53 protein-coding genes and 1 riboswitch (1 of these 54 cut by a window edge) are annotated in these 57370 nt (G+C 67.6%); of the genes, 30 read left to right on the forward strand and 23 right to left on the reverse strand.

The genetic code is table 11. From position 1 onward, the window contains the following. Complete coding sequence (locus AC1DBE_RS15100) at nt 1-468, reverse strand: DUF4383 domain-containing protein (protein WP_476971044.1); 468 nt, start codon at nt 466-468, stop codon at nt 1-3. Between the two features lie 165 nt (nt 469-633). On the opposite strand from AC1DBE_RS15100, the gene AC1DBE_RS15105 reads away from it, so the two are divergent. Then, on the forward strand, nt 634-1956 hold the full coding sequence (locus AC1DBE_RS15105; RefSeq protein ID WP_476971045.1) for a cell division protein PerM: 1323 nt from the start codon (nt 634-636) through the stop codon (nt 1954-1956). 64 nt (nt 1957-2020) lie between these two features. Here AC1DBE_RS15105 and AC1DBE_RS15110 read toward each other — a convergent pair whose 3' ends face one another. After that, entirely contained in the window at nt 2021-2452 is a 432-nt protein-coding gene (locus tag AC1DBE_RS15110; protein ID WP_476971046.1) for a hypothetical protein, read from the reverse strand. A gap of 39 nt (nt 2453-2491) precedes the next feature. Between AC1DBE_RS15110 and purN the strand changes: the two genes are divergently transcribed. Together purN and AC1DBE_RS15120 are read left to right on the forward strand one after the other, a co-directional pair. Continuing rightward, nucleotides 2492-3067, forward strand: a complete 576-nt coding sequence (purN, locus tag AC1DBE_RS15115) for a phosphoribosylglycinamide formyltransferase (RefSeq protein WP_476971047.1) — start codon at nt 2492-2494, stop codon at nt 3065-3067. A gap of 159 nt (nt 3068-3226) precedes the next feature. Continuing rightward, nucleotides 3227-4216, forward strand: coding sequence for a collagen-like domain-containing protein (locus tag AC1DBE_RS15120; RefSeq protein ID WP_476971048.1), 990 nt, complete (start codon nt 3227-3229; stop codon nt 4214-4216). A 154-nt stretch (nt 4217-4370) separates the two neighbouring features. On the opposite strand, the gene AC1DBE_RS15125 is transcribed toward AC1DBE_RS15120, so the two are convergent. Beyond that, the gene (locus AC1DBE_RS15125; protein WP_476971049.1) at nt 4371-5723 is read right to left on the reverse strand and encodes an MFS transporter; all 1353 of its coding nucleotides are present in this window, start codon (nt 5721-5723) and stop codon (nt 4371-4373) included. 150 nt (nt 5724-5873) lie between these two features. On the opposite strand from AC1DBE_RS15125, the gene purH reads away from it, so the two are divergent. Further along, nucleotides 5874-7562 (forward strand): bifunctional phosphoribosylaminoimidazolecarboxamide formyltransferase/IMP cyclohydrolase, encoded by a 1689-nt coding sequence (purH, locus tag AC1DBE_RS15130; RefSeq protein WP_476971050.1) that lies wholly within the window; start codon nt 5874-5876, stop codon nt 7560-7562. A 762-nt stretch (nt 7563-8324) separates the two neighbouring features. On the opposite strand, the gene AC1DBE_RS15135 is transcribed toward purH, so the two are convergent. Continuing rightward, complete coding sequence (locus AC1DBE_RS15135; protein ID WP_476971051.1) at nt 8325-9323, reverse strand: trypsin-like serine peptidase; 999 nt, start codon at nt 9321-9323, stop codon at nt 8325-8327. A gap of 272 nt (nt 9324-9595) precedes the next feature. Between AC1DBE_RS15135 and AC1DBE_RS15140 the strand changes: the two genes are divergently transcribed. Beyond that, complete coding sequence (locus tag AC1DBE_RS15140) at nt 9596-11815, forward strand: NADP-dependent isocitrate dehydrogenase (protein ID WP_476971052.1); 2220 nt, start codon at nt 9596-9598, stop codon at nt 11813-11815. Between the two features lie 126 nt (nt 11816-11941). Here AC1DBE_RS15140 and AC1DBE_RS15145 read toward each other — a convergent pair whose 3' ends face one another. The 12 genes from AC1DBE_RS15145 to AC1DBE_RS15200 all read right to left on the reverse strand — a co-directional run bounded on the left by AC1DBE_RS15145 (nt 11942) and on the right by AC1DBE_RS15200 (nt 25794). Further along, entirely contained in the window at nt 11942-12544 is a 603-nt protein-coding gene (locus tag AC1DBE_RS15145) for an SRPBCC family protein (protein WP_476971053.1), read from the reverse strand. A 168-nt stretch (nt 12545-12712) separates the two neighbouring features. Further along, on the reverse strand, nt 12713-13222 hold the full coding sequence (locus tag AC1DBE_RS15150) for a mucin-associated surface protein (protein ID WP_476971054.1): 510 nt from the start codon (nt 13220-13222) through the stop codon (nt 12713-12715). Continuing rightward, a complete protein-coding gene (locus AC1DBE_RS15155; RefSeq protein ID WP_476971055.1) occupies nt 13219-14505 on the reverse strand; it encodes a serine/threonine-protein kinase in 1287 nt (428 codons plus the stop codon). The genes AC1DBE_RS15150 and AC1DBE_RS15155 overlap by 4 nt, the downstream gene beginning before the upstream one ends. Before the next feature lie 428 nt (nt 14506-14933). After that, nucleotides 14934-16283 (reverse strand): hypothetical protein, encoded by a 1350-nt coding sequence (locus AC1DBE_RS15160; RefSeq protein WP_476971056.1) that lies wholly within the window; start codon nt 16281-16283, stop codon nt 14934-14936. A 115-nt stretch (nt 16284-16398) separates the two neighbouring features. Next, a complete protein-coding gene (locus AC1DBE_RS15165) occupies nt 16399-17469 on the reverse strand; it encodes a Gfo/Idh/MocA family protein (RefSeq protein WP_476971057.1) in 1071 nt (356 codons plus the stop codon). Nucleotides 17470-17495: 26 nt separating this feature from the next. Next, nucleotides 17496-18203: an ABC transporter ATP-binding protein gene (locus AC1DBE_RS15170; RefSeq protein ID WP_476879546.1), complete on the reverse strand. Its 708-nt coding sequence runs from the start codon at nt 18201-18203 to the stop codon at nt 17496-17498. A 2-nt stretch (nt 18204-18205) separates the two neighbouring features. Beyond that, nucleotides 18206-19648 (reverse strand): ABC transporter permease, encoded by a 1443-nt coding sequence (locus AC1DBE_RS15175; protein ID WP_476971058.1) that lies wholly within the window; start codon nt 19646-19648, stop codon nt 18206-18208. Nucleotides 19649-19825: 177 nt separating this feature from the next. Then, nucleotides 19826-20926, reverse strand: coding sequence for a substrate-binding domain-containing protein (locus tag AC1DBE_RS15180; RefSeq protein WP_476971059.1), 1101 nt, complete (start codon nt 20924-20926; stop codon nt 19826-19828). Nucleotides 20927-20989: 63 nt separating this feature from the next. Then, complete coding sequence (gene mmsB, locus AC1DBE_RS15185; protein ID WP_476879197.1) at nt 20990-22258, reverse strand: multiple monosaccharide ABC transporter permease; 1269 nt, start codon at nt 22256-22258, stop codon at nt 20990-20992. Nucleotides 22259-22303: 45 nt separating this feature from the next. Continuing rightward, complete coding sequence (mmsA, locus tag AC1DBE_RS15190) at nt 22304-23860, reverse strand: multiple monosaccharide ABC transporter ATP-binding protein (RefSeq protein WP_476903648.1); 1557 nt, start codon at nt 23858-23860, stop codon at nt 22304-22306. 130 nt (nt 23861-23990) lie between these two features. Then, entirely contained in the window at nt 23991-25181 is a 1191-nt protein-coding gene (locus AC1DBE_RS15195; protein WP_476971060.1) for an ROK family transcriptional regulator, read from the reverse strand. 94 nt (nt 25182-25275) lie between these two features. Then, nucleotides 25276-25794, reverse strand: coding sequence for a gamma carbonic anhydrase family protein (locus tag AC1DBE_RS15200; protein ID WP_476971061.1), 519 nt, complete (start codon nt 25792-25794; stop codon nt 25276-25278). A gap of 99 nt (nt 25795-25893) precedes the next feature. On the opposite strand from AC1DBE_RS15200, the gene AC1DBE_RS15205 reads away from it, so the two are divergent. Further along, nucleotides 25894-26397, forward strand: a complete 504-nt coding sequence (locus AC1DBE_RS15205; protein WP_476879193.1) for a DUF2231 domain-containing protein — start codon at nt 25894-25896, stop codon at nt 26395-26397. A 90-nt stretch (nt 26398-26487) separates the two neighbouring features. Here the strand turns inward: AC1DBE_RS15205 and AC1DBE_RS15210 are convergent, their stop codons facing one another. Beyond that, nucleotides 26488-26901 carry a class I SAM-dependent methyltransferase gene (locus AC1DBE_RS15210; protein WP_476879192.1) on the reverse strand — a complete coding sequence of 138 codons (414 nt, stop codon included), beginning with the start codon at nt 26899-26901 and terminating at the stop codon, nt 26488-26490. 55 nt (nt 26902-26956) lie between these two features. Continuing rightward, nucleotides 26957-27817, reverse strand: a complete 861-nt coding sequence (purU, locus tag AC1DBE_RS15215; protein ID WP_476879191.1) for a formyltetrahydrofolate deformylase — start codon at nt 27815-27817, stop codon at nt 26957-26959. A gap of 31 nt (nt 27818-27848) precedes the next feature. Continuing rightward, nucleotides 27849-27934, forward strand: a riboswitch (ZMP/ZTP riboswitch). 171 nt (nt 27935-28105) lie between these two features. Between purU and glyA the strand changes: the two genes are divergently transcribed. The 10 genes from glyA to AC1DBE_RS15265 all read left to right on the forward strand — a co-directional run bounded on the left by glyA (nt 28106) and on the right by AC1DBE_RS15265 (nt 37515). Then, complete coding sequence (gene glyA / locus AC1DBE_RS15220) at nt 28106-29407, forward strand: serine hydroxymethyltransferase (RefSeq protein ID WP_476879190.1); 1302 nt, start codon at nt 28106-28108, stop codon at nt 29405-29407. A 4-nt stretch (nt 29408-29411) separates the two neighbouring features. Next, nucleotides 29412-30344, forward strand: a complete 933-nt coding sequence (locus AC1DBE_RS15225) for a bifunctional methylenetetrahydrofolate dehydrogenase/methenyltetrahydrofolate cyclohydrolase (protein WP_476879189.1) — start codon at nt 29412-29414, stop codon at nt 30342-30344. A 176-nt stretch (nt 30345-30520) separates the two neighbouring features. Next, complete coding sequence (locus tag AC1DBE_RS15230; protein WP_476903700.1) at nt 30521-31471, forward strand: ABC transporter ATP-binding protein; 951 nt, start codon at nt 30521-30523, stop codon at nt 31469-31471. After that, nucleotides 31464-32318 carry an ABC transporter permease gene (locus AC1DBE_RS15235; RefSeq protein WP_476880710.1) on the forward strand — a complete coding sequence of 285 codons (855 nt, stop codon included), beginning with the start codon at nt 31464-31466 and terminating at the stop codon, nt 32316-32318. Before AC1DBE_RS15230 ends, AC1DBE_RS15235 begins: the two co-directional genes overlap by 8 nt. Further along, nucleotides 32315-33175, forward strand: a complete 861-nt coding sequence (locus AC1DBE_RS15240; protein WP_476903649.1) for an ABC transporter permease — start codon at nt 32315-32317, stop codon at nt 33173-33175. Before AC1DBE_RS15235 ends, AC1DBE_RS15240 begins: the two co-directional genes overlap by 4 nt. A gap of 75 nt (nt 33176-33250) precedes the next feature. After that, nucleotides 33251-33823 carry a hypothetical protein gene (locus AC1DBE_RS15245; protein ID WP_476903650.1) on the forward strand — a complete coding sequence of 191 codons (573 nt, stop codon included), beginning with the start codon at nt 33251-33253 and terminating at the stop codon, nt 33821-33823. 10 nt (nt 33824-33833) lie between these two features. Beyond that, on the forward strand, nt 33834-34667 hold the full coding sequence (locus tag AC1DBE_RS15250; protein ID WP_476880496.1) for an exodeoxyribonuclease III: 834 nt from the start codon (nt 33834-33836) through the stop codon (nt 34665-34667). A 20-nt stretch (nt 34668-34687) separates the two neighbouring features. Next, nucleotides 34688-35731 carry a tryptophan--tRNA ligase gene (gene trpS / locus AC1DBE_RS15255; RefSeq protein WP_476880495.1) on the forward strand — a complete coding sequence of 348 codons (1044 nt, stop codon included), beginning with the start codon at nt 34688-34690 and terminating at the stop codon, nt 35729-35731. 4 nt (nt 35732-35735) lie between these two features. Next, nucleotides 35736-36413, forward strand: a complete 678-nt coding sequence (locus AC1DBE_RS15260) for a 2'-5' RNA ligase family protein (RefSeq protein ID WP_476903651.1) — start codon at nt 35736-35738, stop codon at nt 36411-36413. Next, entirely contained in the window at nt 36358-37515 is a 1158-nt protein-coding gene (locus AC1DBE_RS15265; RefSeq protein WP_476903652.1) for a YihY/virulence factor BrkB family protein, read from the forward strand. The genes AC1DBE_RS15260 and AC1DBE_RS15265 overlap by 56 nt, the downstream gene beginning before the upstream one ends. On the opposite strand, the gene AC1DBE_RS15270 is transcribed toward AC1DBE_RS15265, so the two are convergent. From AC1DBE_RS15270 to sdhC, 5 genes are all read right to left on the reverse strand, one after another. After that, a complete protein-coding gene (locus AC1DBE_RS15270; RefSeq protein ID WP_476903653.1) occupies nt 37478-38242 on the reverse strand; it encodes an alpha/beta hydrolase family protein in 765 nt (254 codons plus the stop codon). The genes AC1DBE_RS15265 and AC1DBE_RS15270 overlap by 38 nt on opposite strands. A gap of 96 nt (nt 38243-38338) precedes the next feature. Further along, on the reverse strand, nt 38339-39121 hold the full coding sequence (locus AC1DBE_RS15275; protein ID WP_476971062.1) for a succinate dehydrogenase iron-sulfur subunit: 783 nt from the start codon (nt 39119-39121) through the stop codon (nt 38339-38341). Nucleotide 39122: 1 nt separating this feature from the next. Next, a complete protein-coding gene (sdhA, locus tag AC1DBE_RS15280) occupies nt 39123-40922 on the reverse strand; it encodes a succinate dehydrogenase flavoprotein subunit (protein WP_476880136.1) in 1800 nt (599 codons plus the stop codon). Nucleotides 40923-41044: 122 nt separating this feature from the next. Next, nucleotides 41045-41524, reverse strand: a complete 480-nt coding sequence (locus AC1DBE_RS15285; RefSeq protein ID WP_476971063.1) for a succinate dehydrogenase hydrophobic membrane anchor subunit — start codon at nt 41522-41524, stop codon at nt 41045-41047. A gap of 3 nt (nt 41525-41527) precedes the next feature. Then, entirely contained in the window at nt 41528-41908 is a 381-nt protein-coding gene (sdhC, locus tag AC1DBE_RS15290; protein WP_476880138.1) for a succinate dehydrogenase, cytochrome b556 subunit, read from the reverse strand. Nucleotides 41909-42188: 280 nt separating this feature from the next. On the opposite strand from sdhC, the gene AC1DBE_RS15295 reads away from it, so the two are divergent. The 14 genes from AC1DBE_RS15295 to AC1DBE_RS15360 all read left to right on the forward strand — a co-directional run. Next, nucleotides 42189-43346, forward strand: coding sequence for a mannose-1-phosphate guanylyltransferase (locus AC1DBE_RS15295; protein WP_476880135.1), 1158 nt, complete (start codon nt 42189-42191; stop codon nt 43344-43346). A gap of 83 nt (nt 43347-43429) precedes the next feature. Then, entirely contained in the window at nt 43430-44629 is a 1200-nt protein-coding gene (locus tag AC1DBE_RS15300) for an amidohydrolase (RefSeq protein WP_476971064.1), read from the forward strand. Nucleotides 44630-44833: 204 nt separating this feature from the next. Further along, nucleotides 44834-45226, forward strand: coding sequence for a MarR family winged helix-turn-helix transcriptional regulator (locus AC1DBE_RS15305; RefSeq protein WP_476878002.1), 393 nt, complete (start codon nt 44834-44836; stop codon nt 45224-45226). 73 nt (nt 45227-45299) lie between these two features. Next, nucleotides 45300-45731 (forward strand): organic hydroperoxide resistance protein, encoded by a 432-nt coding sequence (locus AC1DBE_RS15310; RefSeq protein ID WP_476877976.1) that lies wholly within the window; start codon nt 45300-45302, stop codon nt 45729-45731. Further along, entirely contained in the window at nt 45728-46753 is a 1026-nt protein-coding gene (locus tag AC1DBE_RS15315; RefSeq protein ID WP_476971065.1) for an NADP-dependent oxidoreductase, read from the forward strand. The genes AC1DBE_RS15310 and AC1DBE_RS15315 overlap by 4 nt, the downstream gene beginning before the upstream one ends. Before the next feature lie 283 nt (nt 46754-47036). Continuing rightward, nucleotides 47037-48146 (forward strand): BMP family lipoprotein, encoded by a 1110-nt coding sequence (locus tag AC1DBE_RS15320; RefSeq protein WP_476877978.1) that lies wholly within the window; start codon nt 47037-47039, stop codon nt 48144-48146. 178 nt (nt 48147-48324) lie between these two features. Beyond that, nucleotides 48325-49938, forward strand: coding sequence for an ABC transporter ATP-binding protein (locus AC1DBE_RS15325; RefSeq protein WP_476877979.1), 1614 nt, complete (start codon nt 48325-48327; stop codon nt 49936-49938). After that, on the forward strand, nt 49931-51340 hold the full coding sequence (locus AC1DBE_RS15330; RefSeq protein WP_476971066.1) for an ABC transporter permease: 1410 nt from the start codon (nt 49931-49933) through the stop codon (nt 51338-51340). The genes AC1DBE_RS15325 and AC1DBE_RS15330 overlap by 8 nt, the downstream gene beginning before the upstream one ends. Further along, the gene (locus AC1DBE_RS15335) at nt 51337-52677 is read left to right on the forward strand and encodes an ABC transporter permease (protein WP_476877981.1); all 1341 of its coding nucleotides are present in this window, start codon (nt 51337-51339) and stop codon (nt 52675-52677) included. Before AC1DBE_RS15330 ends, AC1DBE_RS15335 begins: the two co-directional genes overlap by 4 nt. A gap of 14 nt (nt 52678-52691) precedes the next feature. Next, nucleotides 52692-53096 (forward strand): cytidine deaminase, encoded by a 405-nt coding sequence (locus AC1DBE_RS15340; protein ID WP_476971069.1) that lies wholly within the window; start codon nt 52692-52694, stop codon nt 53094-53096. Next, the gene (locus AC1DBE_RS15345; protein WP_476971067.1) at nt 53093-54430 is read left to right on the forward strand and encodes a thymidine phosphorylase; all 1338 of its coding nucleotides are present in this window, start codon (nt 53093-53095) and stop codon (nt 54428-54430) included. Before AC1DBE_RS15340 ends, AC1DBE_RS15345 begins: the two co-directional genes overlap by 4 nt. Nucleotides 54431-54596: 166 nt before the next feature. Beyond that, a complete protein-coding gene (locus AC1DBE_RS15350; protein ID WP_476877983.1) occupies nt 54597-55259 on the forward strand; it encodes a DedA family protein in 663 nt (220 codons plus the stop codon). A 181-nt stretch (nt 55260-55440) separates the two neighbouring features. Then, the gene (locus tag AC1DBE_RS15355) at nt 55441-56181 is read left to right on the forward strand and encodes a DedA family protein (protein ID WP_476877984.1); all 741 of its coding nucleotides are present in this window, start codon (nt 55441-55443) and stop codon (nt 56179-56181) included. Nucleotides 56182-56213: 32 nt separating this feature from the next. Further along, on the forward strand, nt 56214-57370 hold the 5' portion of the coding sequence (locus AC1DBE_RS15360) for an adenosine deaminase (RefSeq protein WP_476971068.1). It continues 1 nt past the right edge of the window; the window shows 1157 of its 1158 coding nt (coding positions 1-1157); its start codon is at nt 56214-56216; only part of the stop codon is in view: it crosses the right edge, with 2 bases visible at nt 57369-57370.

Consider the following 57370-nt stretch of genomic DNA (forward strand, 5'->3'; position numbering starts at 1 on the left):
TTACCGGGTTTGTGCGTCATCGGCCAGATGCCTCGCGAGCAGCCAGCCGGCGCCAATCATTGCCACGCCCAGCACCATGTGAGTCCAGTTGTCCATGGTGTTGAACGCCAGGAAATTGGCCGCCGACCCCACGCCGACGATCAGCCCGTAAACGCCAAAGATGATGTACAAAAGGCCGAAGCCCATGAGGAAGTTCCGGGCTCCCATGTCGTTGCGGGACATGGTCCAGCCGGCGGCGCCAATGGCGAGCTGAACGATGTTCAGGAGCATGGACACCTGGAACAGGCCGAGGAACATGGCCCTGGAATCGGGTCCGAGGAACCTCAGTTCGCTGTACTGCGCGGTGATGCCCGGGATGAATCCCAGGACGCCCACGGCAAGTAGCACAATACCCACACCCATGCCGACGTTTTGGACATCAGTCCGTCCGAAATGTACGCCGTGTGCATGTGGGGATGCGGTAGTCATTTTCTGCCTCCAACCACTGTTTGCGGACACTTAAAATTTTACGGCGGGGCACCGGAAAAAGCGCCGGTCCGGAACCGGACCGCCCGCACGCGGCGGGCTGATTTCCGGGGCATAGCGCCTGTCGGAGCGGGGCGCGGTGCCCGGCGCGTGGCACCATGGAACACGATGAAACTGCGCGCTGATCAGACCGGAAACCGTGGCCTTCCGATGCCCCTTTGGCTACAGGGTGCCCTGGAGTCCGCGCAGGCCGCTGTGATCTCGGCGCTGATCGTGGTTGTCCCGATCGTTGCGGTCTGGGCCTCGGCCGGATTCCGCGAGAACGGCTTCGAATTCCTCGCCCGGCTGGCAGGCCAGGCCTGGCTGCTGATCCACGGCGTCCCGCTCCTGCTGGAGACCGTGGGCGCCGGCACCGTGGGCCGGCCCGAAACCGGCACACTCTCGCTGATCCCGCTCGGCCTGACCCTTATCCCGTTCCTGCTCGCGTGGCGCGCGGGGCGGCGGCTGGCCCGGGCCTCGTACACGGACCAGCTCTGGCAGGCCCTGCTGGGGTCGTGGCTGATGTACGGCGCGTTCGGGTTCGCCACCGGCTTCGTTTGCCGCACCGCCGAAGTCGGCGTCAGCCTCTGGTACGCCACCCTGGTCCCGCTGATCCCCTTCGCCCTCGGCATGGTGATCGGTGCGCGCCGCGAGGCCGGTTCATGGAGCCGGCTGATCGGCGTCGACGCCGTAGCCTGGCTCTCGCGCACCAGCCAGCACTCGCGCTGGGCCGGGTCCTACCTCGGCTCCGCCGTCAAGGCCGGGTTCGTGGCCGTAATGGCCACCCTCGCGATGGCCTCCGCCCTGCTCTCCGTAGACCTGATCATCCACTGGAACCTCATCATCGCGGTGTATGAAGCGCTCGACGCCGGTCCGGTGGGCGGCGCGGCGCTCACCATCGCGCAGCTCGGCTACCTGCCCAACCTCGCCATCTTCGCGCTCTCCTGGACCTCCGGCTCCGGCTTCGCGCTGGGCATCGGGTCCCAGGCCGGGCCGCTGGCCACCGCCGTCGGACCGCTGCCCTCCATCCCGGTGTTCGCCGCCCTCCCGGCCGGCGCGCTGGAGTACGGCTTCGTGGCCCTTGTGGTTCCGGCCCTGGCCGGGCTCCTGGCGGGCTGGTGGTTCCTGCGCGAGGGTGAAAACCACTTCGACGAATGGCTCTCGATCAAGGTCAAGGCGCGCTGGTTCACGGCCACGGTCTCGACGCTCGTCCTCGGCGCCATGATCGGCGCCGTGGCGGGTATCCTCGCGGCGGCCCTGGCCTGGCTGGCCCGCGGGTCCGCCGGCATCGGCAGGCTCACGGACATCGGTCCGGATCCACTGGCAACGGCCATCTTCGTCGCGGCCGAAACAGGGATCGGCGTCGTGATCGGCTACGCCGCCGGGCCGTGGCTGGAACGGCGCCAGAAGCTGCACGAGACAGAGCTGGAACTCGCCGCCGAGGCCGACTGACCCCGCAAGCCGGCTGATCCCTAAATCGACAGGCCCCGGCAGGGACGACGACGGCGGGCGGCCTTCAGCGCAGCTGCATGGGCAGCGACTTCTCCAGTTGCGTCCGGCACATCGAGGTTGCCTGCTCAGTGAGGGCGTGCCTTGAGCATTGCTGGAAGTCGCGTACCTGGTTGAAGAACACCGCCGAGGTCACAACCATCAGGACCATCACGGCGGTGACCAGCAGGCCGGAAATGGTCCCGAACAGCACCAGCCGGGACTGTTTGAACCGGGTGGCGCGCACCAGCAGCACGACGCCGAGAGCCACCGCCGCCGCTGTGAGGATGGCGGTGAGCCAGAGGTAGTTGACATCCAGCTGGAAAACGAAGAAGGCTCCCAGCACCACCACGATGAAGGTGCGGAACAGGTTGTGGGTCCGCAGCAGCGATGCCTTGCCCGCCTCGGTCCGGGGGTTTGGGCCCCGTTGTGCTGGGTCCGGCTCGTGGGGCGAATTCATATTTTCCAGCGTACGCGAATGGCCCCATAAGCTAAGTCAATGCGCATCGTTGTCCTCGTCTCCGGTACCGGTTCCAACCTGCAGGCTGTTATCGACGCCATTTCGGCCGGCGAACTGGCGGTGGAGATCGCCGCTGTGGGCGCGGACCGGCCCGGGACCTACGGGGTGGAGCGCTCCGCGGCAGCCGGCATCCCGACGTTCGTGGTGGACTTCAAGGCGTACCCGGACCGGGCTGCGTGGAACGCGGCGCTCGCCGACACCGTCGCCGCGTACAGGCCCGACGTCGTCGTATCCTCCGGGTTCATGCGCATTGTCAGCGCCGACTTCATCGCCGCCTTTGACGGCAAGTACCTGAACACCCACCCGGCCCTGTTGCCGGCGTTCCCGGGCGCGCACGGTGTCCGCGACGCCCTGGCCTACGGCGTGAAGGTCACCGGCTGCACGGTCCACTGGGCCGACGCCGGAGTGGACACGGGACCGATCATCGCGCAGGAGGCCGTCACCGTGCTCGACGGCGACACCGAAGAGTCGCTGCACGAGCGGATCAAGACGGTGGAACGGCGGCTGCTGGTGTCCACCCTGAAGACCCTCGCCGCAGGCGTTACTGCGGCCTGATCTGGCGGTCCAAGTAGTCGGGGCGGCAAAAGCGAGTACCCGGCGAAAAAGTCGGGTACTGGATGGCGAAATTCGAGTATTACCGGACCGGTTTACGCGGGGAATAGGGCCATAGTCTGGCGCAGTCTCATTCGTCTCTTGCGTCCCTGGGGGTCTCACGTGCCACACTTCAGCTTTGCCAAAACCAGTCCAAAAGTTCTTTGCCTCACCGCGGCGCTTGTCCTCGGGACCGGCGCCATTTCTGCCGCCTACGCTGCCTCGACCACGTCCGGTACCGGGGAAATCAACGGCTGCTACAACGTCAACAACGGCGGTCAGCTCCGGGTGCTGACGGCCGGACAGTCCTGCGACCTGAAGAAGGAGACGCCGATCACCTGGAACATGCAGGGTGTCCAGGGCGTTGCCGGTGCACAGGGGATTCAGGGTGTTGCCGGTCCCCGCGGAATCCAGGGCCTGACCGGCCTCACCGGTGAAACCGGGGCCATCGGCATCCAGGGTTTCCAAGGCGAGAAGGGCGAGAAGGGCGATAAGGGTGACACCGGATCCCAGGGCGCGACCGGTGAAACCGGCGCCAAGGGCGACACCGGGGAGACCGGTGCGAAGGGCGACACCGGGGCCAAGGGTGACAGCGGCGAGGTAGGCCCCACCGGCGCCACGGGGGCCCAGGGCGTCCAGGGCGTCCAGGGCGAAACCGGGAAGACCGGCGACACCGGGGCCCAGGGCGCGAAGGGTGACACGGGCGACGTCGGGCCTGCCGGGGCCAAGGGCGACACCGGGGCTGTCGGTGCCACGGGCGCTACCGGTGCCAAGGGCGAAACAGGCGAAACAGGCGCCACCGGGCTCCGGGGTGCGACCGGCGCCACGGGTCCCGTGGGGCCGGCCGGCGCGACAGGTGCCACCGGTGCCACGGGTGCTGCTGCATCCACCAGCGTGTCGGTGGCCACGGCCAGCGGCGCCACGCTGACGGTGGTGGCGAGCTGCCCCGCGGGCCAGGTGGCCACCGGCGGCGGGTTCTCCCTCAACTCCGGCAACGGCAACCAGGTACTGGCCAGCCAGCCCGTGGTCGGTGCTGGAGGTCAGCCCATCGGCTGGTCCGTCACCCAGCTCAAGACCAACACCCTCTCGGTGTCGGTGACCTGCATCCAGTAGCCGACAGCCGGCATCCACCCCGGATGCCCTATCACTTATGGTGCTTCTGAGGCCCTCAGAGCAACCAAAAGTGATAGGGCATCCGGCGTTCGGGGCGGGGTGCGGGGCGGGGTGCGGGGCGGGGTGCGGGCCGGGTGCGCGGGCCGGCCGGGACCTACTCCAGGCCGCGCTGCTTGGTCTCCGGGGCGAAGAACGCCATCCAGAGCACCGAGACCAGCACCAGCACGCCGGCCAGGGCGAACGACGTCGCGAGCCCCAGTTCCGGCCACAGGAACTCCGCGAAGATCAGGGGGCCAAAGCCGGCGCCAAGCCGGGAGAACGTCGAGGCCCAGCCGAAGCCGGAGCCGCGCAGCTCGGTCGGGTACAGCTCCGATACGTAGGCGTACAGCACCGGGATCGCCACCTGCACCACAAACCCGAACATGAGCAGCCAGAAGACGGCCGCCGTCGGGATGTCCACCACGACGGCGACGATCACCAGCAGCAGCGCCGAGAGCGGGCCGGTGATGGCCAGGATCCACTTGCGGCCGGTCCGTTCCACCAGCAGTGCGGCCACCACCACGCCCAGGAGGCCGACGGCGGCCATCGACGCCGTGGTGATAAAGGCCTTGTACTCCTCGAAGCCCGCCCCGATCAGGATCCGCGGCATCCACGTGAGCGAGAGGTAGTAGACCAGCAGGATGCTGAAAAACAGGGCCCAGGCCGCCGTCGTAATTTTCCAGTTGAACTGCCAGAGCGCACGGAGCTGCGTCCAGGCGCTCCCGGCCGACAGGCGCGGGGCGTCCTGGGGTTCGGGCAGGCTGTAGACCCGGGCCTCGGCGCCGGTGGCAGCGACCAGGGAATCGATGACGCGGGCGGCTTCCTCGCGGCGGCCCTTCCGGATGAGGAACAGCGGCGATTCGGGGACGCTGCGCCGGATCCAGAACACCAGCAGCGCCGGCAGCACCATAATCAGCATGGTCAGGCGCCAGTCCGCGAAGGCGGCGATAAGCCCGGCCGAGACGAATCCGCAGAGCGCGGCCCCGACGGGCCACCAGCCGTCCATCGCGGTGAGGACCCGGCCGCGCTGCTTCCGCGGAGTGAACTCGCCCACCAGCGCGTAGTCCACCGGGATACAGCCGCCCAGGCCAAAGCCCGCCATGAACCGGAACACCACGAACCAGATGAAGTCGGGGTAGAAGGCGCCCAGGACGGTGAAGATCGAGAAGATCAGCAGCGTCGCGGTGAAGGCCTTCTTGCGGCCGATCGTGTCCGCGATGGTGCCCCAGACGAAGGCGCCAAGAGCCATGCCGATCAGGTTCGAGGTACCGATCCACGCGGCGTCGCCGGCGCTCAGGGACCAATGCTTGGACAGCAACGGGATCAGGATGCCGTTGAGCGTCACGTCCCAGGCGTCGAACATAAAACCCAGGCCGCCGATCAGGAAAATCCGGCCCTGCACCCTCCACCGCCACGGCAGGTCCTGGACCACCTGTTCGCCGCTGGGCACAGTGGTGTACGTATTCATTTTGGCCTCCTGGAAGAACTCTACGTCCCGCGGTGCGGTGGCGGGGAGGCTTCACACTCCGGCGCGCGGGAACCCCGGCAGCCGGGACGCGATAAACTGGCCGCATCCCCACCACCCGCGGCCCAGCCGCGATATAAGACGGAGACTTTTGTGAGCTTTACGCAGCTTGAGCGTGTATCCATCGACCGTGTTCCCATCCGCCGGGCCCTGATCTCGGTCTACGACAAGACCGGTCTGGAGGAACTCGCCAAGGGCCTGCACGAAGCCGGCGTCAAGATCGTCTCAACGGGCTCCACCGCAAAGAAGATCGCCGCCGCCGGGATCCCGGTCCAGGAAGTCGAGGAAGTCACCGGCTCCCCGGAAATGCTGGACGGCCGCGTCAAGACCCTGCACCCGCGCGTGCACGGCGGCATCCTCGCCGACCGCCGCGTGCCCGCCCACATGAAGACCCTCGAGGACATGGACATCGAGCCGTTCGACCTGGTGGTGGTGAACCTCTACCCGTTCGTGGAGACCGTCAAATCCGGTGCCGCGCAGGACGACGTCGTCGAGCAGATCGACATCGGGGGTCCGGCGATGGTGCGGTCGGCCGCCAAGAACCACGCCGCCGTCGCAATTGTGGTGGACCCGGCGTCCTACGGTTCGGTCGTGGCCGCTGCGTCGTCGGGCGGGTTCGACCTGAAGACCCGACGCCGGCTGGCCGCCAAGGCCTTCGCGCACACCGCGTCCTACGACACCGCCGTGGCCACCTGGACGGCCAGCCAGTTCCTCGATGAGGACGGCGACGGCGTCATCGACTGGCCCGCCTACGCCGGCCTGGCCCTGGAACGCTCCGAGGTGCTCCGCTACGGCGAGAACCCGCACCAGCAGGCCGCCCTGTACGTCGACAAGGCCGCCCCGGCCGGCATCGCCCAGGCCGACCAGGTCCACGGCAAGGCCATGAGCTACAACAACTTTGTCGACGCCGACGCCGCCCTGCGTGCCGCCTACGACTTCGCCGAGCCCGCCGTCGCCATCATCAAGCACGCCAACCCGTGCGGCGTGGCCGTCGGGTCCGCGTCCGCGGCGGACCCCATCGCCGACGCCCACGCGAAAGCCCACGCGTGCGATCCGGTGTCCGCGTTCGGCGGCGTCATCGCTGCCAACCGCACCGTCACCGCAGGCATGGCCCGGACCGTGGCAGGGATCTTCACGGAAGTGGTCATCGCGCCCGGCTTCGACGACGAGGCCGTGGAGATCCTTTCCAAGAAGAAGAACATCCGCCTCCTCACCCTGCCCGAGGGCTACGGCCGCTACCCGACCGAGTTCCGCCAGGTCTCCGGCGGCATGCTGGTCCAGGCCACGGACAAGGTGGACGCCGACGGTGACGATCCGGCCAACTGGACGCTCGCCGCGGGCGAGGCCGCCGACGCCGGCACCCTCGCGGACCTGGCCTTCGCTTGGACCGCCTGCCGCGCCGCCAAGTCCAACGCGATCCTGCTGGCCGCCGAGGGTGCGGCCGTCGGCATCGGCATGGGCCAGGTCAACCGGCTTGATTCCTGCCGCCTGGCCGTCGAGCGGGCCAACACGCTGGGCGTCACGGTGGAGTCCGACGTCGACGGTGCCGGTGGCGCGTCCAACGCTTCGGATGTGGCCGGGGCGCCGGAGCGGGCCCGCGGTGCTGTCGCGGCGTCGGACGCGTTCTTCCCGTTCGCCGACGGCCTGCAGATCCTGATCGACGCCGGCGTCCGCGCGGTTGTGCAGCCCGGCGGATCGGTCCGCGACGAGGAAGTGGTCGCCGCAGCCAACGCCGCCGGGATCACGATGTACTTCACCGGGGCGCGGCACTTCTTCCACTAGGGGCTGAGACGGCCTCGCGGTCGCAAAGAATGGACATGCTCTTCCTTTCCGGAAGGGCATGTCCATTCTTCGTCGATGCGACTCGGGTTCTTCGTGGTGGAGGCTGCGCTGGTTCCTCCGGCTACGGTTGGATGCCGCGGTCCGGGGGCGTCGGACGGACATGCCCATTCTTCGAGGTCCAGGCCGGGCATGCGCATCCTTCGACGTCAGGACTGGGCATGCGCTGCGGTGTCTGCGGGCATGCTCATTCTTCGCGCATCTGCCTCGTCCCGGATATGGGGCTGCGACGGACATGCCCATTCTTCGAGGTCAGGACCGGGCATGCCCATCCTTCGGCGTCAGGACTGGGCATGCGCTGCGGGATCGACGGACATGCTCATTCTTCATGCCGAGGAGTGGACATATACGGGATATGTCCACTCGTGCTCCTGTGCGATGGGCATGTCCATCAGGGGAGGGTCACGCGGACCTTGCATGTACAGCGCCCAGCCGCCGGAGGGCAGCCGGGCCAACCCCCGCCCCGGGCCAACCCCCGCCCCGGGCCAACCTCAACCTCGCGCTAATGACCACCCACCCCGCACCCCGCAACCACACCACAACCCCCGCAGCCCACCCCACCCACGGCAAAACGCGGGGTCACGTGCCATCCTGTCGAGGGGGATGGGTGGCACGTGGCCCCGCGTTGCTTTTTCCTTTCCTAGTGGGATTTCGCTGGGATGAAGAGTCCTGCTGGGACGAAAAGTCCGTGTGGGATGAAGAGTCCTAGGAAGCCGCTGCGGCGCTGTAGGCCTGCTGGATGACCGAGCCCCAGTACGGGCCGTACATCGTGGTCGAGTTGCTGCCGTAGCCGTAGCTGTTGATCGAGTTCTGGTAGCCCGAGGAGCTGGTGCCGATGAACCACGGCCCGCCCGAGGATCCGCCGGTCATGTTGCAGGGGATGCCCTGGGTGTTGAACTGCGGGTTGTACGGGTCGTTGGTGGCGGTGCCGCTGCAGCTCTTCAGGGATTCTCCGTTGAACGGCGGGGCGGCCGGGTAGCCGAAGGACTTGTACGTCAGGCCGCGGGCGGCGTTGAACTGCACACCGGAGGCCCCGACGACGTCGGCGAGGGACTTGCCGTTGAGCGGGTTCATCACGGCGAAGCCGGTGTCGTAGGTCATGTCGCCGCCGGAGCTCCACTGGGTGGGGGCGTACAGGGTCTTGGCCGTCCACTTGCCGTAGGGTGCGGACCCGTTGAGGTAGGCCGGGACGAAGGTGAAGTTTGTGGCGAAGGCGCCGGGGCCCTCGTTAACGCAGTGGCCGGCGGTGGAGACGGTGCTCTTGTTGGTTGACGTCACAGAGTTGCCGGAGCAGACATAGTTGGAGCCGCCCAGGGTGAAGAACACCTTGCCGATGTGCTTGACCGGGGTCTCGCTGGCGTTGGCCTTGGTCTGGATCTGCTTGGCCTGCAGGGTGGGTGCGGTGCCTTCCACCTTGGTCGGGGCGCCTGTTTCGACGTTCCGGTGTGCGGTCGAGTTGGCCCCGCGGGCCACGGCTTTGGCTGCCAGCACGTCGCCCGGAATCGCGGTGCGCATGCGTTCCGCCGTCCAATAGTCGGCCGTGGCGCCGTCGCTCACGGCGTGGCTGCTGACGTTCGACGTCCCTGACGGTGCCTTGGCCGGGGCGGCAGTGGCTGCGCCGGCGGCACTGACCGCACTGACCGCCAGGAGTGCGGCTGCGGAGAGGCTCAGGAGGCTGGTGGCCAGAGTCTTGGATGTTCTCATGGGTGTCCTAACCGGGCTAAGTGCGGGGCGGCCTGCCGGGAGGCGGGCCGCTGTGATGGGTATGAAACTACGTCAACTTGACGAACATGTAAAGCAGTCTGTCAATTTCTGTCACAGCGGCATCGCGGGGAGTCATGACGGGCCCCCGAGTCACAGGTCCCGGGCGGCCCGTCCCCGATAGGCGCCGAGGCGGCCACCTCGGGTAAGTTAGAGCCGTTGAGATAACACAAGATTTCCGGATATCCGCAGACTTTCAGGGAGACGCCCGAGCAATGGCCAAGATTATCTATACCCACACCGACGAAGCGCCGATGCTGGCCACCTATTCGTTCTTGCCGATTGTCGAGGCGTTCGCGTCGACGGCCGGTGTGGAAGTGGAGACCCGCGACATTTCGCTAGCCGGCCGCATCATCGCCGTGTTCGGCGACTACCTCACCGAAGAGCAGCGTGTCAGCGACGCCCTGGCCGAACTTGGCGAGCTCGCCAAGAAGCCCGAAGCAAACATCATCAAGCTGCCCAACATCAGCGCCTCCGTGCCGCAGCTGAAGGCCGCCATCGCCGAACTCCAGGGCCAGGGCTACGCGCTCCCGGACTACCCGGACAACCCCGCGTCGGACGAAGAGACGGACATCCGCTCCCGCTACGACAAGATCAAGGGCTCCGCCGTGAACCCGGTGCTCCGCGAGGGCAACTCCGACCGCCGCGCACCCCTCTCGGTCAAGAACTACGCCCGCAAGAACCCGCACAGCATGGGCGCCTGGACCCCGGAATCCAAGACCAACGTCGCGCACATGGTCGCCGATGACTTCCGCTCGAACGAGAAGTCCGTGGTGATCGAGGCCGACACGAACCTCAAGATCCAGCTGGTCAAGGAAGACGGCACGGTCAAGGTCCTCAAGCGGGCCTTCCCCGTTCTCGCCGGCGAGGTCATCGACGGCACCGTCATGCGTGCCGCCGCCCTGGACGAATTCCTCAAGGCCCAGGTGGTCCGCGCCAAGGAGGAGGGTGTGCTGTTCTCCGCACACCTGAAGGCGACCATGATGAAGGTCTCCGACCCCATCATCTTCGGCCACGTCGTCAAGGCCTACTTCTCGGACCTCTTCGCCACTTACGGCGAGCAGATCGCCGCGGCCGGACTGAGCCCCAACAACGGCCTCGCCTCAATCCTCAACGGCCTCGAGGACCTCCCCGAAGAGATCCGCTCCGACGTCGAAGCCGCCATCCAGAAGGGCCTCAACGACGGCCCCGAGCTGGCTATGGTGGACTCCGACAAGGGCATCACCAACCTGCACGTGCCCTCCGACGTGATCGTCGACGCCTCCATGCCGGCCATGATCCGCAGCTCCGGCCACATGTGGGGCCGCGACGGGCAGGAAGCCGATACCCTCGCCGTCCTGCCGGACAGCAGCTACGCCGGAATCTACCAGGTTGTCATCGACGACTGCCGCGCCAACGGCGCCTTCGACCCGACCACCATGGGCACCGTCCCGAACGTCGGCCTTATGGCCCAGGCCGCCGAGGAATACGGCAGCCACGACAAGACCTTCGAGATCCAGTCCGCCGGAACCGTCCAGGTCATCGACGACGCCGGCACCGTGCTGATCGAGCACCAGGTCGCCCCGGGTGACATCTGGCGCGCCTGCCAGACCAAGGACGTGCCGATCCGCGACTGGGTCAAGCTGGCCGTCACCCGTGCCCGCGCCTCCGCCACCCCGGCCGTGTTCTGGCTGGACAAGGCCCGCGCGCACGACGCCCGGATGATCGCCAAGGTGGAGGAATACCTCAAGGACCACGACACCGAGGGCCTGCAGCTGGAGATCATGGCCCCGAACGAGGCCACGGCCTTCACCCTGGACCGCCTCCGCAAGGGCGAGGACACCATCTCGGTGACCGGCAACGTCCTCCGCGACTACCTCACGGACCTGTTCCCGATCCTCGAACTCGGCACCAGTGCCAAGATGCTCTCGATCGTTCCGCTGATCAACGGCGGCGGCCTGTTCGAGACCGGCGCCGGCGGTTCCGCCCCGAAGCACGTCCAGCAGCTGCTCAAGGAAAACCACCTGCGGTGGGACAGCCTGGGTGAATTCCTGGCCCTGGCCGTCAGCTTCGAACACCTGGCCACCACCACGGGCAACGCCCGCGCCCAGGTCCTGGCCGACACCCTGGACCGCGCCACCGGCACCTTCCTGCTCGAGGACAAGTCCCCGAAGCGCAAGGCCGGCGAGCTGGACAACCGCGGCAGCCACTTCTACCTGGCCAAGTTCTGGGCCGATGAACTGGCGCGCCAGACCGACGACGCCGAGCTGGCCGCTGCCTTCACTGCCGTCTCGGACGCCCTGAGCTCCAACGAGGAAACCATCGTCGGCGAGCTGCTCGCTGTCCAGGGTTCCCCGGCGGACATCGGCGGCTACTACCGCCCGGACGAAGCCAAGGCTTCCGCGATCATGCGCCCCTCGGCCAAGTTCGGCGAAGTGCTCGCGCTGCTGGGCTAGTTCGCCACACGCAAAGGGCGCACCGGGAGATCCCGGTGCGCCCTTTGGCGTTTCCAGTGCCGGACGACGACGGCGGCCCAACCCGCCGTCGTCGCCGGCCGAGTGCCGGGCTCCGCGGCGGGACGCCTAGCGCTCGGAGTCCCGGCGGTCCGCTGTCGCGTCGAAGGCCGGCTCGGTGGCCATGTCCGGATCCGTGTCCATTGAGGCGTCGCTGCCTACGACGTCGTAGCCGGTGTCGGTCTGCAGGGGAGCGCCCTGCGGCTGGCCGTCCAGCCCGCCGTTGTTGACGCGTTCCCGCCAGGCACCGGTCTCGAAGTCGCGGCCCTCGATGAATTTCTTGAACCGTTCCAGGTCCGCCCCGACCTGGCGGGCGTCGAGCCCGACGGCCGCGCCGATCTTCTCGGTGGCGGAGCCGGGCTCCCAGCTGAGTTCGACGTCCACCCGGGTCTCCGCCGGCCCGAGTTCTTCGAAACGCACGGTGCCCGCGTTGCGCGGGGCGTCAAGGCTCTCCCAGGAAACCTGCCGGTCCGGCTCCTGGCTGGTGATCCGGGCGTCGTAGTCGCGCTTGACCCCGCCGATGCTGGTCTGGAAGTGGACGGTGGTGTCGTCGAGTTGGCGGACGGCGTCTACGCCGCTCATAAACTGCGGGAAGTCCTCGAACTGGGTCCACTGGTTGTAGGCCCGGCTGAGGGGGACGTTGACGGCGATGGATTCCTGGACTGTTGCCATGCTTGCTTTCACTCCTTCGCTGGCGGGCCTGCGGCCCGCCCGTTGTGGAAAGGGACGGATACAAGGGTGGTGCGAGTGCTCGGATGCGGGTCGGGAAATCGGGCGGCCGTTTCCGGCCTGACTGACCAAGCTAGCCGGATCCGGGCGATAGCGAAAGCCCGGGGCGCGTCAGTGGTCGCCTTTGCCCTTGTTTTTTCCCTTGGCTTTGCCGACGGGAGCGTTCTGGGCTGCGGCAGCGGCTGCTGCGGCAGCCGCCGCGTCCGCTGCAGCCTGGTCGGCGGCGGCCTTGTCGGCTGCGGCTTTCTCAGCCGCGGCTTTTTTGGCGGCGGCGTCCCGGATGGCTTTCGCCGCGGCCGCCTGTTTTGCCGTGAGGTCGGCACGGACGGCGTCGAGGGCCGTTCTGATGCTCTGGTGGCGCTTGAAGGACACCTTCCCGTCGGCAGCCGCGGCGTCCAGCTTGGCCGCCAGCTCGTCGAGCGCTTTCAACGCGCCGGCCGGGTTGTTGGCGGCCACGTCCTTCGTCACGGTCAGAACCTGGGCCTGGAGCTGGTCGGCGGCGGTCCTGTCGAGGTTGGCGGCCGGGCCCGCGCATCCGGTCAGCGAGCCCGCGATCAGGGCAACCGCGATCAACGGGCCGGCGACCACACCAGACCAGGGCCGGTGGCTGGCGACGCTCATGGTTCCACACTCTTCTGCAGTTGTTTCAGGTGCTCGCCGAGGTCGCCGGTGACGGCGGGATAGGGCAGGACGGCGGGCGGCTGGGGGAGGGAGAGGACGACGGCGGCAGCGATGACGGCGAGCAGCGCCACAACGGCGACGACGACGGCGGCTTTGGTGCGGCGGCTGGCGTGCCGGAAGCGGGCCAGCGGCCGTGCGGTCCGCCGGGGAGCGCCGGTGCCCGCCAAGTTCGAGGGGGCGGCGGGGTTCGAGGGGGTCGCGCGGGCCGCGTCCGGGTCCAGTACGGGCAGGCGGCGGGTTCCCGGTTTCTTGCCGGTGCTGCTGTCGCCGGCGCCTCTGCCGTCGGCCGGAGTGTCCTGCGCAGAGCGGGGCGGGCGGGCCGGCGGGGCGGGAAGGACCCGGGTGCGTTCCTCGGCCAGGAGGCCCGGGAGCGACTCGGGCGAAATCAGGGCCTGGCGCAGGGCTACTTCGAGGTCGGCCGCGGCGGGCCGGTCCAGGGGATCCAGGGCGGTCATGGCCCGGATCAGCTGCGCCCATTCGGCGGGAACACTGTCCGGGATGGCGGGTGCGCGGTGCAGCCGGGCGACGGCGGATTCGACGGCGCTTCCCGGGTATTCCACGGAGCCCTTGATGCATTCGAGCAGCACCAGGCCGAGCGAGTAGATGTCGCTGGCGGGGCCCATATCGGCACCGCGGGCCTGCTCCGGGCTCAGGTATGCCGCGGTTCCCACCATGGTCCCGGTGGCGGTGAGCCGGGTGCCGTCCACGATCCGGGCAATGCCGAAGTCGGTCAGCTTGGGCCGAAGCGGTTCGCCGGGCCGCACCTGCACGAGCAGGACGTTGGCGGGCTTGATGTCGCGGTGGATGATCCCGAGGGAATGGACGTACGCCAGGGCATCGGCGAGTCCGGCCCCGATCACCGCCAGCTCATCGAACGGGACCTCGCTGTGCCGGATCCGGCTCCGCAGGTCCTGGCCCTCCACCAGCTCCATCGTCAGGAACGGGCGGGGCTCGTCCGGGATCCGGGTGTCGGTGCCGGCGTCGTAGAGCGTGACCAGGCTCGGGTGGTTCAGGGTGGCCAGGAGTTCAATCTCGGCCTGCTGGCGCTTGAGCTCGTCGGCATCCGCGGATTGGGGCGCGAATAGCTTCAGGGCCACGTCCCGGCCCAGGTTCTGGTCCCGGGCGGAGTACACGGAGGCCATGCCGCCCCGGCCGATCACTTCGCCTAAACGGTAGCGGCCGCCCAAGATCTCGGCCGTGACTTTACTGGGCGAAGCCTCCACCGTGTTTCCCGTCTGTTGTCCCGGGCGCCGCGGCGGCGCCCCCTAATGAATACTACGGGCAGCGTATCGGGCCGCGGGACGCCAGCCGGATGCAGGTGATGTCTGTGGTGGTGGATCCACCTTTCGCGCGCAGGGATGGGGCGGCGCCGGAGCCGGCGAGGCCGTTGAATCCCCCAGCGGACCCAACGACTTCGCTCCGGCGGCAGTGGACCTGGACGGAGCGGCCGCGCGTTACGGCGGCCGTTCCGTGGGCGGGGCAACCACGACGCGAGGCGTGGAAGGCCTAGGCGGGAGAGGGAAACGGAAGCCGGCTGTCCGGCCGCGGACGGTGGTGTCCATGGGGAAAACTCCTGAATGACTGACGGCGGGCGCACATGGCAACCCGAAGGACCGTGCTCTGCGCAGGAAAATGGCAGAGGACGGCCCTACTAGTCAGGAGAGGAGCCGGGATCAGCGGCGACAGCAGGATGGACGTGCTGCAGCGGTCCGCTGATGGGGTCTGAGCCCATGGGCGGAATGAAGAAGAAAGCGCTCGGCGTCACCGCCGCAGCCCCGGACGGGCCGCTGGCGGCACCGTTGCCGGACCCCGACCCCGGTACCGGGGGGAGCGCGCTCGGTGCCGGCAACCCGGTACCTCCGCCGTTCGGGAGCGGGTGCTCACCGCCGCCGGCGGGCGCGGCAGGGGTGCCGCTGCCCGAACCCTGGCCCGAGGGGGCCCTGATTCCCGCAGCGGGCGCACCGGCCGCCGTGCCGGGTCCTTGGAGGTCAGGGAGGGTCCGGAAGACAACGTAGTAGCCGGGGTTCGTCGACAGGAAGCCCGACGGGTCCTCGGCCGGTTCCTGCTGGTAACCCGGCACCGTCAGGTGCTGGGCGGCCCCCCGATCCGTCCGGGCCGGAGTTACGGCCGCGATCCTCGGGGCCGGCACCAGGGGCCCGGAGACGGTCCCGGCCTGGCCCGGCATCGTTACCGGAACGGTCACGGGTACCGGTGCGGCCGGCGGCACTGCGGGCGCGACCGGCGGAACGGCAGGGGGCACGGCGCCGGGAGTTGAGCCGACAGCCGGCGGAACCGGATCGGACGCGGGCGGGGCGGCCGGGACGTCACCGGCCCCCGGAACGGGATCGGCGGCCGGAACGGCTGGCTCCGGTGCGGGAGCAGGTTCGGCCGGGGGGGTGGGGGCTGGGTCGGTCGCGGGAGCAGGGGGTGGCGCGGGCGCGGGGGCCGGGTCCACGACGGGGGCGGGGGCCTGGGTGCTGGCGGGCGCGGGGACGGGGTCGCTGGCGGGTGCGGGCGCCGGAGCGGGCGCCGGAGCGGTCTCGACCGCAGGGAGGCTGGCGGCCGGTGCGCTGACGGGAGCGGCCGCCAGCACCGGTTCAATGTTCAGCGGAGTGGGCGGCGGCGCGGCCGGAGCCGGCAGCGGAACAGCAACCACGGGAGCCGCCACGGCCACCGGCGGGGCGGGCGCCACAGGTGCGGGGGGCACCGCCGTCGTGACGGCAGGTACCGGCACCGGGGCAGCCGGTGCGGCGGCAACCGGCGTGGCAGTGACGGCCGGCGTCGGAGATGTGCCGGGTGCTACCGGGTCGTCAGCCCTGGGCAGTTGGATCATGGTGCCGACGGCCGAGACCGGAACAGAAGAGACCGCACTGTAGGCCGGAGGTGCTGCGGCATTGGCCGAGGCCGCGGATAGGGCCAGCCACGCCAACCCTGCACCTAACCCCAGGAGCCCGCGCTGCAGGAGGCGGCGCGCACGGGGGCAGGTTGTTGCAGGTTCCATGCGCAACTCACCTCCCCGAAACCCTTCGACGATTGGACTACAGGGTAAGTCCGGGGGCCGCGGCGAGTCCATAGCCCGCGGCAATATCCGCCCCGCAGAGCCCGGAAATCCGGGGTCAGCGCGCGTCGTTCGGGTAACTGATTCCCAGCTGGGCGCGCACGCCGTCGAACAGCCGCATGGTGTTCAGGGAGTCCTCCAGAGGCATCACCGGGCTCTCGTTTAGACCCTGCTGGATGCAGCGGGTGACCTCGCGGAGTTCGTACGTGTAACCGCGGCCCACCACATCAAACAGCTCGGTCCGCGGCTCCTCGAAGCCGACGCGCACCACCAGTTCCTTGGGGTTGTTGATGGAGCCGACGCTCTGCAGGAACCCCAGGCTGCCGGCCACGGTGGCCGTCCGGGGACCGTGGGCCAGCAGCGAGGAGGTCAGCTGCGCCTGGGCGCCGTGGTGGTAGCCCAGCGTCAACGCGTTCTGGGCGTCCACGCCGTCGTCGTTGATCCAGCCGGTGGCGCTCACGGTCTGCGGGAAGCCCAGGGTGCCCAGCGCCCACAGCAGGGGATAGATGGTGATATCGAGCAGGGCGCCGCCCCCGTCCGCCGGGGCCCAGAGCCGGGACGTCGGGGAGTAGGGGGCCGGGAAGCCGAGGTCGGCCGCCACCCATTTGACCTCGCCGATTTCCCCGGACGCGGCGATCTCGAAGGCGCGCTGCGTGCCGGGCAGGAACCGGCTCCACATGGCCTCCATCAGGAACAGTCCCCGCTCCCGGGCCAGGCCGATGAGGTCCGCGGCCTCCCGGGCGTTGACGGTCAGGGCTTTCTCGCACAGCACGTGCTTGCCGGCGAGCAGGGCCGCCCGGGCGACGGTGTGGTGCTGGGCGTGCGGGGTGGCGACGTAGACGACGTCGACGGCGTCGTCCGCCAGGAGACGCTCGTAGCCGGCCGCGCCGTCGTGGTCCCCGTACGCCCGGGCGAAGCCGTAGTCGGCCGCGAAGGCATCCGCCGCGGCCTGGCTCCGTGAGCTGACGGCGTACAGCTCGGCGTCGGCCAGCAGCGCCAGGTCCCGGGTGACGGCGGCGGCGATCCCGCCGGTGGCCACCACGCCCCACCGCAGCCGCGCGCCCGTCGCGGTCCGGGGATCCTGGTCGGGTTGGCTGGACAGCCACGGGGTGGCGATGGAGGCTCTCATGATGCCATCCTCTCACCCGCCTGCCGCTACACAGGGGTGCCCGCCGTCGCGTGGTTCCGGGCAGTTTCTTCGGTGAGCCGGCCCTGCTGGAGCCGGAACCGCCGGTCCGTCTTATTGGCCAGGGCACGGTCGTGGGTGACCACCAGGATGGTGGTGTTGTGGTCCCGGCTCAGGGCGCTGAGGAGCTCGATGATGTGCTCACCGGTCTGCTCGTCGAGGTTGCCGGTGGGCTCGTCGGCCAGGATCAGCTTCGGTTCGTTGGCCAGGGCGCGGGCGATGGCCACGCGCTGCTGCTCGCCGCCCGAGAGCCGGTTGATCCGACGGGTGTGCTTTTCCGGGTCCAGCTGCACCTGCTCCAGGAGCTCCCGGGCGCGCTCGGCCCGGGCGGCCTTGCGGAGGCCGGCGAACTCCATCGGCAGCATCACGTTATCCACGGCCGAGAGGTTCGGGATGAGGTTGAACTGCTGGAAGACGAAGCCGATGTCACGGCGCCGGTAGCGGGTCAGCTGCCCGTCGGGCATCCCGGCCAGGCTCACGCCGTCCACCAGCACGTCGCCGCTGGTGGGCTTGTCCAGCGCCCCCAGCAGGGAGAGCAGGGTGCTCTTGCCGCTGCCGCTCTTGCCCACGATCGAGGCGAGGGTGCCCTGTTCGAGTTCAAAGCTCACATCGTTGACCGGCTTGATGGTGCGGTCGCCGGACTTGAAGGTGCGGACCAGGTTCTTGACTTCGATCATGGCTATTCTCCTCGGAGGACTTCGATGGGACGGATGCGGGCGGTCAGCAGCGCAGGGACCAGCGCGCCAATGATGGCGACGCCGAACACCGCGGCGATGCCCGCCGCGATGACGCCGGGCGAGGCGCTCGCGGTGACGGAGTTCAACAGCTGGTTCGCTCCGCCGAAGGGGTTCCCGCCCGGGAAGCCGCCGCCAGCGAAGCCGCCGCCGCGCCGGCCGGCGGCCGCGGCGGAGCTGTTGGAGCTGATCAGGGCCGAGGCGATGCCGCCGCTGGCAAAGGAGGCGACGGCGGCGCCTACCGCACTGCCCAGGGCCACCAGTACCAGGGCCTCCAAGACAAACTGCAGCCCGATGGTGCGGTTGGGCGCGCCGATGGCCTTCAGCACACCGATCTCCCGGCGGCGCTCGCGGACCAGCATCACCATGATCAGCAGGATGATGAGCCCTGCCGTGGCAAGCGCGGCGGCGAAGGCGATGAAGGAGATGTTCTTGACGCTGTCCAGGGAGCTCACGGCCGTCTGCAGGCCACGCTGGCCCTGGCTGACGTCGGCCTTGCTGGTGCCGAGCGCGGACTGCAGGGCCGTCTTGGCGGCGTCGACGTTCTCCATACTGTTGACCGTGACGATCATGGTGGACAGTTCGCCCGGCAGGGCGGCGAGGGTCTGGGCCGTCGGCAGCGTCAGGTACAGGGCGTTGTTGCCGAACGCCGTGCCGGCGTCGAACAGTCCCCGGACCGTAAAGGTCTTTTCCGCGATGGTGAACGTCGAGCCGACCTTGAGGTTGTTCTTCTCGGCCAGCGTGGTGCCAAGCAGGGCCCCGGTGGAGGCTGCGGCGTAGTTGCCCAGGCCGGTGCCCTGCGTCAGCTGCAGGGCCTTGCCGCTGGAGTCCACCTCGGCCCCGATGCCGGTGGCGGTCACCGGCAGGGAGAACGACGGCGCGGCCTGGCCGGTGCCGCCGGTGCTGCCGGAGGACTGGTTGCGGTTGCCGAGCGTCCCGGCGTCGACCGCGGCGGTCAGGCTCGTGGTGACGGTCGTGGCGGACTGGCCGCCGGGGCCGCCCTGGCCTGCCTGGCCGCCGGATCGTGCCTGGCCGGCCTGCGCTGCGGCGGCCTGAGCGGCGGCCTGAGCTGCGACCTGGGCGGCGTTGCGGAGCCGCAGCGCCTTGGTGCCGACCACCGAGCTGACGTTGGGCACGGCGGCCGCGGTGGCTGCCTCCGCGGCGGTGAGCGGCTCCCCGCCGCCCTCGAAGCCCTGCCCGCCGGCCGGGTTGACGGTCAGGACGGTGCCCACCGAGGCGTTCAGTTCGGCGACCTTGCCGGTGACGGCCTGGTTGGCCACCAGCATGGACAGGGCGAGGCCGATGGCCACGGCCAGGACGGCCACAACGGCGGCGGTCCTGACCTTGTTTCGAAAGGCGTTGCCTACACTCCGGGCAAGGACGCTCACGGTACTCCTAGGGATCTGGCGCCGGAGTCTCCGGCGGCTGTTCCCACACTGGTACGGCTGGCTGTGCGGAGGTCGGGGGGTTCCTTTGGATCTGCTGTGAAGCACACAAAAGGGCCCCGGCCCTCCCGCATGAACTGGTCATTGCGGGGAGCCGGGGCCCTGGTGTGGAGCGTTAGGCTACTTGGTCAGCGGTCCGAGTACCGGATCGTCAACGTAAGCGGACTTAACGTTTTCCTTGGTCACGATGACCGGCGGCAGCAGGAATGCCGGCACCGTCTTGACCTTGTTGTTGTAGGACTTGTCGTCGTTGACCTCAGGCTTCTTGCCGGCCTGGATGTCCTTGACCATGGTGATCGCGTGCTCAACGAGCTTGCGGGTGTCCTTGTTGATGGTGGAGTACTGCTCGCCTGCCATGATCGACTTGACGGACTCAACTTCGGAGTCCTGGCCGGTGACAACGGGGAGCGGCTTGCCGGCAGCCTTGACCGAGGTCAGGATTGCGCGGGCCAGCGTATCGTTCGGCGACAGGACGCCGTCGAGGGAGGCGCTGCCGTAGCTGCCGGTCAGCAGGGTGTCGGCGCGACGCTGGGCGTTCTCAGCCTTCCAGCCCTGGGTGACGGCCTGTTCGAACGTCTTCTGGCCGGAGAGGACCTTGAGGGTGCCGTCGTCGATCTTCGGCTGGAGCACCTTCATGGCGCCGTCGAAGAAGACCTTCGCGTTGGCGTCATCGGGGGAACCGGCGAACAGTTCGATGTTGTACGGGCCGGACGGCTTCTTGGCCTTGAGTCCGTCCAGCAGCGCCTGGCCCTGGAGTTCACCGACCTTGAAGTTGTCGTAGGCCACGTAGTAGTCCACGTTCGGGGTGTTCAGGAGCAGGCGGTCATACGCGATGATGGTGGCGCCAGCATCCTTGGCCTGCTTGAGCTGGGTACCGAGCTGGGCGCCGTCGATGGCACCCACGATGATGACCTTGTCACCCTTGGTGACCATCGCGCTGATCTGGTTCTGCTGCTCCGAAACGCCGCCGTTGGCGAACTGCACATCTGCCTTGAARCCGGCRCCSTTGAGGCCGTCGTTGAACAGCTTCTCCGCCAGCACCCAGTTCTCACTGGTCTTCTGGGGGAGCGCGACGCCGATCGGGGAGTTCTTGGGGAACGCCTCGCCGCCGCCGCTTGCGCCACCGGAAGTTCCGCTGTCGGAACGGCCGCAGGCTGTCAGCGCCAGTGCCGCAATAGCAGCGATCGCTGCTGCCTTTCCTGCTTTACCAATCATTTGCATTGCTTGGTTCACTTTCTTTTAGATGGTGTTCGGAGAATCGGGGTTGAGGGGCCGGGGAACCGGTCAGGATTCCTTGGCGATGACTTCCTTGGTGGACGTCGTCTCGTCAGGCCGGGCTTCGTTCCCGCGGCTGAAGTTCTTCATCATCATGCCGATGATCGACCTCTTGCCCTGGGTCTTGTTGTAGACGTCGAAGGCGACCGCGATGAGGAGCACCAGGCCCTTGATGATCTGGGTGAGGTCGGCGCCGACGCCGAGGAGCTGCAGGCCGTTGTTCAGCACGGCCATCACGAGGCCACCGACGATCGAGCCGATCACGGTACCGACGCCGCCGGTGACCGCGGCGCCGCCAATGAAGACGGCGGCGATCGCGTCAAGTTCCCAGCCGACGCCGTCGAACGGGCCGGAGGCGGTGGAACGGCCGACGAAGATCATGCCGGCGAGGCCGGCCAGGACCGACATGTTCATCATGACCAGGAAGTTGACCTTCTTGGACTGGACGCCGGAGAGCTCGGCCGCGTGGCGGTTGCCGCCGACGGCGTAGACGTGGCGGCCGATGATGGTCTTGGAGGAGATGAAGCCGTAGACCAGGACCAGGATCGCCAGGATCAGGCCCGGAATCGGGAACGAGGTGCCGGGGCGGCCGGTCGCGAAGAGGTACGTCGCGTAGAGGATGGCGCCGCAGATCAGGACGAGCTTGGTGATAGTGACCCAAGCCTCGGGGACCTCGGCGCCGAGGGCCTTGGCCTTGCGGCGGGAGCGGATCTCGCTATAGATGACGAACGCGGCGCCCGCCAGGCCCAGCAGCAGGGTGAGGTTGTTATAGCCGGTGTTGGGGCCGAACTCGGGCAGGTAGCCGGAACCGATGTACTGGAAGTCGTTCGGCACCGGGATGGTGTTCGACTTGCCGACGAACTGGTTGAAGCCGCGGAAGAGCAGCATGCCGGCCAGCGTCACGATAAAGGCCGGAATACCGACGTAGGCGGTCCAGAAGCCCTGCCAGGCGCCGATCAGGGCGCCCAGGATCAGGCCGAAGAGGATTCCGAGGTACCACGGAATGCCCCAGTCCTGGATCATCAGGGCGACGCTGACGCCTACGAAGGCGGCGACGGAGCCGACGGAAAGGTCGATGTGGCCGGCGATGATCACCAGCACCATCCCGATCGCGAGGATCAGGATGTAGGAGTTGCCGTTGAAGAGGTTGATGACGTTGCCCGGGGTGAGCGTGCGGCCCTCTGTGAAAATCTGGAAGAAGACGATCAGTGCAACCAGGGCGAAGATCATGCCGAATTGGCGGGTGTTGCCGCCAAAGAGCTTCTTGAGCGCGTTCATTGTGTCAGTCCTTGTTGTCCGGAATGTTCTGGGTGGTCCAGAGGGTCAAGCGGTCTTGCGGGCGGAAGTCATGAGTTTCATGAGGCTTTCCTGGCTGGCTTCGTCTTTGTCGAGCACACCGGTGATGGCGCCCTCGAAGATGGTGTAGATGCGGTCGGAGAGGCCGAGGAGTTCGGGCAGCTCCGAAGAGATCACGATGACGCCCTTCCCCTGGTTGGCCAGTTGCTGGATGATGCCGTAGATCTCGTACTTGGCGCCGACGTCGATCCCGCGGGTGGGTTCGTCCAGGATCAGCAGTTCCGGGTCGGTGAACATCCACTTCGCCAGCACCACCTTCTGCTGGTTGCCGCCGGAGAGTTTGGCCACGCCTTCCTCGACGGACGGTGTTTTGGTGCGCAGTGACTTGCGGTACTGCTCGGCGACCGTGAATTCCTTGTCGGCGTCGACGACGTTGTGGCTGCTGATCTTCTTCAGCGCCGCGGACACCGTGGTGGCCTTGATGTCATCGAGCAGGTTCAGGCCCAGGGACTTGCGGTCCTCGGTGACGTAGCCGAGGCCGGCGTCGATGGCCTGCTTCACGGTCTTCAGGTGCAGTTCCCGGCCGTCCTTGTAGACCTGGCCGGAGATGAAGCGGCCGTAGGAGCGGCCGAAGATGGAACGGGCCAGTTCGGTGCGCCCGGCGCCCATCAGGCCAGCGAAGCCAACGATCTCGCCGCGGCGGACGAAGAAGTTGGAGTTCTTGCAGACCAGGCGGTCCTGGATCTGTGGGTGGCCGACGTTCCAGTTCTTGACCTCGAAGAACGTCTCGCCGATTTTCGGCTCGTGGTCCGGGAACCGGGACTCCAGGGTCCGGCCCACCATGCCCTTGATGATGCGGTCCTCGTCGACGCCGTCGGCCTTCACGTCCAGGGTCTCGATGGACTTGCCGTCGCGGATGATCGTGATCGAGTCGGCGATCTGTTCGATCTCGTTGAGCTTGTGCGAGATGATGATCGAGGTGATGCCGCGGCCCTTCAGGCCCAGGATCAGGTCCAGCAGGTGCTGGGAATCGGATTCGTTGAGGGCCGCCGTGGGCTCGTCCAGGATGAGGAGCTTGACCTTCTTGTTCAGCGCCTTGGCGATCTCCACCAGCTGCTGCTTGCCGACGCCGATTTCCTTGACCGGGGTGTCCGGGTCCTCGCGCAGGCCCACCCGGGCCAGCAGCTCGGTGGACCGCGTCCGGGCCTCGGCCCAGTCGATGACTCCGCGCTTGGTGGGTTCGTTGCCCAGGAAGATGTTCTCCGTGATGGAGAGTTCCGGGATGAGGGCGAGTTCCTGGTGGATGATCACGATGCCGGCGTGCTCGCTGGCCCGGATGTCCTTGAACTGCTGGACCTCGTTCTGGTAGACGATGTCGCCGGTGTAGCTGCCGTAGGGGTAAACGCCCGAGAGCACCTTCATGAGGGTGGATTTTCCTGCGCCGTTCTCACCGCAGATGGCGTGGATCTCGCCGGCCTTCACCCGCAGGGTCACCTCGGCCAATGCTTTAACGCCGGGGAATTCTTTGGTGATGGAGCGCATCTCGAGAATTACGGGATCGCTGTGCGTGTTGAGGGACGTCATCTGCCCTTACGCCTCCAATGCATGACTTCGTTGTCCGCCCCTGCAAACCGCAGGGCCGTCTGATGCAAAAGTAAACTGGATCACGCCGTTGTCGTCAAGTCTTTAACGCAACGGCTCGATAACAGCTTCTTTAGTTTCGCCGGATTCCGGCATGTTGGAACACCAAAGCTGTGGCCCCGAGCGCCTCGGCGCGGTCGCCGAGGGAGGACATGGTCAGGACCGTTGTCTCCCCGATAACCGGCACGGCGTGGCGCACCAGGCCCCGCCGGATCGGGTCCAGGAGCAGCTCGCCGAGCCCGGCCAGCGGTCCGCCGACGACGATCACCTCCGGGTTGATCAGGTTCGCGACGTTGCCCAGTGCGCGGCCGGCGGCGAGGCCGGCGTCGTCCACGACACGCAGGGTGGCCGAGTCCCGGGCGAGGGCCTTGCGGACGATGTCCTCCGACGTCAGCGGCTTGTCCTCACCCCGGCTCAGCAGTTCGATCATGGTGGTGGTGGACGCAATGGTTTCCAGGCAGCCGCGGTTGCCGCAGCGGCAGACGAGGCCGTGCTCGTGGATGGTGGCGTGGCCGATTTCGCCGGTGATGCCGACGTTGCCGTAGTACGGCATGCCGTTCAGGATCAGGCCGGCGCCGATGCCCGAGCCGATCTTGAGGAACAGCAGGTTGCTGATGCCGGTGTGCGGTCCCCAGGTGACCTCGGACAGGGCGCCGAGGTTGGCGTCGTTGTCGACGAAAACGGGGAGATCCAGCGCTTCCTCGAGGCGTTTGAGGATGTTGATGCCCACCCACTCGGGCAGGATTGCGCCCTGCGCGACGGTGCCGGTGCGGCGGTCGATGGGCCCCGGGATGCCGACGCCGGCACCCACCAGGGCGCTGCGCTCGACGCCGCTTCCGGCCAGCAGCCGGTCCAGCACCCCGACGGCGGCCTCGATGCCTTCCTCCGCGTGGTGGCCCAGCGGCAGCAGGACCGATTCTTCCGCGACCACGTGGTAGCTCAGGGAGGCCAGGACCACCCGCAGGTGCCGGCGGCCGAAGTCGATGCCGACGGCCACAGCGCCGTTGCTGTTGAGCCGGACGTTCAGAGCGCGGCGGCCGGAGCTGGTGATCGGTTCGGTGGACGCCAGCCCGGCGTCCTGCATGATCTTGACGATGTTGGAGACCGTGGCCGTGGAGAGGCCGGTCTGGCGGGCCAGTTCCGCCTGGGTGGAGGGCCCGGCCAGCAGGCATTCGATGATCCGTTGCTGGTTCAGATGCCGGAGGGCGGATTGCGACCCGGGGTTTTTGGTGCGGCTCCTCGTTGAGCGCGTTAGTGAGGGCATGCAATGAAGCGTGCCCCATCAACGCTTTGTAGTCAAGAAGTTAACGCAAGGGCCGGAGGGCGTGTCTTACTCCGGCCCGTTGCCGAGCCGGACCTCAGCCGTGGATTTCTCGGTGGGCCCGTGCAAGGTCCCGGTAATGGGCGGCGTTCTGTTTGACGCCCTCGAACTCCTCGTCGCTCAGTTCCCGGCGGACCTTGGCGGGAACACCGGCGACCAGCGAGCGGGGCGGGATAACGGTGCCTTCCAGGACCACGGCGCCGGCGGCGATCAACGAGCCGGCCCCGATCACCGCGCCGTTGAGGATGGTGGCGCTCATGCCGATCAGGCAGTCGTCCTCGACCGTGCAGCCGTGCACCACTGCGCTGTGGCCGACGCTGACCCGGGCTCCGACGGCGCAGGGGAACCCCGGATCCGCGTGCAGCACCACGTTGTCCTGCAGGTTGGTGCCGGCGCCGACGGTGATCGCGGCCGTGTCGGCCCGGACCGAGACGCCGTAGAAGGCGCTGGAGTCTTCGGCCAGGGTGGCTTTGCCGATCACCGAGGCACTGGGGGCGACGAAGGCGGATGCGTGGACGGCCGGGGTGTTTCCGGCGAAGGCGTAGACAGGGCTCATGCCACCAGCCTAGGACACCTGCCTCTTGCGGGTCCGGCGGCCCTGAGTAGGATCGGGGCCATCCCGCCATGCACCCGGACGCGTCCCCAGGAGGCCGGTATGTTCCTGACACTGATGAAACAGCTGGCCGACGCCGAGTCGCTCGACCCCGCCGTCCGCACCGCGGAGCCGATCGCCGCCCGGCTGGTCGCCAACCCCCGACTCCGGCGCTTCTTCCACGGCGATGCCAACGGCATCCCGCCGCACGTGATCCTCAGCGACCTGCCCTTCGGCGCGTGGTTCATGGCGGTCTTCCTGGACCTGTTTCCGGACCGGGGGAGCCGGCGGGCGGCGCAGCGGCTGGTTGGCTTGGGTGTCCTTGCCGCCCCGCCGACGGCGATCAGCGGCTGGGCCGAATGGGCCCGGGCTGATCACGCGACGCGGCGGATCGGCGTCGTCCATGCCGCCGCGAACCTGACCGCGACGCTGATCTTCCTGGCCTCCTGGCGTGCCCGCCGCAAGGGCCGGCACCGGCTGGGGGTGGGCCTGGCCCGGGCCGGCGCCGTCCTGCTGGTGGCCGGCGGCTTCCTGGGCGGCTACATGCGGAGCAACCCAAGGCCCTGACCGGCCCTTTCCCCCGTTGCCCTATCACCTTTGGTTGTTCTGGGGCCCCGATGGCAACCAAAAGTGATAGCGCAACCGGGGGATGGGGGCTTAGGCGGGGGAGCGGAGGACCGTGAAACCCTCGCCGAGGTCCGGGCGGCCGAGTCCGGGGACGACGACGGCGATCGGCGCACCCGGTTCCGCGACCCGGCGCACTTCCCGCACGACGCCGTCCCATGCCGCCGGGGGCAGTTCGGCCAGGGCGTCGACCGCCCAGACCGCGGGGAACGCGGCGTCGGCGAAGGGCAGTACCTGTCCGCCCGCGACCGAGGCGGAGAGCCCGTGGGCGCGGGCCGCATGGATGTTCTCCTCCGAGGGATCGACGCCGGTGAAGTGGATCCCGGCGCGGACAAAGCGGAGCCCGTCCGCGCCCGTTCCGCAATCGAGGCCCAGCACGCCGCGCCGGCCCTCGGCCTTGAGCAGCTCGAGGAAGGCCTCGAGTTCATCCTGCGGTGACGCTTCCATGGCTCCAGTTAAGGACGGCGCGGGCCCGAAAACAAGCGCTCCCTGCGGGCGGGCCTCAGCTGAAGACGACGGTCCGGTTGCCGTCCAGTAGCACCCGGTGCTCGGCGTGCCACTGCACGGCCTGGGCGAGGGTGCGGCCCTCGACGTCGCGGCCCATCTGGACGAACTGCTCGGCGGTGCGGCGGTGGTCCACGCGGATGACTTCCTGCTCGATGATCGGGCCCTCATCCAGCGCGGCGGTGACGTAGTGGGCCGTGGCGCCGATGAGCTTCACGCCGCGGGCATGCGCCTGGTGGTACGGCTTGGCGCCCTTGAACGAGGGCAGGAAGGAATGGTGGATGTTGATCGCCTTGCCGGTGAGCTCGGTGCAGAGCTCGTCGGAGAGGATCTGCATGTACCGGGCCAGGACCGTGAGCTCGATGTCGTGTTCGGCCATGAGTTTCCGGAGGGCGTCCTCGGCGTCGGCCTTGGTGTCCTTGGTGACCGGGATGTGGTGGAACGGGATGCCGTAGAACTCGGCCAGGCCAGCCAGGTCACGGTGGTTGGAGACGATGGCGGGGATCTCGATGGGCAGGGTGCCGGAGCGCTGCAGGAACAGCAGGTCGTTGAGGCAGTGGGCGGACGTGCTCGCCATCAGCAGGGTGCGGACCCGGCGGCCGGCCGGGTTGAGGCTCCACTGCATACCGAACGCGTGGGCGACCGGCTCCAGCGCGGCGTGCAACTCGGCCGTCGGTGCCGCCGTGGTGGCTTCCACCCGCATAAAGAACGTCCCGGTGCCCTGGCTGCCGTACTGCTGGGAGTCCGTAATGTTGCAGCCGGCCACCAGCAGGGCGCCGGCCACAGCGTGCACAATCCCTGGCCGGTCCGGGCAGGAGAGGGTCAGAACGTAGGAAGCAGTCAGCTGGTCTTCAGTCACGAAAGACAAGCCTACCCGCGCTGGGATAGGCTGGATGAGTCGCAACTGGCGTTGGGTGGGTAACCACCAGGGAGCGGCACGCACGCAGACCACGGATCGTACGCCTGGGGCGAGGGTCATGTTTTTCCGGACGGCAGCCCCGCTGCCGGACCGCCACCGGTACCCCGATCATGGGTGTTCCGGCCGCGTTCCGGGTCCTTCACGGGCCCCGTAATTTTGCGGCGCCGTGGCGGCCCAGCCGGTAACCTGACCTTAAAGCAGTGACCGTTGCCAAGCCAGGAGTTCGTCGTGACTACTTCCCCTAGCCTTTCCTCAGCAGCCGTGAGCAACCAGCCGCTCGCTGACCTTGACCCCGAAATCGCCGCCGTCCTGGCCCAGGAGCTCGGCCGCCAGCGCGGCACCCTGGAGATGATCGCCTCCGAGAACTTCGCGCCGCGGGCCGTGATGGAGGCCCAGGGTTCGGTCCTGACCAACAAATACGCCGAGGGCTACCCGGGCCGCCGCTACTACGGCGGCTGCGAGTACGTCGACGTCGCCGAGCAGCTGGCCATCGACCGGGTCAAGGACCTCTTCGGTGCCGAGTTCGCCAACGTCCAGCCCCACTCCGGCGCGCAGGCCAACGCCGCCGCGCTGTCCGCCATGATCACCCCCGGGGACAAGATCCTGGGACTGTCCCTGGCCCACGGCGGGCACCTGACCCACGGGATGAAGCTGAACTTCTCCGGCAAGCTGTACGAGGTGGCCGCGTACCAGGTCGAGGAGGACAACTTCCGGATCGACATGGACAAGCTCCGCGAGCAGGCGCTCGCCGAGAAGCCGCAGGTCATCATCGCCGGCTGGTCCGCCTACCCGCGGCACCTGGACTTCGCGGCCTTCCGCTCCATCGCCGACGAGGTCGGCGCGCTGCTGTGGACCGATATGGCGCACTTCGCCGGCCTGGTGGCCGCCGGACTGCACCCGAGCCCGGTCCCGCACTCCGACGTCGTCACCTCCACCGTGCACAAGACCCTTGCCGGTCCCCGCTCGGGCGTCATCCTGGCCAAGCAGGAATGGGCCAAGAAGATCAACTCCAACGTCTTCCCCGGCCAGCAGGGCGGCCCGCTGATGCACGTCATCGCCGCCAAGGCCGTGGCCTTCAAGATCGCCGGCACGGAGGAGTTCAAGGAGCGCCAGGAGCGCGTCCTTGAGGGTGCCCGGATCATCGCCGACCGCCTGAACCAGTCCGACGTCGCCGAGGCCGGCGTCTCGGTCCTGACCGGCGGCACCGACGTGCACCTGGTCCTGGTGGACCTGCGGAACTCCCAGCTGGACGGGCAGCAGGCGGAGGACCTCCTGCACTCAGTCGGCATCACCGTCAACCGCAACGCCGTGCCCTTCGACCCGCGCCCGCCGATGGTCACCTCCGGCCTGCGGATCGGCACTCCGGCCCTCGCCACCCGCGGCTTCGGCGCCACGGAGTTCACCGAAGTCGCCGAGATCATCGCCACCGCGTTGAAGGCCGGTAGCGGGGCAGACGTCGAGGCGCTGCAGTCCCGCGTGGACAAACTCGCCGAAGACTTCCCGCTGTACCCGCAGCACGAGCAGTGGTGATTCGATGACCGCCACGAACTCCGCCCCCGCACAGCCGCAGACCGCCGGCGTCCTCGACGGCAAGGCCACCGCCGCAGCCATCAAAGCCGAGCTGACCCAACGGGTCGCCGCCCTCAAGGCCCGGGGCGTCGTCCCCGGCCTGGGCACCATCCTGGTCGGGTCCGACCCCGGAAGCACCTGGTACGTCGGCGGCAAGCACAAGGACTGCGCCGAGGTCGGCATCACCTCCATCCGGCGCGACCTGCCCGAAGAGACCACCCAGGACGAACTGCTGGCCGTGGTCCGGGAGCTCAACGAGAACCCCGAATGCACCGGCTACATCGTCCAGCTGCCGCTGCCCAAGCACATTGACCAGGACGTCATCCTCGAAGCCATGGAGCCGGAGAAAGACGCCGACGGACTGCACCCGATGAACCTGGGCCGGCTGGTGGCGAACGTCAGCGGACCCATGAAGTCCCCGCTGCCCTGCACTCCCAAGGGCTGCGTCGAACTGCTGACCCGGCACGGCATCGACCTCAACGGCAAGCGCGTCCTGGTGGTGGGGCGCGGCGTCACCATCGGCCGTCCCGTCGGGCTGCTGCTGACCCGCAAGGACGTCAACGCCACCGTCATCCTCGCGCACACCGGCACCGTAGACCTGCCCGCCGAACTCCGGCAGGCCGACGTCGTGATCGCCGCGGCCGGCCAGCCGCACATGATCAAAGCCGGCGACCTCAAGCCGGGCGCCATCGTGCTCGACGTCGGCGTCAGCCGCGTCGACGACGGCTCCGGCAGAGCCGTGGTCACCGGCGACGTGGACCCGGCCGCGGCCGACGTCGCCGCCTGGCTGTCGCCGAACCCCGGTGGCGTGGGGCCGATGACCCGCGCCATGCTGCTGGCCAACGTGGTGGAAACCGCCGAACGCCAGCTGCAGGACGGACTCTCCGCCGCCTCCTGACCGGACCCGCGGGCCCGCAGCTGCTGCCGTATCAACCCTTCGAAACGGCAGCGGGTGTGGGCCCGCGGCCCAGGAAAATAAAATGTCTGGATTTTTTTACGAAAAGACTCTTTCATAGTTTGCCGGGATGGACTACCGTGTTCCGGGTGTCTGAACTTGTGTCGAAAGAGTCCCCGTTGACCAGTGCCGCCGAAACCGGCGAACCCCAGTACGTCATCACCGCCGAAAACCTCACCAAAACGTATGGCGACGTGACCGCCGTCGACGGGATCACCTTCCGCGTGCCCGCCGGCGAGGCGTTCGGCCTCCTTGGTCCCAACGGTGCCGGCAAGTCCACCACCATGAAGATGATCGGCGGGGTCTCGCAGCGGACCTCCGGCAGCCTGAGCATCATGGGCCTGGACCCGGAGCAGCACGGCCCCGAGGTCCGCGCCCACCTTGGTGTGGTGCCGCAGCAGGACAACCTCGATGAGGAACTGAAGGTCCGCGACAACCTCCTGGTCTACGGCCGCTACTTCGGCCTGCCCATGAGCTACCTCAAGCCCAAAGCCGACGAACTGCTGGAATTCGCCCAGCTGACGGACAAGGCCAAGTCGAAGGTGGACGCCCTGTCCGGCGGCATGAAGCGCCGGCTCACGATCGCCCGGTCCCTGATCAACGAACCGCGCATCCTGCTCCTGGACGAACCCACGACCGGACTCGATCCGCAGGCCCGGCACATCCTCTGGGACCGGCTGTTCCGGCTCAAGGAACAAGGCGTCACCCTGATCCTCACCACCCATTACATGGACGAGGCGGAACAGCTCTGTGACCGCCTGATTGTGGTGGACAAGGGAAAGATCATGGCCGAAGGTTCCCCGGCGAGCCTGATCCGCGAATACTCCACCCGCGAGGTCCTGGAGTTGCGCTTCGGCTCCGAACGGAACGCCACCGTGGGCACCGAACTCGAAGGCATCGGCGAACGGATTGAAACCCTGCCGGACCGCGTCCTCATTTATGCCCACGACGGCGAGGCCGCGCTCGAGCAGGTCTCCTCCCGGGGCCTGCACCCGGTCACGTCCCTGGTGCGCCGCTCCTCGCTGGAAGACGTCTTCCTGCGCCTGACCGGTAGGAGCCTCGTTGACTGAGTCAGTACAAACGACGCCGGCGCCAGCTTTGCGTGCCCACGCGCCGGCCGTCTCGGCCGCCCGCGCCCGCCGCTGGGGCGCCTTCTACTACGCCGAGCAGGTTCTCCGCGTGATGAAGGGCTACGGCTGGACCATCGTGATGTACGGCGTCGGCCAGCCCGTTGCCTATCTTTTCGCCATGGGCGTGGGCCTGGCAACCCTGGTGGACACGAACTCCACCGCGGCGTTCGGCGGCGTCAGCTATCTGGCGTTCATCGCGCCGGCGCTGCTGATTTCCGCGGCGGTGATGACGGCGGCCAATGAATTCACCTTCCCGGTGATGGACGGCTTCAAATGGCGCCGGGTCTACTACGGCCCGCACGCTTCACCGCTGACCCCGGAACAGATCGCGGCAGGCCAGATCATCGCCGTCACGGTCCGCTTTGTGCTGCAGTCCGCCATCTACTTCGGCGTGGTGGCCCTCTTCGGCGCCTCCCCGGGCGCCTGGGGCTGGGTCTCCATCCTGGTGGCCACCCTCGCCGGGCTCTCGTTCGGCCTGCCCCTGATGGCCTACGCCGCCACGATCAAAAACGACAAGGGCCAGTTCGCGATGGTGATGCGCTTCATCGTTATGCCGCTGTTCCTGTTCTCCGGAACCTTTTTCCCGCTGGACACCCTGCCCCTGGCGGTCCGCTGGATCGGCTGGATCTCGCCGATCTGGCACGGTACCGAGCTGGGGCGGGTGTTCACCTACGGCTATGAGGAAGCACCCCTGCTGACCGTGGTCCACCTGGTGTTCCTGCTCGGCCTCACTGTCATCGGCTGGGTCCTGACCCGGCGCCAGTTCGCGAAAAGGATGGCATCATGAGCGTGCTTGCCGGCCACCCCGGTTCGGGAAGCCAAGCCGCCGGACGGAGCGTCACCGACGCTGCACGCGAGCGTAACTTCGGGCCGCTCTACTCCCGCAACGTCCGCGCTGTCGTCGCGCGCGGGCTGATGGCCACCAAGAGCAGCAACTGGATGGTCATGGTCTCCGGCTTCTTCGAACCCGTGCTGTACCTGATCTCGATGGGTGTGGGCCTCGGCGCGATCGTCGGGGCCGTGCAGGGCCCGGGCGGGCAGCAGATCTCCTACGCCGCCTACATCGCCCCGGCATTGCTGGCGGTCTCGGCGATGAACGGCGCGGTGTACGACTCCACCTGGAACGTCTTCTTCAAGATGAATTTCGCCAAGCTCTACCAGGGCATGCTGTACACGTCCCTGGGGCCGATCGACGTCGCCATGGGTGAAATCTTCCTGGCCCTGCTCCGCGGGTTTATGTACGCTACCGGCTTCACCGCCGTGATGGGCGTGATGGGGCTGATCACCACACCCTGGGCCATCCTGATGGTCCCGGCCTCGGTGCTGATCGCGTTTGGCTTCGCCAGCTTCGGCATGGGCATCACCAGCTATATGAAGACGTTCCAGCAGATGGACTGGATCAACTTCGTGATGCTGCCGATGTTCCTCTTCAGTGCCACGTTCTACCCGCTGGCCGTCTACCCGCAGTGGATCCAGTGGCTGATCCAGGCGATGCCGCTCTGGCACGGCGTGGAACTGCTGCGCCAGATCAGTGTTGGGGTGTTCACCCCGGCCACCGCCATCCACATTGGCTACTACCTGGTCATGATCCTGCTCGGCGTTACCCTCACCACGGGCCGGCTCCGCAAGCTGTTCCTGAAGTAACCCGCCAGCAGCACGCGGCGTTCGCCCGGGGTGGAAGCGCCGCCCCGGGCCTCTCCGGTTTGCGATAATAAGCTCATGCGATCCCTGGACAATCCTTCTGCCAAGCCGTCCGCCTTCAACGCGGCCACCGGGAAATTCTCGATGTTCCGCCTCAGCGGCCTGGGAATGTCCGTCTTTATCATCGCCTTCCTGGTGGCCGTCATTTTCGCGGCCAACCAGAACGACGTCGTCGGCTGGGTTGTTGCCGTGATCGCAGCCTTCTGGCTGGCGCTGGCAGCGTTCGTGGTGTTCAGCATCCAGCGGGCCGCCAAGAAGGCCGGCGCCAAGTTCAACGAGGCGCAGAATGCGTTCAACTCGGCCGTCGGCCGGGCCCCCTCATCCGGCAGCGCCGACCATGGAGGCACCCGCCTGGTGAACGAGGCCCGCGGTGCGGACGACATCCGCGACATGAAGCTGGACCACTCCTTCAAGATCGTGCAGGTGCAGGTCCGGGTGGTGGAGCAGGAACGCGCCAAGGGTGAGGCCGCGGACCAGGACACCATCCGCCGCGCCCTGGAAACCATCGAGATTACTGCCACAAACGCGCGGGACATGATCAAGCCCTCCGGTGCCCCCGACGAGCCGGTCAGCGGAACTGTCATCGACTAGAGTGGAGCGGGTGAGCTCGGCATTGAAGAAGGACCACCTTCGCATCGCATCGGTAAACGTCAACGGCCTCCGCGCCGCCTACAAGAAGGGCATGGCGGAGTGGCTGGCGCCCAGGGACGTCGACATCCTCTGCCTGCAGGAGGTCCGTGCCCCAGACGCGGTGGTCCACGAGTTGCTCGGTGAAGGCTGGTACATCCTGCACGCCGAAGCCGAGGCCAAGGGACGGGCCGGCGTCGCCATCGCCTCCCGCACCGAACCTATCGCCACCCGGAGCGGCATCGGCGATGACTACTTCGCCACCACGGGCCGCTGGGTCGAGGCCGACTACATCGTCCGCAATGCCGCAGGCGAGGCCTCCCAGCTGAGCGTGGTGAGCGCCTACGTGCACTCCGGCGAGGCAGGCACCCCGAAGCAGGACGACAAATTCCGGTTCCTCGACGTTATGGTCAACCGGCTGCCGGAGCTGGCTAAGCACAGCGACCACGCCCTGGTGGTGGGTGACCTCAACGTCGGCCACACCGAGCTGGACATCAAGAACTGGAAGGGCAACGTCAAACGTGCCGGCTTCCTGCCCGAGGAGCGTGCGTACTTTGACCGCTTCTTCGGCGAGGAAATCGGCTGGAAGGATGTTCACAGGGGCCTGGCGGGTACCGTCGACGGCCCCTACACTTGGTGGTCGCAGAGAGGACAGGCCTTCGACAACGACACTGGCTGGCGCATCGACTACCAGATGGCCACGCCCGCCCTCGCCGCCGCGGCGGTGTCAGCTGTTGTTGACCGGGCGCCGTCCTGGGACACCCGCTTCTCCGACCATGCCCCGCTGGTAGTGGACTACCGGCTCTGAGTTCAAAGGCTTCTAACACCATGACCAGCACAACCGCCACTGCGCCCAAGAAGCGCATCCTCTCCGGCGCCAAGCCCACCGCCGATTCCCTCCACCTGGGCAACTACATCGGGGCCGTGCGCAACTGGGTGGACATGCAGTCCGAATACGACGCAGTGTTCTTCATCCCGGACCTGCACGCCATCACCGTCGACTTCGAGCCCGCGGAGCTTGCCAAGCGGACCCGCATCGTCGCCGCGCAGTACATCGCGGCCGGGATTGACCCCGACAAGTCCATCTTCTTCGTGCAGTCCCACGTTCCGGAACACGCGCAGCTCGCGTGGGCCCTGAACTGCATCACCGGGTTCGGTGAAGCCTCCCGCATGACCCAGTTCAAGGACAAGACCCAGAAGTTCGGTGCCGAAGCCGCGACCCTGGGACTCTTCGCCTACCCGACGCTGATGGCCGCCGATATCCTGCTGTACCAGACGGACCTGGTTCCGGTGGGCGAGGACCAGCGCCAGCACCTGGAGCTGACCCGCAACCTGGCCCAGCGATTCAACACCCGCTTCGGCGAGACCTTCACCGTGCCCGAGGCGACCATCCTCAAGGCCAGCGCGAAGATCTATGATCTGCAGAACCCGGCGGCGAAGATGTCCAAGACCGGCGAATCACCCAACGGCTCCATCCAGCTGCTGGAGGACCCCAAGATTGCCGCCAAGCGCATCAAGTCCGCCGTGACCGACGCCGGGACGGAGATCCGTTTCGACGCCGAGGAGAAGCCGGGCGTCTCGAACCTGCTGACCATCTACTCGACGCTGACCGGCAAAACGGTGGCCGAACTCGAAACCGAGTACCAGGGCAAGATGTACGGCCACCTGAAAACGGACCTGGCCGACGTCATGGTCGACTTCATTACGCCGCTGCGGAACCGGACCAACGAGCTGATGGCCGACCCCGCTGAGCTGGACAGGCTGCTGGCCCAGGGCGCCGAACGCGCCCGCGAAATCGCCTCCGTGACGCTGGCCCGGGTGTACGAGCGGATGGGGTTCCTGCCAACCCTCAGCTTGGCGGGAGTCCACTAGCGCAATGTCCTCCGCCAGCAAAGTCACCTCCAGCGACACCGCGCGCACCGCCCACCACGGCGGGCGCAAGGGATCGGCCGCCGCACCCCACCGGGGTCCGGCGGCCGGCAACGGGGAGACCCCGGAGGAGGGCATCAGCATCGGCGTGATCCTGGGCTTCCCGCCGGAGATCGCCGAGGAACTGCAGCGCTGGCGCGCCTCCTTTGGGGACCCCATGGCCGCCACGGTGCCGGCGCACATCACGCTGGTGACCACCACCATGACGCAGGACTGGGAAGCTACGCGCAGCCACGTCCGGGAGGTGGCCCGGCAGCAGGAACCCTTCACGGTGACGATCGCCGGCACGGGCTCGTTCCGGCCGGTCTCCCCGGTGGTGTTCCTGAACGTCGAGGCGGGCTTCGGCGAGTGCGTGAACCTGCACCGGCAGCTCCAGGCCGGCCCGCTGGAGCGTGACCTGCCCTTCGCCTATCACCCGCACGTCACCGTGGCCCACGATGTCGCGCCCGAAAGCCTCGATGAGGCCGAAACGGTGCTGAAGGACTATAGGGCCAGCTTCCCGGTGGCTAGCATGGGACTTTACGAGCACGATGACAACGGCATCTGGCAGCTACGGGAAGAACTTGACTTTGGCACCGAACTTGACGACCACCGAGGCCCGGCCGACGAAGCAAGCGGCCGCTGACCCGCCCCTCCCCACCGAACTCGCCCGGCTGAAGCTTGAGGTGATCCGGAAGCGGGTCGACTGGGGCAAGGCCCGGCGGTCCGGCGGCGGCCTGGCCGGGCTGCTGGCCATGGTCCAGTGGCTGCTTGCCCGGCTCAACGCGTTCCGTCCGATGCGCGCGTTCCAGCACTACAACCTGCAGCACGGACCGCTGATGAGCGCCGGAATCGGCTTCAACATGTTCTTCTCCATCACCGGTTTGCTGGCGACCGGCTTCTCGATCGCCGGGCTGCTGCTGCGCGGCCAGCCGGCCCTGCTGGACAAGGTGGTGGGCAGCGTGGCCACCAGCGCCCCGGGCCTGCTCAAGGTCGACGGACGCGAGGGCCTGGTGGACCCGCAGGAGCTGCTGAACCCCAGCGGCCTCGGGTGGACGGCCGTGATCGCCGCCATCGTCACCGTGGTGACCTCGCTGGGCTGGATCGCCGGCCTCCGCGACGGACTGCGCGGTGTGCTGCGGATCGGGCCGCTGAAAATCAACCCGCTCCTGCTGAAACTGCACGACGTCGGCACCCTGCTGTTGCTCGGCGTCGCCCTGGTCATCAGCGCCGGCGCCTCCCTGGTGTTCGGTACGGCGGCCGGCTGGGTGGCCGAGCAGCTCAAGCTGGACCCGGTTGTGGCCGGCCCGCTCACCACGTCTATCAAAATCGGCGTGCCCCTGGTGCTCGGCTGGGTCACTGCCCTGATCATGTTCCGCCTCGCCGGCGGCCTGAAACTGCAGCGCCGGGCCCTCCTGGAAGGCACCATCCTGGCCGCCGTGGGCACCAGCGTGCTGCAGATCTTCAGCGCCGAGCTCCTCGCCAGCGCCGGCCGGAACCCGCTGCTGGCCCCGTTCGCCATCATCATCGGCCTGCTCATCTGGTTCAACCTGGTCAGCCAGGTCTACCTGGTCTCCGCCGCCTGGTCCGCGGTGCGGGAAGAGGACCTCAAGACCTCAACGCCGGCCAGAACGGCGGGCTGGGGAGCCCGTCAGGTCCAGCCGGGCAAGACCCCGTCAGAGCACGAGCACCGGCGCCCGGCCGAGACTTTCAGGCGTCGAGGTACTGATCGGCCCATGCCGAAATAATCCTGGCCGCGCGGGCTGCCTGGCCCTTGCCCGTGAGCAGGTGGTCCGAGCCCTCCAGCGAGACGAAATTGCGCGGATGCCGTGCTGTCTGGAAGATGCTGCTGGCGTTCTCGATGCCCACCGTGTTGTCGGTGGGGGAGTGCAGCACCATCAGGGGCTTGTGCAGCCGCCGGATGCAGTCCGTCAGGTCCGCGTTCTCCAGGTCCTCGACAAAGTGGCGGCGGATTTCCACGCGTTTGCCGCCCAGGTCCACTTCCGCGCTGCCCTCGCTGAGGATGCGGTCCAGGGCCGCGTCGAAGACGTGGGCCACGTGCTTGGGGGAGAACGGCGCGCCCACCGTGGCCACGGCGTCGAGGCCGGGAATACTGCCGGCGGCCGCCAGCACGGCCGCGCCGCCGAAGGAATGGCCCACCAGCAGCGACACGGGCCGCCCCGCGCCGTTCATGAACTCAGCGGCCCGCACGGTGTCCGCCACCTTGTGGCTGAAGGAGCCCTCGGACCAGAGGCCCGCGGATTCACCCAAGCCCAGGTTGTCGAACCGGAGCATGCCCACCCCGTTGTCCGCCAGGGCCTTGCACATCCGGGAGGCGGCCGGGCTGTCCTTGCCGAGGGTGAAGCCGTGGGAGAACACGCCCCAGCCCTTCGCCGGGCCTTCGGGGAGGTCGACGACGCCGGAGAGCAGCTCGCCGGTGGAGCCTTCGAAGGTGACTTTTTCGGACCGGGACACAGGCGTCCCCTTTCGGCTGGGCGGGAAACGACGACGGCGCCCCCACCGGAAGGTGGGAGGCGCCGTCGTCGTTTGGAACTGGTGGTGCGGGTGCTGCTAGATTTTGCGGGCCAGGATGGCCTGCTTGACCTCGGCAATGGCCTGCGTGACCTGGATGCCGCGGGGGCAGGCCTCGGTGCAGTTGAAGGTGGTGCGGCAGCGCCACACGCCTTCCTTGTCGTTGAGGATCTCCAGGCGCATGTCGCCGGCGTCATCCCGGGAATCGAAGATGAAGCGGTGCGCGTTCACGATCGCGGCCGGGCCGAAGTACTGGCCATCGGTCCAGAACACCGGGCAGGACGACGTGCACGCGGCGCAGAGGATGCACTTGGTGGTGTCGTCGAACCGCTCGCGGTCCTCGGCGGACTGCAGGCGTTCCTTAGTGGGCTCGTGGCCGCGGTTGATCAGGAACGGCATAACTTCGCGGAAGGACTGGAAGAACGGCTCCATGTCCACGATCAGGTCCTTCTCGACCGGCAGGCCCTTGATCGGTTCGACCGTGATGGGCTTGGTGGTGTCCAGGTCCTTCAGCAGGGTCTTGCAGGCGAGGCGGTTACGGCCGTTAATGCGCATGGCATCGGAGCCGCAGACGCCGTGGGCGCAGGACCGGCGGAAGGAGACGCTGCCGTCCATTTCCCACTTGATCTTGTGCAGGGCGTCCAGGACACGGTCCGTGCCGTACATGGTGACCTGGAAGTCGTCCCAGGTGGATTCCTCGGAGACCTCGGGGTTGTAGCGGCGCACGCGCAGCGTGACGTCGAAGGAGGGGATTTCCCCGCCGCCGCCGACGCCGGCGGGCAGTTCGATCCTGGAGGCTGGCTCAGCGAGTTCAGCGGTCATCTTAGTACTTCCTCACCATCGGCTCGTAGCGCGTAAAGACCACCGGTTTGGTGGCAAGCCGGATGCCGGCAACCGACTCGGCGGAACCGTCCGCCGGGGCGTGGTCATCCTTGTACGCCATGGAGTGCTTCATGAATTTTTCGTCGTCACGGTCCGGGAAGTCCTCACGGAAGTGGCCGCCGCGGGATTCCTCGCGGTGCAGGGCAGCCACGGTCATGACCTTGGCCAGTTCCAGCAGGAAGCCCAGTTCCACGGCCTCGAGCAGGTCCAGGTTGAAGCGCTTGCCCTTGTCCTGGACGCTGATGCGCTGGTACCGCTCCTCGAAGGAGGCGATGTCCGCGAGGACCTGGTTCAGCGTGTCGGCGGTGCGGAACACCTGCATGTTGGCGTCCATGGTGTCCTGCAGTTCCTTGCGGATCTGGGCCACCTTTTCGGTGCCGTCCGCGGTGCGGACGTGCTCGAGCAGGTTCAGCGTGTACGCCTCGGGATCCGCGGGGAGTTCCACGAAGTCAGCGGTCTTGGCGTACTCCGCGGCGGCGACGCCGGCACGCTTGCCGAAGACGTTGATGTCCAGCAGCGAGTTGGTGCCGAGGCGGTTGGAGCCGTGGACCGAGACGCAGGCCACCTCGCCGGCGGCGTAGAGGCCGGGGACGATCGTGTCGTTGTCCTGGAGGACTTCGGCGCTGATGTTGGTGGGGATGCCGCCCATGGCGTAGTGCGCCGTCGGGAACACCGGAACGGGCTCCGTGTACGGCTCCACACCCAGGTAGGTGCGGGCGAACTCGGTGATGTCCGGCAGCTTGGCGTCGATGTGCGCCGGCTCCAGGTGGGTCAGGTCCAGGAGGACGTAGTCCTTGTTCGGGCCGCAGCCGCGTCCCTCGCGGACTTCGTTGGCCATGGAGCGGGCCACGATGTCGCGCGGGGCGAGGTCCTTGATGGTGGGGGCGTAGCGCTCCATAAAGCGCTCACCCTCGGAGTTGCGCAGGATGGCACCTTCGCCGCGGGCTGCTTCGGAGAGCAGGATGCCCAGGCCGGCAAGGCCGGTCGGGTGGAACTGGAAGAATTCCATGTCCTCCAGCGGGATGCCGCGGCGGAAGGCGATGCCCATGCCGTCACCGGTGAGGGTGTGGGCGTTGGAGGTGGTCTTGAACACCTTGCCGGCGCCGCCGGAGGCGAACACCACGGACTTGGCCTGGAAGACGTGCAGTTCGCCGGAAGCGAGGTCGTAGGAGACGACGCCGGCAACGCGCTTCTGCTTGTACGGGGTGCCGTCCTCGCGGACCGCGTCCTCCTCGACGGTCAGCAGGTCCAGCACGTAGTACTCGTTGTAGAACTCAACGTTGTGCTTGACGCAGTTTTGGTACAGGGTCTGCAGGATCATGTGGCCGGTGCGGTCTGCGGCGTAGCAGGCACGGCGGACCGGGGCCTTGCCGTGGTCGCGGGTGTGGCCGCCGAAGCGGCGCTGGTCGATCCGGCCCTCAGGCGTGCGGTTGAACGGCAGGCCCATCTTCTCAAGGTCCAGGACGGCGTCGATCGCTTCCTTCGCCATAACCTCGGCAGCGTCCTGGTCCACCAGGTAGTCGCCACCCTTGATGGTGTCGAAGGTGTGCCATTCCCAGTTGTCCTCTTCGACGTTGGCGAGGGCTGCACACATGCCGCCCTGCGCCGCGCCGGTGTGGGAGCGCGTGGGGTAAAGCTTGGTCAGTACTGCTGTTCGGGCGCGCTGACCGGATTCGATCGCGGCGCGCATGCCAGCGCCACCGGCACCAACAATGACGACGTCGTACTTATGGACCTGCATACCAGATGCTCTTTCTCTCAAAATTCGCTGTTTTACACTGCCGGCGAAACCTGCGCAGTGAAGTCTCTGGTCCGCGCCCGCTCGGGCAGACGGGGATCAGCGCCCGGAACTCCGGGCCGCTACTAGGCCGGGCAGAACCCGCCGGGGAGCTGCACGCCGTTGACCACCGGGCACGGGTTGAAGGTGAAGATCACCAGCGTGCCCAGGATGACAATGGCGGCGGCAGCCGCGTAGAGCACGATCTTCAGCCAGAGGCGGGTCGCGTCCTTCTCGGCGTAGTCGTTGATGATGGTGCGCACGCCGTTGGTGCCGTGGAGCATAGCCAGCCACAGCATGGCGAGGTCCCAGATTTGCCAGAACGGGTCCGCCCACTTGCCGGCGACGAAACCGAAGTCAATGGCGTGGATGCCTTCGCCGACCATCAGGTTGACGAACAGGTGGCCGAAGATCAGCACCACCAGGACCACGCCGGAAAGCCGCATGAAGAGCCACGCGATCATTTCGAAGTTGCCCTTCGAGGAACCGTTGCGGCGGTACTGCGGCGCGATCCGGCCGCTGCCCACCTGCGGGCTGCGCGGGCTCTTAATCTCAGTTGCAGTCATGGCTCAGTGACCTCCGAGGGCGAGGGACAGGTGGCGGATGGAGAAGCCGATCATGACAACGACCCAGAGACCCAGGACCGTCCACAGCATCTGGCGCTGGTACTTGGCGCCCTTCTTCCAGAAGTCGACGGCGATGATCCGCAGGCCGTTGAAGGCGTGGAACACGATCGCTGCGACGAGGCCCGTTTCACCCAGGGCCATAAGGGGGTTCTTGTAAGCACCAATCACGGCGGTGTAGGCCTCGGGGGACACACGCACCAGAGAGGTGTCCAGCACGTGGACCAACAAGAAGAAAAAGATCACTACACCGGTAACGCGGTGTCCAACCCAAGACCACATGCCTTCACGGCCGCGGTACAAGGTGCCAGCTGGTTTTGTCGGCACTGAATAAACCTCCCTGCAACACAGCGGCGCTGGCATGGGATCCACGCGGGGGGAACGCCTGCTGCGAGAGCACTCGTAAGCTCAAGCCTAAATCTAGGCTTCGCTCTTAGCTTATTCAATTCAGCGGATCGATGGTGACGGCGCCCTGCGGGGTTTTTGGCCGGTTTTGAGACGAACGCCACATCCGGCGTCGGCAGCGGCCGTGTTCCCGGGCGCCCGACGTGGCGCGTACGCGTGGCCACACAGGGGATGACGGGCCGGTTCGGCTAAAGTAGCCGTGATGACTACAGACAAAGTGACCAGCCACGATTCACCCGAGGCCGCGGCGGCAGACTCTCCGCTGGACCGTTTTATCGCGGTGATTCCGGCAGGCGGCGTGGGGACCCGGCTCTGGCCGCTGTCCCGGGCAGCCGCCCCCAAGTTCCTGCATGACCTCACCGGTTCTGGCAGTACTTTGTTGCGCGCCACGTACGACCGGCTGGAACCCCTGGCCGGCAGCCGGGTCCTGGTGGTCACCGGCACCGCCCACCGCGACGCCGTGTGCAGCCAGCTGCCCGAGGTGCGCGAGGCTGACCTCGTCCTGGAGAGCGAGCCCAAGGATTCCGGCGCCGCGATCGGGCTGGCCGCTGCCATCCTGTACGAACGCGACCCCCACACCATCATGGGGTCCTTCGCGGCGGACCAGGTCATCAGCCCCGACGAGCTGTTCCAGGACGCCGTGCGCGAGGCCATCCACACCGCGGCCGCCGGCAAGATCGTCACCATCGGCATCAAGCCGACCCACCCCTCCACCGGGTTCGGCTACATCCGCGCCGGCGACAAGCTGAGCGTGCCCGGTGCGCCGAGTGCCCACACGGTGGTCGAGTTCGTCGAGAAGCCCAGTGAGGACGTCGCCCAGCAGTACCTGGACAGCGGCGAGTACGCCTGGAACGCCGGGATGTTCGTGGCGCCGGTCTCCCTGATGCTCAAGCACCTGGAAGCCAACCAGCCCGAACTCTTCGCCGGCCTGCAGGAAATCGCCAAGGCCTGGGACACCCCGCTGCGCGACGAGGTCACGGCCCGGGTCTGGCCGACGCTGCCCAAGATCGCCATCGACTACGCAGTCGCCGAGCCGGCCGCGGCTGCCGGGGACGTCGCCGTCGTACCCGGAACCTTCCGCTGGGACGACGTCGGGGACTTCGCGTCCGTGGGCCGCCTGAACAGCGCCAAAGAGGTCGACGACGTGACCGTGATCGGGGAGGGCGCCCGCGTCTTCACCGAAAACGCCAGCGGCGTGGTGGTCACCGACACCAAGCGTGTGATCGCCCTGATCGGCATTGAAGACGTTGTCATCGTGGACACCCCGGACGCGCTGCTGGTGACCACCAAGGCCCACTCCCAGCGGGTCAAGGCCGCCGTCGACGCGCTCAAGGCCAGCGGCGACACGGACGTCCTCTAGCCCGACCCCGCTGCGGCGCGTGTTCTGCCGTAACCCGCGGACCGCGATGCCGCTATTTATGCGACTCTCGCTACAGTGAATGTGTGCGTAATTACACTACTGAAGCTGAGTCCACCACCTTGGTGGGGCCGTGGCTGGAGCCGCTGCTCCCGGAGCTGATCGAGTTCCGCCGTGACCTCCATGCGCACCCGGAGCTGTCCTTCAAGGAGTTCCGCACCACGGAGAAGCTGGCCCAGCGGCTGGAGGCCGCCGGGCTGAAGCCGCGCCGCCTCGAGGGCACCGGGCTGACCGTCGATATCGGGGAGGGGCCCATCGCCACCGCCCTCCGCGGTGACATCGACGCCCTGCCCATCATCGAAGAGACCGGCCTGCCGTTCGCGTCCAAGAACCACGGCGTCACGCACGCCTGCGGCCACGACGTGCACACCACCACCATGCTGGGCATCGCTTTGGTCCTGCAGAACCTGCACGAATCCGCCCCGCTGGGCGGTACGGTCCGGATCATCTTCCAGCCGGCGGAGGAGACCATGCCCGGCGGCGCACACGCGTGCATCGAACAGGGTGTCCTCGACGGCGTGCCCCGGATCCTCGCGCTGCACTGCGACCCCCGGATCGAGGTCGGCAAGATCGGCACCCGGATCGGCGCCATCACCTCGGCATCGGACACCATCAAGATTGAGCTGACCGGCCGCGGCGGCCACACCTCGCGCCCGCACCTGACCGAAGAACTCGTCTTCGCCCTGGCACAGATCGCCGTGAACGTCCCCGCCGTGCTGTCCCGCCGCGTCGACGTGCGCAGCGGAGTCTCCGTGGTCTGGGGGCACATATCGGCCGGCTCGGCCCCGAACGCCATCCCCGCGAGCGGCTACATGGCCGGCACCATGCGGTGCCTGGACCGGGATGCCTGGCACAGTGCCGGGGAGATCCTCGACGAAGTGGTGCAGCAGATCGCGGCACCCTACGGCGTCGACGTCCACCTCGAGCACACCCGCGGCGTACCTCCAGTAGTGAACTCCGAGCACGAGACCGCCCTGATCGAGGCCGCGGCCCGCGCCGAACTCGGCGAAAGCTCCGTGGTGCTCACCCCCCAGTCGATGGGCGGCGAGGACTTCGCCTGGTTCCTGGCGGACCTGCCCGGCGCGATGATGCGGCTCGGCACCAAGACGCCCGGCGGCGAGGAGTACGACCTGCACCGCGGCGACTACATCCTGGACGAACGCTCCCTGGGGCTCGGCATCCGGGTCCTCACCGCCGCCGCACTCCGCACCCTCCGCGACCTGTAACCGGCGGGCCCTTGGGGCACCGCGAACGTGGGGGAAACCCGGCGTTACGGCACTGAGGCCAGTGGCATTGTGCTCAATTGAGTTGTGTGCAACTGAATTGCGCGATACTCTTTTTATGTGAACGAAACAGAGACCCCGGAGTCCGCCGGATCCAGCGCCCCCGGCCTGGACGCACCCCGGCTGGACCGGCAGGTGTGCTTTGCGATGTATTCGGCGTCGCGCGCAGCCACTGCCGCCTACCGCCCCATGCTGGAAGAGCTCGGACTGACCTACCCGCAGTACCTCGTGATGATGGTGCTCTGGGAGGACCAGCCCCGCAGCGTCCGCGGTCTCGGCGAGGAGCTCGGACTGGACTCCGGGACACTGTCCCCGCTGCTCAAGCGGCTTGAGGCCCTGGAGCTCGTGGAACGACGGCGGTCCGCAGCCGACGAGCGCCGCGTGGAGGTTTTCCTCACCGAGTCCGGCGCCGCTCTCAGTGCCCGGGCCACCGGCATCCCGCAGAGGCTCGCGGACGCCGCCGGACTCTCCGCCGCCGAGCTCGACCAGCTCCGCGAAACCCTCGGCAGGCTCACCGCCGCCCTGCACTCCGGCCACTGACCGGCCCCGGACCCGGCTCCCCGCCGGCGGTCCGGACCCAGAAACTTCCCTGCCCCCAACAGATTGGAACCCCATGAAGACCCTCTACACGGCCGAGGCCCTGGCCTCCGGCGAAGGACGCGACGGCAACGCCCAGACCAACGACGGCAAGCTCAACGTCACCCTGGCCAGCCCGGTGGAACTGGGAGGCAACGGCGAAGGGACCAACCCGGAGCAGCTGTTCGCCGCCGGGTACGCCGCCTGCTTCCACTCGGCACTTCGCCTCGTGGGCCGCAAGGAACGCGCCGACCTGACCGACTCCGCGGTTGCCGCCAAGATCCACTTCGGCGCCCTGGACGAAGGGGCAGGCTACGGTCTGGCCGCCGAACTTGAGATCGCCCTTCCCGGCGTCGACCGGCAGACCGCCGAGTCCCTGGTGGCCAAAGCCCACCAGATTTGCCCTTACTCGAACGCCACCCGCGGAAACATCACCGTAGACATCACCATCATGGAGGTCGCAGCATGAGCACCGAAAACACCACTCTCCCCGCCGTCACCCGCGAAATCCAGCTCGCCTCCCGGCCGCACGGCCGTCCCGTTCCGGAGAACTTCCGCCTCGCCGAGTCCGCGCTGCCGGAACTCCAGGACGGCCAGATCCTGGTCCGCAACCTCTTCATCTCCGTCGACCCCTACATGCGCGGCCGCATGAACGACGTCAAGTCCTACTCCGCGCCGTTCGCCCTCGACGCCGCGCTCGACGGCGGCGCCGTCGGCGAGGTCATCGCCTCCAAGGCCGAAGGCCGTGCCGTCGGCGACACTGTCGTCCACGGCCTCGGCTGGCGCGAGTACGCCGTCCTCGATGCCACGGCCACCACCCCGGCACGCACCGACCTCGCCCCGGCGTCGGCGTTCCTCGGTGCGCTGGGAATGACCGGTCTGACCGCCTACGCCGGCCTGCTCAAGGTTGCCGAGTTCAAACCCGGCGACGTCGTCTTCGTTTCCGGCGCTGCCGGCGCCGTCGGCTCCCTCGTGGGCCAGATTGCCAAGGCCATGGGCGCGTCCCGGGTTATCGGCAGCGCGGGCTCGGCCGACAAAGTGGCCCGCCTGCTGGAGCTCGGCTTCGACGCCGCCTTCAACTACCACGACGGCCCGGTCGCCGAGCAGCTCGCCAAAGCCGCGGGGGAGCGCGGGATCGACGTTTACTTCGACAACGTCGGCGGAGAGCACCTCGAAGCCGCACTGTCCTCCCTGACCGTCGGCGGCCGGGTGGCCATGTGCGGGGCCATCGCCCAGTACAACTCCACCGAGCCGACCCCGGCGCCGCGCAACCTCATGCTGGCGATCGGCAAGCAACTGACGCTCAAGGGCTTCCTCGTGGGCGGATACTGGCAGCACATGGCCGAGTTCGTTGAAGCCATGTCGGGCTGGCTGGCCAGCGGCGCCGTCAGCTACGACGAGACCGTCGTTGACGGGCTCGAGAACGCGCCGCAGGCCTTTATGGACCTGCTGGACGGGGCCAACACCGGAAAGATGCTGGTCCGCGTCTAATCCCGACCCCAAACAACGAGGCCCCGGAATCCTGGATTCCGGGGCCTCAGGCGTGTGCCCGCGCGGAACGGCATACCACTTGGTAACAAGTTCTCAACAATCTGGGAAATGACTGTGAACTGTGTTACCCGACGTGTTTCATGCCACTAAAGTATCTTGCATCAGTGCGCCTCGGCGCAGTGCTGCGAATCCGTCAGTGACAACAGTGTTTCGGGGGAAAACCGGAAGCAGACACTCATTGGACTACCGTCGTAGCGCCTATCACTTTCTTCCTGGAGGAACTTTGAAGAACTCACTGCGCGCAACATTCAAGCGCGGGTCAATGGCCGGTGTCGCCACCGCAGGTGCGGCCGCCTTGATGCTCACCGGTTGCGGGGCCGCCCCCACCGCCAGCAGCACCGCCAGCGCGGGCGCCAGCGACTACACGGGCTGCATCGTTTCCGACTCCGGTGGATTCGACGACCAGTCGTTCAACCAGTCCTCCTACGAGGGACTGAAGAAGACCGAGAAGGACCTCGGCATCAAGGTCAACCAGGTCGAGTCCAAGACCAACAACGACTTCGAGCCGAACCTGCGCGCCATGGTCACCGCCGGCTGCAACCTGACCATCACGGTCGGCTTCCTCCTCGGCGACGCCACCAAGGCCCAGGCCACGGCGAACCCGGACAAGCATTTCGCGATCATTGACTTCGGCTACGACAAGCCGATCACCAACGTCAAGCCGATCATCTACGACACGGCCCAGGCAGCCTTCCTCGCCGGGTACCTCGCAGCCGGCACCACCAAGACCGGCACCGTTGCCACCTTCGGCGGCATCAAGATCCCGACCGTCACCATCTTCATGGACGGCTACGCCGATGGCGTGAAGTACTACAACGAAAAGAAGGGCAAGAACGTCAAGGTTCTTGGCTGGGACAAGGCCAAGCAGGACGGCTCCTTCACCGGTGACTTCGAGAAGCAGGACAAGGGCAAGCAGTTCACCCAGAACTTCCTGGACCAGGGCGCGGACATCGTTATGCCCGTCGCAGGTCCGGTCGGCAAGGGTGCGGGCGCAGCCCTGAAGGAAGCCAAGGCCGCAGGCAAGGACGTCAAGCTCATCTGGGTTGACTCCGACGGCTTCCTCACCGCCCCGGACTACAAGGACATCATGCTCTCCTCCGTCATGAAGCAGATGGGCGAGGCCGTGGAGACCGTTGTGAAGGAAGACAAGGACGGCAAGTTCACCAACACGCCGTACGTTGGCACCCTCGCGAACGACGGCGTGCAGCTGGCTCCGTTCCACGACATGGAGTCCCAGGTTCCGGCCGAGCTCAAGACCGAGCTCGACCAGATCAAGAAGGACATCGCCGACGGCAAGCTGAAGGTCGAATCCGCAGCGAGCCCCAAGGCGTAATTTCCGCCGCCAAGCGCCACGGCCCGGACGGTCCCAGACCGGACGGGCTGTGGCGCTTTTCGTTGCCGGGGGCACAACCCCTGGTTTCACCCACGGCAGCAGGCACTAGGCTGGTCCTGCAGCCCCATCACCCCCGTCCGGGCCGTGCCCCGGACACAAATCGAGATTGGTCAGAGTTTTGAAACTTGAACTCAAGGGGATCACTAAACGCTTCGGCTCCCTGGTAGCCAACGACCACATTGATGTGGTGGTTGAACCCGGGCAGATCCACTGCTTGCTCGGCGAGAACGGCGCTGGCAAGTCCACGCTGATGAACGTCCTCTACGGGCTCTACGAGCCCACCGAGGGCGAGATCCTCATCGACGACAAACCCGTCAGCTTCCGCGGCCCCGGGGACGCCATGGCAGCCGGCATCGGCATGGTGCACCAGCACTTTATGCTGGTCCCCGTCTTCACTGTCGCGGAAAACGTGGCTTTGGGCGCGGAAACCACCAAGGCCGGCGGGTTCCTCAATCTCGATGACACCCGCCGGAAGATCCAGGAGATCTCCGACCGGTACGGGTTCGACGTCGACCCCGACGCCCTGATCGAAGACTTGCCGGTGGGCGTCCAGCAGCGGGTGGAAATCATCAAGGCCCTGGTCCGGGACGCCAAGGTGCTCATCCTGGACGAGCCCACGGCCGTGCTGACCCCGCAGGACACCGACGAACTGCTGGACATCATGCGCCAGCTCAAGAGCCACGGCACGTCGATTGTCTTCATCTCGCACAAACTGCGCGAGGTCAAAGCCGTCTCGGACACCATCACCGTGATCCGTCGCGGCAAGGTGGTTGGTTCCGCCAGCCCCACCGCCTCGACCACCGAGCTCGCCTCGATGATGGTGGGCCGGGCCGTGAACCTGACCCTGGACAAGGCCCCGGCCAAGCCGCAGGAAACCACGTTCCAGGTCAAGGACCTCACCGTGATCGCCCCCAGCGGCCAGCACGTGGTGGACGGCATCAGCTTTGACATCGCCCGCGGTGAGATCCTCGCCGTCGCCGGTGTGCAGGGCAACGGGCAGACCGAGCTCACCGAGGCCATCCTCGGCCTGCAGGACCGCGTCCACGGCTCCATCCTCCTCGACGGCGAGGAACTGGTCGGCCGCAGCGTCAAGGACGTGCTCAAAGCCGGCGTCGGGTTCGTGCCCGAAGACCGCTCGGTGGACGGCCTGATCGGGACCTTCTCGATCGCCGAAAACCTCATCCTGGACCGCTACGACCAGGAACCCTTCGCGAAGGGCATCAGCATGAGCCCGGCGAAGGTCCTGGAGAACGCCAAGACCCGGATCGACGAATTCGATGTCCGCACCCCGTCCGGGGCGCTGGCGGCCGGGACCCTGTCCGGCGGCAACCAGCAGAAGGTGGTCATGGCGCGCGAGCTGTCCCGTCCGCTGCGCCTGTTTATCGCCTCCCAGCCCACCCGCGGCGTCGACGTCGGCTCCATCGAGTTCCTGCACAAGCGGATTGTGGCGGAGCGCGACCACGGCACCCCCGTGATGATCGTCTCCACCGAACTGGACGAAGTGATCGAGCTCGCCGACCGGATCGCCGTGCTCTACAAAGGCCGGCTGGTTGGCATTGTGCCGGCCGGAACGGGGCGCGACGTCCTGGGCCTCATGATGGCCGGCCTGTCGCCCGACGAGGCCCACGCCGACACCACCAAGACCCCGGCAACAACAGCCGCTGCCCCGGCGCCCGCCGCCCAGCCCGCGCAGGAGCCCACCTCCGGCGCCGTAGGAGAGCACCATGACTGAGACCAACAAGCCCCGCCACGCGGCTGACCCGGACCCGCAGGAAACCCCCGCGGCCGAAACCCCCGCAGCCGAAACAGAAACGTCGGAAACCGAAGCGCAGGCGGCAGATTCCACCACCGTCACCTCCCTGGACACCGCCGGCGGGGCCATGCGCCCCTCCGCCGTCCCGGTCTCGGGCCAGAGCGGCATTGTCCCCGGCGGCCCCGACTCCGTGCTGCGGAAAATCTTCACCGGATCCGGCATGGTCTCCGTGCTGGCCGTGCTCCTCGCACTGATCCTCGGCGGCCTGCTGATCGCCAGCACCGACAAGACCGTCAGCGCCACCGCCGGCTACCTCTTCGCCCGGCCCAGCGACTTCCTGACCGCCGTCTGGTCCGCCGCCACCCGGTCCTACGTAGCGCTCTTCCAGGGCTCCGTGTTCAACCCCCGCGGCTCCGGGGTGGCCGGGCAGTTCGCCCCGCTGATGGAAACCCTGACCATCGCGACCCCGCTGATCACCGCCGGTCTCGGCGTCGCCCTGGCGTTCCGCGCCGGCCTCTTCAACATCGGTGCGCAGGGCCAGATCATCATGGCCGGCATCCTCGCCTCCTGGGTCGGTTTCGCCCTGCACCTGCCCATGGGGCTGCACCTGCTGCTGGTCCTCGTCGCCGGCGTCGTCGGCGGCGCGCTCTGGGCCGGCCTGGTCGGTTTCCTCAAGGCCCGCACAGGCGCCCATGAAGTGATCCTGACCATCATGTTCAACTACATCGCGCTGTACTTCCTGCGGTACCTGCTGAACACGCCGGCATTCCAGCGGCCGGGGGAGACGAACCCGATTTCGCCGATCCTGGACCCCAGCGCCGTCTACCCGCAGATCCTCGGCACCCAGTACCGGCTGCACCTGGGCTTCCTCCTGGCCATCGCCGCGACCGTCTTCGTCTGGTGGGTGCTGAACCGTTCCACGATCGGTTTCGAGTTCCGCGCCGTCGGGGCCAACCCCAAGGCCGCCCTGACCGCCGGCATCAACGTTCCGCGGGCCACCATCCTCGTGATGGCCATCGCGGGCGCCCTCGCCGGCATGTCCGGCGTCGCCCAGGTGGCCGGCACCGAAAAGGTCCTGACCGACGGCGTTGCAGCCACCTACGGCTTTGACGCCATCACAGTGGCCCTGCTGGGACGTTCAACGCCGTGGGGCACCTTCGCCGCCGGCCTGCTGTTCGGCGCCTTCCGCGCCGGCGCCGTCCAGATGCAGATCCAGACCGGAACGCCGATCGATATCGTCCTGGTGGTCCAGTCCCTGATCGTGCTCTTCATCGCCGCCCCGCCGCTGGTGCGCGCGGTGTTCGGCCTGAACCCGCGCAAGAAGAAGGCCGCCAAGGCCGCCACGTCCAAAAAGGCAGCAACCACCGGAGCAGCAGCATGAGCACAACAGCAACTTCGCCCCAGCCGGGGAAGCCGCAACCCGAACCGCGCGCAGCCGGCGCGGCGTCGCCCAAGCAGCACACCACCGCCGTGACCGCCAAGCCGGTGACTTGGAAGCTCCCGGCCACCCTGGTGGTGCTCGCCGTCGTCGCGTTCATCTTCTTCGGCCTGATGGGCCCGCACCAGACCGCCAAGTTCGGGATCTCCACCGGCAGCGACTTCTTCCAGCTCCCGGCCCTCGAAGTCCCCGCGTTCCTCGGCGGCATCGTCCTGTCGGTGCTGATGCTGGCGCTGGCCGGTTACGCCGTATTCCTCAAGACCCGCGACACCAAGGTCCCGGGCTGGGTCACGGTCGCCTTCATTGTGCTGTTCGTCGCCGCCTTCCTCATCTGGGTGGTCGGCGGTGCCCGCACCACCAACATCTCCCTCGCCGGCCTGATCGCCGGATCGGTGACCCTGGCGGTGCCGCTCGTGTTCGGTTCGCTGTCCGGCGTGCTCTGCGAGCGTGTCGGCGTTGTCAACATCGCCATCGAAGGCCAGCTCCTCGGCGGCGCATTCACGGCCGCCATCATTGCCACCCTGACGCACAACGCCTTCCTGGGCCTGCTCGCGGCGGCCGTCGCCGGCGCGCTGGTGTCCATGGTCCTGGCCCTGTTCAGCATCAAATACGTCGTCAACCAGATCATCGTCGGCGTTGTGCTCAACGTCCTCGTCTCCGGCGTCACCGGCTTCCTGTTTAGCACCGTCATGCAGGCGGACAAGGACAAGTTCAACTCGCCGGCCCACCTGGACCCCATCACCATCCCGGTCCTCGGCGACATCCCGCTGATCGGGCCCATCCTGTTCAAGCAGTCCCTGATCGGCTACCTCATGTACATCGCCGTGATCGTTGTCTGGGTGGGCCTGTTCAAGACCAAGTGGGGCCTGCGCGTCCGCGCCGTGGGCGAGCACCCGCAGGCCGCCGACACCATGGGCATCAAGGTCAACGCCACCCGCTTCTGGAATGTCACCCTGGGCGGCGCCATCGCAGGCATCGGCGGTTCCTTTTTCACCCTGGTCGCGATCGACAGCTTCACCAAGGAGATCTCCGGCGGCCGCGGCTTCATCGCCCTGGCTGCGCTGATCTTCGGCCGCTGGAACCCGATCGGTGCGTTCTTCGCCGCCCTGCTGTTCGGCTTCGCCGACAACCTGCAGAGCATCGTGACGATCATCGGCACCCCGGTACCCAGCCAGTTCATGGCCATGCTCCCGTACCTGGTGACGGTCCTCGCCGTCGCCGGACTGGTCGGTCGCTCCCGGCCGCCGGCAGCCAGCGGCATCCCGTACGTCAAGGGCTGACCATGACGGACACCATGCCTGCCGCCGCCGTGGACTGGGCTGCCCTCGAGGCCGCCGCCGTCGCGGCCATGAAGAACGCCTACGCGCCCTATTCGAAGTTCGCGGTGGGGGCTGCTGCCCTCACCGCGGACGGCCGGATCGTCAGCGGCTGCAACGTCGAAAACGCCAGCTACGGGCTCACCCTCTGCGCCGAGTGCGCACTGGTGGGCAACCTGCACATGAGCGGAGGCGGCCTGCTCCGCGCCTTCTACTGTGTTGACGCGGACGGCAACGTGCTGATGCCGTGCGGGCGCTGCCGGCAGCTGCTCTACGAATTCCGGGCCCCCGACATGCAGCTCATGACCACGCAGGGCATCAAGACGATGGACCAAGTGCTCCCCGATGCATTTGGCCCCCAAAACCTGGAGGAAACCCGGTGACACAGACCACCAGCAACACATCCGGCGGCAACGCTGAAGCGTTCGACGCCGTCGACATCATCCGCGTCAAGCGGGACAAAGGCGTGCTCAGCCCGGCCCAGATCGACTGGACCATCGACGCCTACACCCGCGGCGCCATCGCCGACGAGCAGATGGCGGCCCTGAACATGGCCATCCTGCTCAACGGTATGGACCGTGCCGAGATTTCCCGCTGGACCGCGGCCATGATCGCCTCCGGCGAGCGGATGGACTTCTCCAGCCTGCGCCGGCCCGACGGCGGCATGAAGGCGACCTCGGACAAGCACTCCACCGGCGGCGTGGGGGACAAGATCACCCTGCCGCTGGCGCCCCTCGTGGCCGTCTTCGGGGTCGCCGTGCCGCAGCTGTCCGGCCGCGGCCTCGGCCACACCGGCGGGACGCTGGACAAGCTCGAGGCCATCCCGGGCTGGCGCGCGGCGCTCAGCAATGAGGAAATGCTCGCCCAGCTCCAGGACGTGGGCGCCGTGATCTGTGCCGCCGGCGCCGGACTCGCCCCGGCCGACAAGAAGCTCTACGCCCTGCGCGATGTCACCGGCACGGTCGAGGCCATCCCGCTGATCGCCTCCTCGATCATGAGCAAGAAGATCGCCGAAGGCACCGGATCCCTGGTCCTGGACGTCAAGGTGGGCAGCGGGGCGTTTATGAAGGACGAGGCCCGGGCCCGGGAACTCGCCGAGACCATGGTGGCCCTGGGCAAGGACGCCGGCGTCAACACCGTGGCGCTGCTGACCAACATGAACACCCCGCTGGGCCTCACCGCCGGCAACGCCATTGAGGTCGAGGAATCCGTCGAGGTCCTCGCCGGCGGCGGCCCGGAAGACGTCGTCGAACTCACCGTCCGGCTGGCCGAGGAGATGCTCGCCTGCGCCGGAGTGCACGACGCCGATCCGCGCGCCGCGCTCAAGGACGGCCGGGCCATGGACGTCTGGAACCGGATGATCGAGGCCCAGGGCGGCGACCCGCGGGCCACCCTGCCGGTCGCGAAGGAGTCCGAAACCATCTACGCGCAGGCGGACGGTGTCCTGGTGGAACTCGACGCGATGGCCGTGGGCGTCGCAGCGTGGCGCCTCGGTGCCGGGCGTGCCCGCAAGGAGGACCAGGTCCAGTCCGGCGCCGGTGTGCGGATGCACGCCAAGCCCGGCGCCACGGTCCGCGCCGGCGAGCCGCTGATGACCCTCCTGACGGACACGCCGGAGAAGTTCGACCGCGCCAAGGAGGCGCTCGAGCACGCCGCCGTGATCGCTCCCGAGGGCTCGCGCCCTGCGCAGCAGCTCATCATCGACCGGATCGCTTAACCCCCGGGCGACCCCCGCCCCACCCCACCCGTTGCCCTATCACTTTTGGCTGCTCTGACCCCGGTTTAGCCGCCAAAAGTGATAGGGCAACGGGCGCCGGGGCGGGCAGTACCCTGGCACCACAGTATTCCGGGAGAAACCGGGCACCGCCGTGCGTTAGGAAACCGTGCAGGCAATTAACGACTTCATCCTGGCAGCCGCAGGCCAACCCTGGGTCCTCGTCCTCGTCTTCGCCTGTTGTGTGATCGACGGGTTCTTCCCGCCCGTGCCTAGCGAGTCCGTGGTGGTCGGACTGGCCGCGGTGGCCGCCTCCGCCGAGGTGCCCAACCCGCTCCTGCTGGCCGTGATCGCAGCCGCCGGCGCGTTCACCGGCGACAACATCGCCTACCTGATCGGCCGGGCAACCGGCACCGGACGCTGGGCCTGGATGCGAGCGTACCGGGCGCAACGGGCCTTCCTGTGGGCCGGCGGTGAACTCCGCAAACGTCCCGCCTCCCTGATCATGGTGGCCCGGTTTGTCCCCATCGGCCGGGTGGCGGTCAACCTCACCGCCGGCGCCACCAGTTTCGCGCACTCCCGCTTTGTCGGCCTCACCATACTGTCCGCGATGCTGTGGTCCGGGTACTCCGTGGCGGTCGGGCTGTTCTTCGGGCAGTGGTTCGAAGACAACCACCTCCTCGGCGCCACCATCGCGATCATCTGCGCCATTCTGTTGGGCATCGCCGTCGACCTCGGCCTCAGCCGGCTCCGCGGCCGGGTGCCGGACGGACGCCAGCCGGACGGACGCCAGCCGGACGGGCAACGGACGGCCCCGCCCGCCGACGGCTGACAGCGGCCCCGTGGCCCGCGTCATGGCCGGATTTTTCGGTCCCGCCGCGTAGCGCCCGGCGCCCGGCACGTGGGACACTTAGGTGCGATTCACGTCACGTCGGTGCCGTAAACCAGCATTACCGATCCCCTTCCGTCCCGGGTACATTCCCACCCTTCAGTTTTCGAGGAGCGCAGCCCGCGTGGAGTTCATTAATGAGGCCGTGCTCCATGCAGCCGGCCAGTGGTGGATCTACCCCCTCCTGCTGGTGTTCTTCTTCGTCGACGGCTTCGCCATGGTGGTGCCCAGCGAAACCCTGATTGTGGCCCTCGCCGCGTACTCCCGGCACAGTGGACAGCCCAACCTCTGGCTCCTCGGCCTGACGGCACTGATCGGCGCCGTCGCCGGGGACAACATGGCCTACCTGCTGGGCCGCAAGATCGGCATCGAACGCTTCCGCTGGATGCGGAAACCCAAAGTCCAGCGCGTCTTCGCCTGGGCCCGGTACGAGCTGGAAAAACGCGGCGCGGTCCTGATTTTCACCGCCCGCTACATCCCCTGGGGCCGCGTCGCGGTCAACTACGTGGCCGGTACCACGGGGTTCCCGCACCGCCGCTTCTTCTTCCTGGACGCCGTCGCGTGCCTCACCTGGGTGATCTACTCGATCGGGATCGGCATCCTCGCCAGTTCCTTCCCGTGGCTGCACCACAACCCGCTCCTCAGCGCCGGGATCGCCGTCGTCTTCGCCATTGTCCTGGGCATCGCCGTTGACCACGCGCTGCGCTGGTGGCACAAACGGCTGGGCCGGCACGACGAGCCGACAGACGGTGCCGCCGCCGGCACTGCACCGGACCATGCCGCAACCGACGGCGCCGCGGACGCTGCCGGGTCCGAGCCGGTGCTGACTGCCCGGTCAGCGGAGAACGACGCCTCCCGCAAGTAGCGCCCGGCGCCGTCCGACCCTAAGGTTGGAACGTGACTGAGACTATTCTTGACGCTGCCCCTGACCTCGAATTCGACCTGAAGGGCCTTCCCAAGGTTTCCCTTCACGACCACCTGGACGGCGGACTCCGTCCGGCCACCATTATTGAACTTGCCGAGGCCGTCGGCCACACCCTGCCTTCCACGGACCCCGTCGCACTGGGGGAGTGGTTCCGCGAATCCGCAGACTCCGGCTCGCTGGTCCGCTACCTCGAAACGTTCGACCACACCATCGCCGTGATGCAGACCAAGGAAGGCCTGTTCCGCGTGGCCAAGGAGTTCGTTGAGGACCTGGCGGACGACGGCGTGGTGTACGGCGAGGTGCGCTGGGCACCGGAACAGCACCTGCAGCAGGGCCTGTCCCTGGACGACGTCGTCGAAGCGGTCCAGGCCGGACTCGATGCCGGCGTCGACGCCGTCGCGGAGACCGGACGCGAGATCCAGGTCGGCCAGCTGATCACGGCCATGCGTCATGCCGACCGTGGCCAGGAAATCGCCGAGCTGGCCGTCCGCCACCGCTACAAGGGTGCCGTCGGCTTCGACATCGCCGGGGCCGAGGACGGCTTCCTGCCCTCCCGCTTCAAGGACGCCTTCACCTACCTGGCCGAGCACAACTTCCCGGCCACCATCCACGCCGGCGAGGCCGCCGGGCTGGACAGCATCCAGTCAGCCCTCGTAGACGGCCGGGCCCTGCGCCTGGGCCACGGCGTCCGGATCGCCGAAGACGTGTCCGTCGAGTTCGAAGAGGCCGAGGACGCCGACCCGGACAGCGACGAAGTCGATGACAACATCGGCCTCGTGACCCTGGGCGAGCTCGCCAGCTGGGTCCGGGACCGCGGCATCGCCCTCGAAATCTGCCCGTCGTCGAACCTGCAGACCGGCGCGATCGCCGGCTTCGGTGAAGGCATCGAGAGCCACCCGGTGGACATGCTCTACCAGCTGGGCTTCAACGTCACCATCAACACCGATAACCGGCTGATGAGCGGCGTCACCCTCACCGACGAGTTCGAACTCCTGGTGGAGACCTTCGACTACGACCTCGATGACCTGCTCGAGCTCACGCTGAATGCAGCCGAGGCCGCGTTCCTGCCGCTGGAGGAGAAGGAAGCCCTGGTCGAATACATCAACGAGGCCTACGCCGGCCTTGGCTA

This window comes from Arthrobacter sp. 10T416, assembly GCF_056394165.1.

Coding starts and splice junctions, on each gene's coding strand:
- AC1DBE_RS15200 (WP_476971061.1), bottom strand. CDS start 25,794: ATGAGCCCTGTCTACGCCTTCGCCGGAAACACCCCGGCCGTCCACGCA.
- AC1DBE_RS15160 (WP_476971056.1), bottom strand. CDS start 16,283: ATGGAACCTGCAACAACCTGCCCCCGTGCGCGCCGCCTCCTGCAGCGC.
- AC1DBE_RS15315 (WP_476971065.1), top strand. CDS start 45,728: ATGAGCACCGAAAACACCACTCTCCCCGCCGTCACCCGCGAAATCCAG.
- AC1DBE_RS15295 (WP_476880135.1), top strand. CDS start 42,189: ATGACTACAGACAAAGTGACCAGCCACGATTCACCCGAGGCCGCGGCG.
- AC1DBE_RS15135 (WP_476971051.1), bottom strand. CDS start 9,323: ATGAGAACATCCAAGACTCTGGCCACCAGCCTCCTGAGCCTCTCCGCA.
- sdhA (WP_476880136.1), bottom strand. CDS start 40,922: ATGCAGGTCCATAAGTACGACGTCGTCATTGTTGGTGCCGGTGGCGCT.
- mmsB (WP_476879197.1), bottom strand. CDS start 22,258: ATGAACGCGCTCAAGAAGCTCTTTGGCGGCAACACCCGCCAATTCGGC.
- AC1DBE_RS15260 (WP_476903651.1), top strand. CDS start 35,736: ATGTCCTCCGCCAGCAAAGTCACCTCCAGCGACACCGCGCGCACCGCC.
- AC1DBE_RS15305 (WP_476878002.1), top strand. CDS start 44,834: ATGTATTCGGCGTCGCGCGCAGCCACTGCCGCCTACCGCCCCATGCTG.
- AC1DBE_RS15340 (WP_476971069.1), top strand. CDS start 52,692: ATGCCTGCCGCCGCCGTGGACTGGGCTGCCCTCGAGGCCGCCGCCGTC.
- AC1DBE_RS15125 (WP_476971049.1), bottom strand. CDS start 5,723: ATGAATACGTACACCACTGTGCCCAGCGGCGAACAGGTGGTCCAGGAC.
- AC1DBE_RS15150 (WP_476971054.1), bottom strand. CDS start 13,222: ATGAGCGTCGCCAGCCACCGGCCCTGGTCTGGTGTGGTCGCCGGCCCG.
- purN (WP_476971047.1), top strand. CDS start 2,492: ATGCGCATCGTTGTCCTCGTCTCCGGTACCGGTTCCAACCTGCAGGCT.
- AC1DBE_RS15165 (WP_476971057.1), bottom strand. CDS start 17,469: ATGAGAGCCTCCATCGCCACCCCGTGGCTGTCCAGCCAACCCGACCAG.
- AC1DBE_RS15170 (WP_476879546.1), bottom strand. CDS start 18,203: ATGATCGAAGTCAAGAACCTGGTCCGCACCTTCAAGTCCGGCGACCGC.
- AC1DBE_RS15210 (WP_476879192.1), bottom strand. CDS start 26,901: ATGGAAGCGTCACCGCAGGATGAACTCGAGGCCTTCCTCGAGCTGCTC.
- AC1DBE_RS15140 (WP_476971052.1), top strand. CDS start 9,596: ATGGCCAAGATTATCTATACCCACACCGACGAAGCGCCGATGCTGGCC.
- AC1DBE_RS15110 (WP_476971046.1), bottom strand. CDS start 2,452: ATGAATTCGCCCCACGAGCCGGACCCAGCACAACGGGGCCCAAACCCC.
- AC1DBE_RS15225 (WP_476879189.1), top strand. CDS start 29,412: ATGACCGCCACGAACTCCGCCCCCGCACAGCCGCAGACCGCCGGCGTC.
- AC1DBE_RS15245 (WP_476903650.1), top strand. CDS start 33,251: ATGCGATCCCTGGACAATCCTTCTGCCAAGCCGTCCGCCTTCAACGCG.
- AC1DBE_RS15285 (WP_476971063.1), bottom strand. CDS start 41,524: ATGACTGCAACTGAGATTAAGAGCCCGCGCAGCCCGCAGGTGGGCAGC.
- AC1DBE_RS15240 (WP_476903649.1), top strand. CDS start 32,315: ATGAGCGTGCTTGCCGGCCACCCCGGTTCGGGAAGCCAAGCCGCCGGA.
- mmsA (WP_476903648.1), bottom strand. CDS start 23,860: ATGACGTCCCTCAACACGCACAGCGATCCCGTAATTCTCGAGATGCGC.
- AC1DBE_RS15335 (WP_476877981.1), top strand. CDS start 51,337: ATGAGCACAACAGCAACTTCGCCCCAGCCGGGGAAGCCGCAACCCGAA.
- AC1DBE_RS15105 (WP_476971045.1), top strand. CDS start 634: ATGAAACTGCGCGCTGATCAGACCGGAAACCGTGGCCTTCCGATGCCC.
- AC1DBE_RS15275 (WP_476971062.1), bottom strand. CDS start 39,121: ATGACCGCTGAACTCGCTGAGCCAGCCTCCAGGATCGAACTGCCCGCC.
- AC1DBE_RS15145 (WP_476971053.1), bottom strand. CDS start 12,544: ATGGCAACAGTCCAGGAATCCATCGCCGTCAACGTCCCCCTCAGCCGG.
- AC1DBE_RS15330 (WP_476971066.1), top strand. CDS start 49,931: ATGACTGAGACCAACAAGCCCCGCCACGCGGCTGACCCGGACCCGCAG.
- AC1DBE_RS15205 (WP_476879193.1), top strand. CDS start 25,894: ATGTTCCTGACACTGATGAAACAGCTGGCCGACGCCGAGTCGCTCGAC.
- AC1DBE_RS15100 (WP_476971044.1), bottom strand. CDS start 468: ATGACTACCGCATCCCCACATGCACACGGCGTACATTTCGGACGGACT.
- AC1DBE_RS15310 (WP_476877976.1), top strand. CDS start 45,300: ATGAAGACCCTCTACACGGCCGAGGCCCTGGCCTCCGGCGAAGGACGC.
- trpS (WP_476880495.1), top strand. CDS start 34,688: ATGACCAGCACAACCGCCACTGCGCCCAAGAAGCGCATCCTCTCCGGC.
- AC1DBE_RS15195 (WP_476971060.1), bottom strand. CDS start 25,181: ATGCCCTCACTAACGCGCTCAACGAGGAGCCGCACCAAAAACCCCGGG.